This is a genomic window from Pseudomonas sp. Irchel s3f7, assembly GCF_900187615.1.
Taxonomy (GTDB): Bacteria; Pseudomonadota; Gammaproteobacteria; order Pseudomonadales; family Pseudomonadaceae; genus Aquipseudomonas.
In genome coordinates this window covers 1-57437 of sequence record NZ_FYDO01000003.1, presented here as the reverse complement: position 1 = coordinate 57437, position 57437 = coordinate 1, and the positions used below count along the sequence as shown (strand labels likewise).

At 60.0% G+C, this 57437-nt stretch carries 56 protein-coding genes (1 of these 56 running past the window's edge); 22 read left to right on the top strand and 34 right to left on the bottom strand.

Going from position 1 to position 57437, the window contains the following annotated elements:
• From CKW19_RS03265 to CKW19_RS03220, 10 genes are all read right to left on the bottom strand, one after another.
• Positions 1–781, bottom strand: partial view of an AI-2E family transporter gene (locus CKW19_RS03265; protein ID WP_095056569.1) — the 5' portion only. 275 nt of this gene lie to the left of the window's left edge; 781 of the gene's 1056 nt are visible here — the first part of the coding sequence; the start codon lies at positions 779–781; its stop codon lies beyond the left edge, outside the window.
• Positions 782–849: 68 nt separating this feature from the next.
• Positions 850–1656: a DUF4892 domain-containing protein gene (locus tag CKW19_RS03260; RefSeq protein ID WP_095056568.1), complete on the bottom strand. Its 807-nt coding sequence runs from the start codon at positions 1654–1656 to the stop codon at positions 850–852.
• Between the two features lie 8 nt (positions 1657–1664).
• Positions 1665–2324 carry a glutathione S-transferase family protein gene (locus CKW19_RS03255; protein WP_095056567.1) on the bottom strand — a complete coding sequence of 220 codons (660 nt, stop codon included), beginning with the start codon at positions 2322–2324 and terminating at the stop codon, positions 1665–1667.
• Positions 2325–2374: 50 nt separating this feature from the next.
• Complete coding sequence (locus CKW19_RS03250) at positions 2375–3229, bottom strand: alpha/beta hydrolase (protein WP_095056566.1); 855 nt, start codon at positions 3227–3229, stop codon at positions 2375–2377.
• Entirely contained in the window at positions 3226–4032 is an 807-nt protein-coding gene (locus tag CKW19_RS03245; RefSeq protein ID WP_095056565.1) for an alpha/beta fold hydrolase, read from the bottom strand. Before CKW19_RS03245 ends, CKW19_RS03250 begins: the two co-directional genes overlap by 4 nt.
• Before the next feature lie 226 nt (positions 4033–4258).
• Positions 4259–4702, bottom strand: coding sequence for a hotdog fold thioesterase (locus CKW19_RS03240; RefSeq protein ID WP_095056564.1), 444 nt, complete (start codon positions 4700–4702; stop codon positions 4259–4261).
• A 32-nt stretch (positions 4703–4734) separates the two neighbouring features.
• Positions 4735–6390 (bottom strand): AMP-binding protein, encoded by a 1656-nt coding sequence (locus CKW19_RS03235; protein ID WP_095056563.1) that lies wholly within the window; start codon positions 6388–6390, stop codon positions 4735–4737.
• A gap of 154 nt (positions 6391–6544) precedes the next feature.
• Positions 6545–7000: a phosphohistidine phosphatase SixA gene (gene sixA, locus CKW19_RS03230; RefSeq protein ID WP_095056562.1), complete on the bottom strand. Its 456-nt coding sequence runs from the start codon at positions 6998–7000 to the stop codon at positions 6545–6547.
• Entirely contained in the window at positions 6997–7344 is a 348-nt protein-coding gene (locus tag CKW19_RS03225) for a DUF4389 domain-containing protein (protein ID WP_095056561.1), read from the bottom strand. The genes sixA and CKW19_RS03225 overlap by 4 nt, the downstream gene beginning before the upstream one ends.
• A 30-nt stretch (positions 7345–7374) precedes the next feature.
• Positions 7375–8400, bottom strand: a complete 1026-nt coding sequence (locus CKW19_RS03220; RefSeq protein ID WP_095056560.1) for an NAD(P)H-dependent glycerol-3-phosphate dehydrogenase — start codon at positions 8398–8400, stop codon at positions 7375–7377.
• Between the two features lie 195 nt (positions 8401–8595).
• Between CKW19_RS03220 and CKW19_RS03215 the strand changes: the two genes are divergently transcribed.
• The 6 genes from CKW19_RS03215 to CKW19_RS03190 all read left to right on the top strand — a co-directional run bounded on the left by CKW19_RS03215 (position 8596) and on the right by CKW19_RS03190 (position 16115).
• Positions 8596–10719: a TonB-dependent siderophore receptor gene (locus CKW19_RS03215; protein ID WP_095056723.1), complete on the top strand. Its 2124-nt coding sequence runs from the start codon at positions 8596–8598 to the stop codon at positions 10717–10719.
• A gap of 1 nt (position 10720) precedes the next feature.
• On the top strand, positions 10721–11653 hold the full coding sequence (locus tag CKW19_RS03210) for an ABC transporter substrate-binding protein (RefSeq protein WP_095056559.1): 933 nt from the start codon (positions 10721–10723) through the stop codon (positions 11651–11653).
• Positions 11650–13551, top strand: a complete 1902-nt coding sequence (locus CKW19_RS03205) for an ATP-binding protein (protein WP_095056558.1) — start codon at positions 11650–11652, stop codon at positions 13549–13551. Before CKW19_RS03210 ends, CKW19_RS03205 begins: the two co-directional genes overlap by 4 nt.
• Before the next feature lie 247 nt (positions 13552–13798).
• A complete protein-coding gene (gene fabA / locus CKW19_RS03200; protein ID WP_003227150.1) occupies positions 13799–14314 on the top strand; it encodes a 3-hydroxyacyl-[acyl-carrier-protein] dehydratase FabA in 516 nt (171 codons plus the stop codon).
• Positions 14315–14325: 11 nt separating this feature from the next.
• A complete protein-coding gene (gene fabB / locus CKW19_RS03195; protein ID WP_095056557.1) occupies positions 14326–15546 on the top strand; it encodes a beta-ketoacyl-ACP synthase I in 1221 nt (406 codons plus the stop codon).
• Between the two features lie 380 nt (positions 15547–15926).
• Positions 15927–16115, top strand: a complete 189-nt coding sequence (locus tag CKW19_RS03190) for a hypothetical protein (protein ID WP_095056556.1) — start codon at positions 15927–15929, stop codon at positions 16113–16115.
• Positions 16116–16181: 66 nt separating this feature from the next.
• Here CKW19_RS03190 and CKW19_RS03185 read toward each other — a convergent pair whose 3' ends face one another.
• From CKW19_RS03185 to CKW19_RS03155, 7 genes are all read right to left on the bottom strand, one after another.
• Complete coding sequence (locus tag CKW19_RS03185; RefSeq protein ID WP_095056555.1) at positions 16182–16724, bottom strand: DUF2058 domain-containing protein; 543 nt, start codon at positions 16722–16724, stop codon at positions 16182–16184.
• Positions 16725–16752: 28 nt separating this feature from the next.
• Positions 16753–17589, bottom strand: coding sequence for a nucleoside triphosphate pyrophosphohydrolase (gene mazG, locus CKW19_RS03180; protein WP_095056554.1), 837 nt, complete (start codon positions 17587–17589; stop codon positions 16753–16755).
• Positions 17590–17714: 125 nt separating this feature from the next.
• Positions 17715–19958, bottom strand: coding sequence for a GTP diphosphokinase (gene relA / locus CKW19_RS03175; RefSeq protein WP_095056553.1), 2244 nt, complete (start codon positions 19956–19958; stop codon positions 17715–17717).
• A gap of 121 nt (positions 19959–20079) precedes the next feature.
• Positions 20080–21432 (bottom strand): 23S rRNA (uracil(1939)-C(5))-methyltransferase RlmD, encoded by a 1353-nt coding sequence (rlmD, locus tag CKW19_RS03170; RefSeq protein ID WP_095056552.1) that lies wholly within the window; start codon positions 21430–21432, stop codon positions 20080–20082.
• Complete coding sequence (gene cysM, locus CKW19_RS03165) at positions 21432–22334, bottom strand: cysteine synthase CysM (protein WP_095056551.1); 903 nt, start codon at positions 22332–22334, stop codon at positions 21432–21434. The genes rlmD and cysM overlap by 1 nt, the downstream gene beginning before the upstream one ends.
• A 167-nt stretch (positions 22335–22501) precedes the next feature.
• Entirely contained in the window at positions 22502–23917 is a 1416-nt protein-coding gene (locus CKW19_RS03160; protein ID WP_095056550.1) for a sensor histidine kinase, read from the bottom strand.
• Positions 23907–24626: a response regulator transcription factor gene (locus CKW19_RS03155; protein WP_095056549.1), complete on the bottom strand. Its 720-nt coding sequence runs from the start codon at positions 24624–24626 to the stop codon at positions 23907–23909. Before CKW19_RS03155 ends, CKW19_RS03160 begins: the two co-directional genes overlap by 11 nt.
• Positions 24627–24841: 215 nt before the next feature.
• On the opposite strand from CKW19_RS03155, the gene CKW19_RS03150 reads away from it, so the two are divergent.
• The 4 genes from CKW19_RS03150 (at position 24842) to CKW19_RS03135 (ending at position 29659) form a co-directional block, all read left to right on the top strand.
• A complete protein-coding gene (locus CKW19_RS03150; RefSeq protein ID WP_095056548.1) occupies positions 24842–27595 on the top strand; it encodes a response regulator in 2754 nt (917 codons plus the stop codon).
• 155 nt (positions 27596–27750) lie between these two features.
• Positions 27751–28743, top strand: coding sequence for a 2-hydroxyacid dehydrogenase (locus CKW19_RS03145; RefSeq protein ID WP_095056547.1), 993 nt, complete (start codon positions 27751–27753; stop codon positions 28741–28743).
• Between the two features lie 77 nt (positions 28744–28820).
• Complete coding sequence (locus tag CKW19_RS03140) at positions 28821–29255, top strand: hypothetical protein (protein ID WP_020799714.1); 435 nt, start codon at positions 28821–28823, stop codon at positions 29253–29255.
• Positions 29255–29659 (top strand): META domain-containing protein, encoded by a 405-nt coding sequence (locus tag CKW19_RS03135; protein WP_095056546.1) that lies wholly within the window; start codon positions 29255–29257, stop codon positions 29657–29659. The genes CKW19_RS03140 and CKW19_RS03135 overlap by 1 nt, the downstream gene beginning before the upstream one ends.
• 124 nt (positions 29660–29783) lie before the next feature.
• On the opposite strand, the gene CKW19_RS03130 is transcribed toward CKW19_RS03135, so the two are convergent.
• Positions 29784–30251 carry a TlpA disulfide reductase family protein gene (locus CKW19_RS03130; RefSeq protein ID WP_095056545.1) on the bottom strand — a complete coding sequence of 156 codons (468 nt, stop codon included), beginning with the start codon at positions 30249–30251 and terminating at the stop codon, positions 29784–29786.
• A gap of 114 nt (positions 30252–30365) precedes the next feature.
• On the opposite strand from CKW19_RS03130, the gene arsC reads away from it, so the two are divergent.
• From arsC to CKW19_RS03115, 3 genes are read left to right on the top strand one after another with little or no spacing between them, the layout of a single operon-like run.
• Positions 30366–30719: an arsenate reductase (glutaredoxin) gene (gene arsC / locus CKW19_RS03125; RefSeq protein WP_095056544.1), complete on the top strand. Its 354-nt coding sequence runs from the start codon at positions 30366–30368 to the stop codon at positions 30717–30719.
• Positions 30716–31312 carry an NAD(P)H:quinone oxidoreductase gene (gene wrbA / locus CKW19_RS03120; protein ID WP_095056543.1) on the top strand — a complete coding sequence of 199 codons (597 nt, stop codon included), beginning with the start codon at positions 30716–30718 and terminating at the stop codon, positions 31310–31312. Before arsC ends, wrbA begins: the two co-directional genes overlap by 4 nt.
• A 2-nt stretch (positions 31313–31314) precedes the next feature.
• Complete coding sequence (locus tag CKW19_RS03115; RefSeq protein ID WP_053162036.1) at positions 31315–31740, top strand: DUF2069 domain-containing protein; 426 nt, start codon at positions 31315–31317, stop codon at positions 31738–31740.
• Positions 31741–31819: 79 nt separating this feature from the next.
• Here the strand turns inward: CKW19_RS03115 and CKW19_RS03110 are convergent, their stop codons facing one another.
• Complete coding sequence (locus CKW19_RS03110) at positions 31820–32494, bottom strand: DNA-3-methyladenine glycosylase I (protein WP_095056542.1); 675 nt, start codon at positions 32492–32494, stop codon at positions 31820–31822.
• Positions 32495–32540: 46 nt separating this feature from the next.
• Entirely contained in the window at positions 32541–33365 is an 825-nt protein-coding gene (ttcA, locus tag CKW19_RS03105) for a tRNA 2-thiocytidine(32) synthetase TtcA (RefSeq protein WP_095056541.1), read from the bottom strand.
• A gap of 404 nt (positions 33366–33769) precedes the next feature.
• On the opposite strand from ttcA, the gene CKW19_RS03100 reads away from it, so the two are divergent.
• Entirely contained in the window at positions 33770–34372 is a 603-nt protein-coding gene (locus CKW19_RS03100; RefSeq protein WP_095056540.1) for a Yip1 family protein, read from the top strand.
• 158 nt (positions 34373–34530) lie between these two features.
• Positions 34531–35025, top strand: coding sequence for a SprT family zinc-dependent metalloprotease (locus CKW19_RS03095; RefSeq protein ID WP_095056539.1), 495 nt, complete (start codon positions 34531–34533; stop codon positions 35023–35025).
• Positions 35026–35334: 309 nt separating this feature from the next.
• Here CKW19_RS03095 and CKW19_RS03090 read toward each other — a convergent pair whose 3' ends face one another.
• Together CKW19_RS03090 and CKW19_RS03085 are read right to left on the bottom strand one after the other, a co-directional pair.
• Positions 35335–36516 (bottom strand): CaiB/BaiF CoA-transferase family protein, encoded by a 1182-nt coding sequence (locus tag CKW19_RS03090; RefSeq protein ID WP_095056538.1) that lies wholly within the window; start codon positions 36514–36516, stop codon positions 35335–35337.
• Positions 36517–36660: 144 nt separating this feature from the next.
• The gene (locus CKW19_RS03085) at positions 36661–37995 is read right to left on the bottom strand and encodes a dicarboxylate/amino acid:cation symporter (protein WP_095056537.1); all 1335 of its coding nucleotides are present in this window, start codon (positions 37993–37995) and stop codon (positions 36661–36663) included.
• Between the two features lie 337 nt (positions 37996–38332).
• Between CKW19_RS03085 and CKW19_RS03080 the strand changes: the two genes are divergently transcribed.
• Entirely contained in the window at positions 38333–39346 is a 1014-nt protein-coding gene (locus tag CKW19_RS03080) for an AraC family transcriptional regulator (protein WP_095056536.1), read from the top strand.
• A gap of 109 nt (positions 39347–39455) precedes the next feature.
• Here the strand turns inward: CKW19_RS03080 and CKW19_RS03075 are convergent, their stop codons facing one another.
• The 3 genes from CKW19_RS03075 to CKW19_RS03065 form a co-directional block, all read right to left on the bottom strand.
• On the bottom strand, positions 39456–40802 hold the full coding sequence (locus CKW19_RS03075) for an ATP-binding protein (protein WP_095056535.1): 1347 nt from the start codon (positions 40800–40802) through the stop codon (positions 39456–39458).
• Positions 40799–41476, bottom strand: coding sequence for a response regulator transcription factor (locus CKW19_RS03070; RefSeq protein WP_095056534.1), 678 nt, complete (start codon positions 41474–41476; stop codon positions 40799–40801). Before CKW19_RS03070 ends, CKW19_RS03075 begins: the two co-directional genes overlap by 4 nt.
• Before the next feature lie 88 nt (positions 41477–41564).
• Complete coding sequence (locus CKW19_RS03065; RefSeq protein ID WP_095056533.1) at positions 41565–42167, bottom strand: hypothetical protein; 603 nt, start codon at positions 42165–42167, stop codon at positions 41565–41567.
• Positions 42168–42389: 222 nt separating this feature from the next.
• On the opposite strand from CKW19_RS03065, the gene CKW19_RS03060 reads away from it, so the two are divergent.
• Complete coding sequence (locus CKW19_RS03060; protein ID WP_218232043.1) at positions 42390–43115, top strand: 4'-phosphopantetheinyl transferase; 726 nt, start codon at positions 42390–42392, stop codon at positions 43113–43115.
• Positions 43116–43224: 109 nt separating this feature from the next.
• Here CKW19_RS03060 and CKW19_RS03055 read toward each other — a convergent pair whose 3' ends face one another.
• Positions 43225–44835, bottom strand: a complete 1611-nt coding sequence (locus tag CKW19_RS03055; protein WP_095056531.1) for an ATP-binding protein — start codon at positions 44833–44835, stop codon at positions 43225–43227.
• Positions 44832–45554, bottom strand: coding sequence for a winged helix-turn-helix domain-containing protein (locus CKW19_RS03050; protein WP_095056530.1), 723 nt, complete (start codon positions 45552–45554; stop codon positions 44832–44834). The genes CKW19_RS03055 and CKW19_RS03050 overlap by 4 nt, the downstream gene beginning before the upstream one ends.
• Before the next feature lie 732 nt (positions 45555–46286).
• Between CKW19_RS03050 and CKW19_RS03045 the strand changes: the two genes are divergently transcribed.
• The gene (locus CKW19_RS03045; protein WP_095056529.1) at positions 46287–49181 is read left to right on the top strand and encodes a ribonucleoside-diphosphate reductase subunit alpha; all 2895 of its coding nucleotides are present in this window, start codon (positions 46287–46289) and stop codon (positions 49179–49181) included.
• A gap of 230 nt (positions 49182–49411) precedes the next feature.
• Here CKW19_RS03045 and flgE read toward each other — a convergent pair whose 3' ends face one another.
• The 6 genes from flgE to CKW19_RS03015 form a co-directional block, all read right to left on the bottom strand.
• On the bottom strand, positions 49412–50719 hold the full coding sequence (gene flgE / locus CKW19_RS03040; RefSeq protein WP_095056528.1) for a flagellar hook protein FlgE: 1308 nt from the start codon (positions 50717–50719) through the stop codon (positions 49412–49414).
• Between the two features lie 31 nt (positions 50720–50750).
• The gene (flgD, locus tag CKW19_RS03035) at positions 50751–51473 is read right to left on the bottom strand and encodes a flagellar hook assembly protein FlgD (protein WP_095056527.1); all 723 of its coding nucleotides are present in this window, start codon (positions 51471–51473) and stop codon (positions 50751–50753) included.
• Between the two features lie 15 nt (positions 51474–51488).
• Positions 51489–51932: a flagellar basal body rod protein FlgC gene (gene flgC / locus CKW19_RS03030; RefSeq protein ID WP_007937507.1), complete on the bottom strand. Its 444-nt coding sequence runs from the start codon at positions 51930–51932 to the stop codon at positions 51489–51491.
• 3 nt (positions 51933–51935) lie between these two features.
• Entirely contained in the window at positions 51936–52343 is a 408-nt protein-coding gene (gene flgB / locus CKW19_RS03025; protein WP_095056526.1) for a flagellar basal body rod protein FlgB, read from the bottom strand.
• 366 nt (positions 52344–52709) lie between these two features.
• Positions 52710–53537, bottom strand: a complete 828-nt coding sequence (cheR, locus tag CKW19_RS03020) for a protein-glutamate O-methyltransferase CheR (protein ID WP_095056525.1) — start codon at positions 53535–53537, stop codon at positions 52710–52712.
• Between the two features lie 45 nt (positions 53538–53582).
• Positions 53583–54515: a chemotaxis protein CheV gene (locus CKW19_RS03015; protein ID WP_095056524.1), complete on the bottom strand. Its 933-nt coding sequence runs from the start codon at positions 54513–54515 to the stop codon at positions 53583–53585.
• 82 nt (positions 54516–54597) lie between these two features.
• Here CKW19_RS03015 and flgA point away from each other — a divergent pair, with 82 nt between their 5' ends.
• The 4 genes from flgA to CKW19_RS02995 all read left to right on the top strand — a co-directional run bounded on the left by flgA (position 54598) and on the right by CKW19_RS02995 (position 57206).
• Positions 54598–55356, top strand: coding sequence for a flagellar basal body P-ring formation chaperone FlgA (gene flgA / locus CKW19_RS03010; RefSeq protein WP_095056523.1), 759 nt, complete (start codon positions 54598–54600; stop codon positions 55354–55356).
• A 169-nt stretch (positions 55357–55525) separates the two neighbouring features.
• Positions 55526–55852 (top strand): flagellar biosynthesis anti-sigma factor FlgM, encoded by a 327-nt coding sequence (gene flgM, locus CKW19_RS03005; protein WP_095056522.1) that lies wholly within the window; start codon positions 55526–55528, stop codon positions 55850–55852.
• A gap of 48 nt (positions 55853–55900) precedes the next feature.
• Entirely contained in the window at positions 55901–56368 is a 468-nt protein-coding gene (locus CKW19_RS03000) for a flagella synthesis protein FlgN (protein WP_095056521.1), read from the top strand.
• 91 nt (positions 56369–56459) lie between these two features.
• Entirely contained in the window at positions 56460–57206 is a 747-nt protein-coding gene (locus tag CKW19_RS02995) for a flagellar brake protein (RefSeq protein ID WP_095056520.1), read from the top strand.
• Positions 57207–57317: 111 nt separating this feature from the next.
• On the opposite strand, the gene CKW19_RS02990 is transcribed toward CKW19_RS02995, so the two are convergent.
• The coding region (locus tag CKW19_RS02990) for a transposase (protein ID WP_141228961.1) at positions 57318–57437 on the bottom strand (120 nt) is incomplete at its 5' end.

Here is a 57437-nt window from a genome sequence, read left to right as displayed (position 1 = left end):
CCGTGGCGGGAATCCACACCAGCGGTGGCCCCATCGGGATCAGGCTGAGCAGGAAAGTCGCGATACCGAGCACCAGCGCCCCCGGCACTCCAGCAATCAGGAACCCGATCAATGCCAGGATGGCCTGGGCCGCTGCCGTGCCGATCACGCCGTTGACCACTCGCTGTACCGTGCCCGCCACCAATTCAATGTAGTAAGTGGCACGCTGGCCGATCAGCCGCTCCAGCAGGCTGTGCACAAATACCGCCAGTCGCGGCCCGTCGCGATAGAAAAAGAAGACGAAAACGATGCTCAGGGTCAGCTCGAGAATCCCGCCGCCGATCTGCGCACTGCGCGCCAGGAACCAATTGCCGACCTGCCCCAGGTACGGTTTGAGGCTCACCATCATTGCCGCGCCCTGCTGGTCGATGCTGTTCCAGATCCCGACCAGTCGCTCGCCCACCAACGGAATTGCGCCCAGCCAGGCCGGCGCTTCGGGCAAACCTTCGAGTTGCGCGTCTTTGATGAACACCGTGGCATCACGCACATGGTCCGCCAGGTTGAACCCCAGCCAAACCAGCGGCGCCGCCACCAGCACCATCCAGCCCACGGTCAACAGTGCCGCCGCCAGCGACTCACGGCCGTTGAGCCAGCGAGTCAGCAATCGCATCAGCGGCCAACTGGCAAACGCCAGCACCGCGCCCCAGAACAACGCCGACCAAAACGGCGCCATCACCCATAAACTCGCGCCAAACAGCGCAACGAGCAGGATCTGCACCAACAGGCGATCGTTATTGAGCATTTTGAATCCCGAAAAAACTGTCAGCAAAAGAGTAGGCGAACGTGGCGCCCACGTTCACCCGGTGAAGCCTACCGCAATAGTTCGATGTGCAGGCCAGAGCCTTCAACGCTGCCGGTTTCCATCCTGGCGGTCCTCACACCTTGAGTGATCAACGCCTGGCGCCAGGCCTCGGCATTGGCCCCGGAAATACTGACCCGCAGCGTGGTGTCGAGGTTCAGGCCCCGGGAAATCAGGCGCAGCCAGGTTTCGTCAGGCGCGTCGATCAGTTTCGGGAAATCGAGTTCGCCAGTGCTCTTGAGCTCACGCAGCAAGGTCGCAGACGTCGGCAGCAAATCGCCCAGCGGCGCGGAGGCGTCGAACTGTTCGACATGCAGGTAGGCTTTGCGATTGCCACGGGTGATGCTGTAAAGCGCCACCAGCGTGTTGTCCTGGGGTGCTGCAAGGCGCAACAGCAAATAGGCTTGCTGATCATCGGCGCCATATAACTTGGCGTTGCCGAAGACTTCATTGGCCCACAGGCTGCTTTCACCGCAATCACGGGCCTGACACCAGAACAGCAATTGCGCGTCCTGCTTCTGCAAGGCTTCGCGGGCGGCGGTGAAGGCGTCGATGGAAGAATGTTCCGGCGGCAATTCATAGGTCACCGAAGTGGCCCGCCCACGGGCACTGACCTGACCGTCGAAACGCAACTGACCGCTGATTTTACGAATCGAGCCCAAGGGGTAGATCCGCTCCAGCTCAACCGAGGGGCGATAGTCGACGATCTGGGCGTCGGCCATACGCGGCACGATCGGCAGGTCCTGACTGCCCGGTACATCGGCGGCAAACAACAAAGGACTGAAACAGCACAGCGCCAGCAGATTGATTGAACGCATGAATAGACTCATCGGATCAGCATGGCCTGGGCACCCTTGATGACGCTCGCTTCATCGGCGCGCTGTGGCACCTGCAAGCCACGTTGTACCGCCGGACGCGCCTCCAGGGTCGCCATCCAGCGTTGCAACGCCGTCAGCCCATCCACCGAGACGCCCGACCACTCGTAGCCGCGCACCCATGGAAACGTTGCGATGTCGGCGATGCTGTATTCACCGGCCAGGAACTCAACGGATTGCAGGCGTGTATCGAGCACTTCGTAGAGGCGCCGGGTTTCGTGTTGATAGCGGTCGATGGCGCCCTGGAGTTTTTCCGGGAAATAGCGGAAGAACACATTGGCCTGCCCTTGCATGGGTCCGATTCCGCCCATCTGGAACATCAGCCACTGCAACACCAGCGAGCGCCCCTTGGGGTCGGCGGGCAGCAGTTTGCCGGTCATTTCAGCGAGGTAAATCAGGATTGCGCCGGACTCGAACACGGCGAAATCGCCATTGGCGCGGTCGACAATCGCCGGAATCCGGCCATTGGGGTTGATCTTGAGGAAGTCCGGTGACTTCTGTTCCTTTTTGTCGAAACTCAAGGCATGCACCGAGTAGGGCACGCCGAGTTCCTCGAGCACGATAGAGACCTTGTGGCCATTCGGGGTCGCAGCGGTGTAGAGATCTATCATGGTTGTCTCCCTTTTCAACCCGCCAAGCCTCGACAGTTGCCCGGCGCAAGTCAAGGAATGGCGAAGAACCGATTGAAACAGTCTGCGACAAGATCGGCACCGGACTCGTCATTCAGGTGCAAATGGTGGCCGCCTGGCAGCTGTTCCCGGCTAAAGGGTAGACGCTCCAGCAACTCAGGGTGTTTGGCGAGCATGCCGTCGGCAGCAACCACCAGTTTTGCAGGGCAATTGATCCGCTGGACGAAGGCCATCGCCTGTTCTGTTGTAAGACGCAGCGGTGATGGCAGCGTGAGACGATTGTCGGTGCGCCAGGTGTAACCGCCCGGCACCGGCATCAGTCCACGTTGCGCCAGCAGCTCGGCGGCTTCGCGACTGACCGCCACCAGCCCTTTCATGCGTGCTTCGATGGCACGGTCGAGCGTGTCGTACACCGGTTTGCGTTTTTCCCGCAAGTCCAGTTGCGCTTGCAGGGCCATGCCCATGCGCTCGGCGGCATTGGCGGCATTGTCAGTAGGAGGAATAAGACCGTCGATCAAGGCCAGATGGGTGACGCGATCCGGCAAGGAACCGGCGATGATCAACGACGCGATAGCACCCATCGAGTGCCCCAGCAACGCAAACCGCTTCAGTCCAAGTTGTTCGGCGACTTGCAGTACATCGTGGGCGTAGTCCCACATGGCATAGCCTGCCCCAGCGGGTCGATGCCCGGAATGACCGTGACCGGCCATGTCCAGGGCAATGATGCGCAAGCCTTTGAGCTTGGGCGCCAGGCGGGCAAAGCTGTTGGCGTTGTCCAGCCAGCCGTGCAAGGCAATGACCGGTAAACCGTTTTCAGGGCCGAACAAGTGCGCCGCCAGCTCGATGTGCGGCAGGCTCAGACGGACTTCTTCGACGACATGGCTCATGCGCAATCCTGCTGCTGGCGCCCGCCCCAGCGGTCGAACAGGTCTTTGAGCAGCACGGCGGTGTCCTGCGGTCGTTCGAGGGGGAACATATGGCCGCCAGGCATGGACAGGGACTCACCCAATGGCATCCGCCCGACCGAACTGGCGTGGTGGCGCATCACCACCTTGCTTGTGTGCCCGCGAACCACTGCCAACGGCACTTTCAACTGGCGGGTGCTGCCAGGACTGGTATGCGGCACGCCGCGGTAGATGCTGATTTCCGTCGCCGGATCGAAACGCAGGCGCAGCTTGTCGCCGACCTTATGCAAGCCGTGTTGCAGGTACGCGTCGAAGCATTCCGGGTCGAAGCTGCGAAACAGGTTTTTGCCGGCGAAATAGTGACGGGCGCTTTCCAGGTCGGAAAACTCCTCGCGACGACCCAGCGTACGCCCGGCCGGTGTCAGCCGATCGATGAAACCAAAGCGCTTGGCCGCGCGAATGACCCATTGATCGGTGCGGGTCAGTACCGGCGAATCGAGCATCACCACGCCGCGATACAACTCGGGACAACGCAATGCCGCATGCAAATGCAGGACACCGCCAAAGGAGTGGCCAACGCCCCACACCGGATCCGATTGTTGTTGCAGGTGATGAATCAGCTCATCCACCAGGTTGTACCAGTTGTCGTCCGCCGGGAAACGCGGGTCATGGGCGTGCTGCTCCAGATGCGTCACCTGAAACTCGGGTGCCAGCGCCGCAAACAACTTGCCGTAGGTTCCCGATGGAAAACCATTGGCGTGGGCGAAAAATATCTGTTGCGACATACCTGCAAATCCATGAGCGAGAACAGGCGTTGATTGTCCGCAAGACGGCGTCCTGCAGCAATGACCGTAACTGACAGGAATGATGACAGTCCGGCCATGCGAATACCGATCCCTGTAAGAGCGAGCTGGCTCGCGATGAACTCAAGCGCACCGCGTTTTCCCGGTAACCCGCGTTATCGTTAGCGACCATCGCGAGCGAGCTCGCTCCTACAGAGGAACGCAGGTTTCAACGGGCTGGTGGATTTTCACCCAGCGGCACCACCGCCATTGTCAACCGCGACACACAACTGGCCTTGCCCTCGTCACTGGTCAGACGGATATCCCAAACGTGTGTCGTGCGACCAATGTGGATCGGTTTGGCTACCGCCGTCACCCGCCCGCTGCGCAAGCCGCGCAAGTGGTTGGCATTGATTTCCAGGCCCACGCAGTAGAACTTGCTGGCGTCGATGCACAGATAGCTCGCCATGGAACCGACCGATTCGGCCAGCACCACCGAGGCACCGCCATGCAGCAAGCCGTAAGGCTGGTGAGTGCGGTGGTCGATGACCATGCTCGCCGTCAGCGACTCTTCGTCGAAGGCTTCGAAACGGATGTCCAGCACTTCGCCGATGGTGTTTTTCTGGATTGCGTTCAACTGCTCGATGTTGGGAGTGGTACGCCACAGACTCATCGCAGATTTTCCTTGTTGGTTTTGTTCGTGGATCAATCCTGCCACAGCACCGCTTCGCTGTGCTCGCTCCATTCTGCAAAGCGTTCGCCATACGCAGCTTCGATCACGTTGCGCTTGATCTTCAGGGTCGGCGTGAGAAAGCCGTTCTCTACCGCCCAACTGTCCTTGACCACCACAAGCCGCCGCAGGCGTTCGTGTTTATCGAGCGCCCCATTGACCTCTTCCAGGAGTTTTTCCAGGCTGGAATGCAAGCCCGCCCGCGCTTCTTGCTGGCCGACGGCCGATAGCACGCACAAGCCCAGCGGCGCACTCAATCCATCCCCGACCACACAGACCTGCTCGATGCGCGAGTGCACCGCCAGCCGGTTTTCAATCGGCGCCGGGGCCACGTATTTGCCCTTGCTGGTCTTGAAGATTTCCTTCAGGCGCCCGGTCAGGCGCAGGTTGCCTTCGGCGTCTTCTTCGCCCTTGTCACCGGTGCGCAGAAAACCGTCCTCGGTGATGGTGTCGGCGGTTTTTTCCGGTTCTTTGAAATACCCGAGCATGGTTGCGCCACTGCGCACCATGACCTCCCCGGTCTCGGCGATCCGCACCTCGACTTCCGGGCACGGCTTGCCGATCCAGCCCGGTTTGTTCTGGCCCGGCAGACCGATATGGGAATAACCGCAGCTTTCGGTCATGCCGTAAACCTCCAGCACATCCAGGCCCAGCTTGCGATACCACAACAGCAAGGTCTGCGGCACGGGTGCAGCACCCGAGAGCGCAACGCGCAAGGCATCCAGCCCGAGCCCGGCGAGGACTTTATGCCCCACCCGTTTACCGATAAATGGCAGACCAAGGAGGAAATCCAGGCGCTTTGCCGGGATCTTGCTGTACACGCCCATCTGGAACTTGGTCCAGATGCGCGGCACGCCAAACAGCGCGGTTGGCCGCGCCCTTTGCAGGTCAGTGAGAAAGGTGTCGAGACTCTCGGCAAAGAACACGGTCTGGCCGGTATAGATCGACGCCAGTTCGACAAACATCCGCTCGGCCACATGGCACAGCGGCAGATAGGACAGCAACCGGTCCGACTCATTGAGGCCGAACAACGAGGTGCCGCGGGTGGTGGCGAATCCCAGATTGCCGAAGCTGTGCATCACGCCTTTGGGCATGCCGGTGGTGCCGGAGGTGTAAATAATGGTGGCGAGTTGATCGGCGGCAGGTTTTGGATCGTCCTGGATCGGCGAGCTACCTTGCAGGTCGGCCCAGCTGAAATCGAATGTGCCAGGCGGATGCAGCGGCAGGCTGATGGTCGGCAGGTCAGGATTGACCCCGCGGGACATGCCGGGCCAATCGTCGAGTTTGCCGATGAAGGCGAGCGCCGCTTCCGAGTGTTCGAGGACCTGGGCAACGGTCTCGGCGGTGAGGTTGGGGTACAACGGCACCGAGACATGCCCGGCCATCCAGATCGCCAGGTCGGCAATGATCCAGTGCGCGCAGTTTTTTGAAATCAGGGCGATGTGGCTGCCTTGCGGAAGCTCTCGCGCTCGCAACCAATGCGCAGCACAACGGGCTTGATGACCGACATCCGCCCAAGTCAGGGTTTCGACCTGGCCGCCTCCGACAGGCTGGACCAAAAAGCGCTGGCGCGGATGACGCGCCTCACGCTCGTAGAAAAGGTCCAGTGGCAAACGAAAAGCAGCAGACATGACTCGCTCCTGTTTTTTTGGTCTGGAGCAAGCGTAGTCAACCAAGCAAGTGCTTGGTTGATTTTTTTGCATCAAAAGATCGCAGCCTGCGGCAGCTCCTGCACAAGAATGGCGTACATCCTGTAGGCGCTGCCGCAGGCTGCGATCTTTGCTTTTAGGGGCGCTTGAGACTGTTGAGGCGCATCGACCCGACAAGCAGCTCATTGCTTTCGAGCTCAGCCAGAGCGGCCGTGCTGACCCGCTCCGGCGGATGCCCCGCGCCATGCTGCAGGTAGCTCAACAGATTCCCCACCAGCGGATTGTGGCTGACCAGCAGTACATCGCTCACCGCCACCATTTGCTCGGCGACCTTGTCCGGCTCGGTGTCCGGCGTCAGCCACTCGACGGTGCGGATCTCCGGCTCGAACCCCAAAACCTCGCGCACCAGATGCGCGGTCTCCTGCGCTCGCAGGTACGGGCTGGCATAGATCGCCGTCAGCGGCTTCCCCATCAACTGCTCGGCGCTGCGCAGCACTTCCTCACGACCGTGGTCCGTCAACTCCCGCTCCGAATCGTGGGGGCGGGACCCGTGCGGTACAGCTTCACCATGACGTAATACCCAGAGTTTCATAGCTTGGGTTCCTCATCTCGGGCCGGATGCGGTGCAGGCGCCACGACGTGCGGCGCTTCACCTTCCGGTGTACGCGGCGTCGGCCAGTCGGCGAACGGCCAGGGTTTCTGGTCGCTGTGGAAGCTGCCGAAACGACCGATCTGCGCCAGGAACTGGCTCAGGCTGTCGCCGAAGTTCATCAGGCTGGCGCTCGGGGCGCCATAAAATAAACGATAGATCAACTGCACCAGCACGACGACGCCGAGGATGAACTGCGCCACCTGCCAGACCAGCACAAAGACGATCATCCACAGTACCCGCAGCAGGATGGATTCGTACTTGGCTTCTACTTTTTGATCGTTCATGTCTCGCTCCGTTCCTGTTAAGTAGAGGGCTCAGTTGAAACCGCTGGTGGAAATGAAATCGACGTCGGTTTTCGGTTCGCCGCGCATCAACAGGCCAATCACCTGCTCAAGCGTGCGCCCTTCGAACAAAATCGCGTGCAGCCCGGCGACCAGCGGCATGTACACGCCTACGTCCTGGGCCTTGGCCTTGAGCACCTTGAGGGTGTTCACCCCTTCGGCGACTTCGCCCAGGCGGGTGACTGCTTCTTCCAGGCTCAAACCCTGACCGAGCGCGAAGCCGACCTGATAATTACGGCTCTTGGGCGACGAACAGGTCACGATCAAATCGCCTACACCCGCCAGGCCCAGGAATGTCATCGGGTTGGCGCCCTGGTTCACCGCGAAGCGGGTCATCTCGGCCAGCGCCCGGGTGATCAGCATGCTCTTGGTGTTTTCGCCCATGCCCAACGCCACTGCCATGCCGGCGATGATCGCGTACACATTCTTCAGCGCCCCGCCCAACTCCACGCCAAAACGGTCGGCGCTGGCGTAAACGCGGAAGGTGCGACCGTGCAGCGCGGCCTGAACCTGCTGGCACAGCGCTTCGTCTTCACTGGCAACGACAGTGGCCGTCAGCGCATGCTCGGCGATTTCACGGGCCAGGTTGGGCCCGGACAGCACACCGATCCGTGCTTGCGGTGCGATTTCTTCAAGGATCTCGCTCATCAATTTGAAGGTGTGGGCTTCAATGCCTTTGGTCAGGCTGACGAGCATCTTGCCGCTCAAGCGCTCGGCGTGCGGCACCAGCACCGAACGCAGCGCGCTGGAAGGCAACGCGACGAAACACAGATCGCAGGCGTCCAGTGTCGCCTGTATATCGGTGACAGGCGTCACGGAGGGAAGAATTTTGATGCCCTTGAGGTAACGCGGGTTCTCGCGATTGACCCGAATGGCCTCGGCCTGTTCGGGATCACGCATCCACTGAAGGACCTGATGTCCGTTTTCGGCCAGCAAATTAGCCACGGCGGTACCAAAACTTCCGCCTCCCAGGACCGCAATCGGGCGCTGATCAGTCATATGCAATCCGTTAATCCATACCAGTGGCAATGTCGGCATTATACGGAGCGGCCCGGTCGCGGCCAGTCCCCGTGTCAAATAGCGACACCGGTAGCAAGAAGACCCATAAATCCGAGGAAAATGCCGGCATCGCGAATGGAAAATTTGCGCGCCTCGGTTAACATGCGCGCCATCAAACGCCAACAGGGATGTGCTGTGTCTCCGGGTTCCCCTTCGCCACACTCGCCACTGGTCCTCGCGCTGATTTTCAGCTCGCCGGTGCTGGGCGACGATTTGTTCCTCGACAGCGAGCCGTTGCCGCAAGTGCTGACGGCCACGCGCCTGAAGCAATCGCCGGCCGCCGTGCCGGGGAGCATGACCGTGATCGACAGCGCGCTGATCACCGCCAGCGGCGCCCGGGACATCAGCGAACTGCTGCGCCTGGTGCCGGGCATGATGGTCGGCAACATCAGCGGCAATCAGGCGGCCGTGAACTACCACGGCACCAATGCCACCGAAGCACGGCGCATGCAAGTGCTGATCGATGGGCGCTCGGTGTATCGCGCCGGTTTGGCCACGGTGGACTGGAGCGATATTCCGGTGGCCATGGAAGACATCGAGCGCATCGAAGTCTTTCGCGGCCCGAACACCGTCAGTTACGGCGCCAATGCCCTGATGGCGGTCGTCAACGTCATCACCCATCGGCCGGCCGACAGCCACGGGACCCGCCTGAAAGTCACCCAAGGCCAGCGCGGCATCAACGATTTTTATGCCAGTCAGGGCATCGGCTGGAAGGACGGTGATCTGCGCCTGTCGCTGTCCGGCCAACAGGACGATGGATTCGACATCGACCGTACCGGCGCCGACTACCACGACAGTCGCAGCCTCAACCGTTTCAACCTCGCCGTGAGCCAGACGCTCAATGAACGGCAGAGTATCGATTGGCAACTGAATGCCAAGGACGGCACCAACCAGCGCCCTTATACCTATCGACCGGTATTCCCGGGAATTATCCGCGCTGGCGACGATTCCGACGTCACGGCCAAGGACTACGCCGGCTCCTTGCGCTGGAACCTGGACATCAATCCTGACCACAGCCTTTACATCCAGGGCACTGCACAACATTGGGATCGCCAGCAAACCTGGCGCGCCTGTGACGCGGAGATTTCATTCAGCCCGCAGTTGACCGAATTGTGGCAACTCAACCCCAATTACACCGAACGCCTGGCCCGCAATATCACGCGTTTCACCGGCCGTGGTGCGCCGCCCGGTTCGCCGGCCGAACAGGCACTGGCCAATCAGGTTCTCGATCAATGGCGCAATGGCGCCAGCCAGACTGTCTGCGGCGACATAGACCAAAGCACCCGCGAATCGCGCTACGACCTCGAAGTGCAAGACACCCTGAGCCTGTCCGATAGCCTGCGACTGGTCAGCGGCCTGAACTATCGTTACGACCGGGCAGAGTCCGAGACCTACTTCAATGGCACCCTCGATGACACGACCTGGCGGGCGTTCAGCCAGTTCGAGTGGCGCGCTACCGAACACTGGCTGATGCAAGGCGGGGCCATGTTCGAAGATTCCCGGCTGATCGGCCGCTCAGTGTCGCCGCGGGTGGCAGTCAATTACCTGATCAACCCGCGACACGGCTTGCGCGCGGTGTACTCCGAGGCCGTCCGTTCGCCGGACATGTTCGAGAACAACATCAACTGGAGTTATCGGGTCGCCAACCTCAAGCCGGGCGCCTTCGGCCAGTCCAGTGCCCGCTACTTCGTCAAGACCCGTGGCCCCGGCGATCTCGATCAGGAGCACATGCGTTCCCGGGAGCTGGGCTACAACGGCTACTTTGCCGAGCAAGGGATCGCGCTGGATGTGAAGCTGTTCTACGACGAAATCTCCGGCATGATCAGCGAGCCGCTGCGCAACAATCAGTTCATCGCCAGCAACTCGAACAAGTCACGTTTTTCGGGGGCCGAGACCCAGCTCGACTGGCGGGTCGGCAGCCTCGATCGACTGCGCCTGACCTATGCCTATATCGACGTCGACGCGAGTAACCCGCTGGACGCCAGACAGACCGCCCGCAACAGCGGCTCCGCCGGTTGGCTGCGGGACTGGGGCCGGGGCTGGAACAGCGCCCTCTTCTACTATGGAGACGACGCGCTCAACGGATACCGCTTTGAACGGATGGATGCACGCATCGCCAAACGCATCAGCCTGGGCAAGGCCAGCCTGGAACTGGCCGGGGTGCTCCAGCAGCGCCTCGACCATCAGCCAACCACCTTCGCTGAAAATCGCTACGATGAGCGTCATGTGATGTATTTCAGCGCGGAGCTGGAGCTCTAGGATGCGGTGTTACCCGGTCTGGAAATCGCCAGTGCTTGGCCGTTTGCTGGCCATGCTATGCCTGCTGTCGGCTGGCCTGCTGAGCAGCCTGACCGGCCATGCGGCGGATATTCTGTTGGCCGGTGCCGAGGACAGCCCTGGCATGCAGGCCTTCACCCAGGCGCTGAGCGAACGACGGCCAAACGACACCGTGCGCTTCCAGGCGCTGGCGAAGTTACCGGCGCCGGGCAATCTGCCCGACAACACCCGCCTGATTCTGCTCGACCTGGCCAGCCTCGACTGGCGCCTGCAGGACTCCGCCGGTCCGGCGACACTGGTGCTGCGGATCAGTCGCCTGCAGGCCCGACAACGCCTGAACGACACTCACCCGCCGCGCCTCTGCCTGTTGTGGAGTGATCCGTCACTGGAGCGGCAGTTGCGCCTGATCAAAGTCCTGCTGCCTCAAGTCAAACGCGTGGGTGTGCTCTACGACAATTACAGTGAGTTCCTGCTCAATGACTTGCGTCGGGCGGCGGGTCCACTGGGCCTTGAAGTCGTCACTCAACGCTGGGAAAACACCCACGACAGTCGCCCGCTGCAGGCATTGCTGAAAAACAGCGACGTGCTTCTGGGGCTGGACGACCCCGACCTGTACAACCCACAAACGGTGAAAAACCTCCTGCTGAGCAGTTATGCACGACAGATCGCGTTGATCGGCCCCAACGCAGGGTTCGTCAAGGCCGGGAGCCTGGCCAGCACTTACAGTGATCAGCACGATTGGCTGACCATCCTCGACGAACTGCTCGACCAGCCAACCTCCACCTGGCCACGTACGCATTACCCGAATCGTTTCAAGGTCGCGAGCAATCCGCAGGTGGCTCGTTCGCTGGGCATCGAAGAGATCGACGAGGCGCTCGTCGCCACATTGCTGGCAGAAGGAGAACGCCGCCCATGACCTTCCGTCGTCGTTGGGACATCAACACCCGTACCCAGCTCATCAGCCTTGGCCCTGCCCTGCTGCTGACGTTGTTGTTGATCAGCTTCTTCACCTTCGTGCGCATCCAGGATTTGCGCCAGGAAATCAATCACACCGGTCAATTGATCGCCAACCAACTGGCGCCCGCCACCGAATACGGCGTGATTTCAGGCAACAGCGAAGTGCTCGAAAGCTTGCTCAAGGCGACACTGGCTACACCCAATGTGCGCTTTCTGGAAGTTCAGGACAGCGCCAACCGGGTGCTGGTGTATGTCGAGCAACCCTCTGAACACCACAATCGCCCAAAACAAGTTGAAGTGTTCCAGGCCCCGGTGCGGCTGCAGCGGATCGCTTTGCACAACGATTTTTTCCAGGGCAGCAAAACCGCCGCCAACGTGCCGAAAGAGGACTACCTGGGCCGCGTGATCGTCGGTCTGTCCAACGAGGCATTCAGCCAGCGCCAGCAGGAAATCCTGCTCAAGGCTGCGATTCTGGCGCTGTTCGCCCTGTTGTTTACTTTTGTGTTGGCCCGGCGCCTCGCCAGCAGTCTGTCGCAACCGATCCGCGATATCGGCAACGCGGTAAAGGCCATCCAGGAGGGTGACTACAAGACCCCGTTGCCCATCGTTGATGACACGGAACTGGGGGCGCTGTCACAACACATCAACAACCTCGCCAGCGGTCTCGAACAGGCCAGCCGTGAACAGCATCAAGCGATGGCGCAGTTGATCCAGACCCGCGAAGAAGCGGAAACGGCCAACAACGCCAAGTCTGACTTTCTGGCCATGATGAGCCATGAACTGCGCACGCCGATGAATGGCGTGCTGGGCATGCTGCAGTTGCTGGAAACCACGGAAATGACCGAGGAGCAGGTCGAGTATGCAGCGTTGGCCTCCGAGTCCACCGAACATCTGTTGAAGGTCATCAACGATATTCTCGATTTCTCGCGCATCGAACGCTCGGAACTGGAGCTGGAACACATTCCGTTCAACCTCGCCGACCTGATCGGCAGCTGTGCCCAGTCGTTCCAGCACAGCGCGGCGCAACGCGGCCTCGATCTGCAACTGAAAATCCCCGACGACATGCGTGCATTGCAGGCCAAGGGCGATCCGACGCGCATCCGCCAGATTCTGGTCAATCTGCTCGGCAACGCGCTGAAGTTCACCGAACGAGGCCGCGTCACCATCGAAGCCCAATGGCAGTCGCTGGATCACGAACTGTTGTGGTTTACCTGCACCGTGCGCGACAGCGGCATCGGCATCCCGTCCGAAAGCCTGGAATTGATGTTCAATGCGTTTCAGCAGGCCGACAGTTCTATATCGCGGCGCTACGGTGGTACAGGCCTGGGCCTGCCGATTGCCCGCACGCTTGCCGAGCGCATGGGCGGTACCTTGCGCGCTCAGAGCCAGGAAGGCCTCGGTTCGGTATTCACCCTGGAAATCCCCTTGGCCCTGCATCAACAGACACCGGCCTCGCTGGTCCCGCGCGCGCCGGCCCGCGACAGCCATGGCGAAGGCCGCAACGTGCTGCTGGTCGAAGACAACCTGGTCAACCAGACGGTCATCGAAGCCATGTTGCGCAGCCTGGGTTTCAAGGTCAGCGTTGCCGTCGATGGCGCGCAGGCGGTTCGCAGTGCCGAGAGTCTGATTTTCGAAGCGATCCTGATGGATTGCCGGTTGCCGGTCATCGATGGCTATGAAGCCACCCGACAAATCCGCAAGCTGCCCGGTTGCACTGACCTGCCGATCATCGCCCTGACCGCCAATGCCTTGCAGGGTGACCGTGAAGCCTGTTTATCGGCGGGTATGAACGATTATCTGGCCAAGCCCTTCAAACGGAACGATCTTCAACAGATTTTGCAGCGCTGGGTGCAGTAGTACAGGCCTTTCGACCATCTGTGACTGGCGTGAAAGGCGAAAGTGCGGCAGTCTTAGGCACCTCGACTGGCCCGAAATGGGGCTTGAATAAAAATTTCAGTGCACAAGTGTACATTCATGTCCTTGGTGCTGTGACTTTCACCACAACGCAATAGTCTATGAGTAGGCTACCGATTCGAGGCATGAAGGCTTCGATCGGTCGGGAAGATTTGCCCCACCTGCCGCATGGGACTATTGAGGAGCTCGCATGACCAAACAAAACGCCTTTACCCGGGAAGACCTGCTGCGCTGCAGTCGCGGTGAGCTGTTCGGCCCTGGTAACGCGCAACTGCCCGCCCCGAACATGCTGATGGTTGATCGCATCACCCTGATCAGCGAAGAAGGTGGCAAGTACGGCAAAGGTGAATTGGTCGCCGAGCTGGATATCAATCCGGACCTGTGGTTCTTCGCCTGCCACTTCGAAGGCGATCCGGTGATGCCGGGCTGCCTGGGCCTCGACGCCATGTGGCAACTGGTCGGTTTCTTCCTGGGCTGGCAAGGTTTGCCGGGCCGTGGCCGTGCGCTGGGTTCGGGCGAAGTGAAATTCTTTGGTCAGGTCCTGCCGACCGCCAAGAAAGTCACCTATAACATTCATATCAAGCGCGTCCTCAAGGGCAAGCTGAACCTGGCCATCGCCGACGGTTCGGTCACTGTCGACGGTCGCGAAATCTACACCGCCGAAGGCCTCCGGGTCGGCGTCTTCACCTCCACTGACAACTTCTAAGGGTTATTCGCATGCGCCGCGTCGTTATCACTGGTCTGGGCATTGTTTCGTGCCTGGGCAATGACAAAGAGACCGTCTCCGCTAACCTGCGTGCAAGCCGCCCTGGCATCCGGTTCAACCCGGAATATGCCGAAATGGGTCTGCGTAGCCAGGTTTCCGGCTCCATTGACCTCAACCTTGAAGAACTGATCGATCGCAAGATCTATCGCTTCGTCGGCCACGCGGCGGCATACGCCTACCTGGCCATGAAAGACGCCATCACTGACTCCGGCCTGACCGAAGAGCAAGTGTCCAACCCGCGTACTGGCCTGATCGCCGGTTCCGGTGGCGCATCGACCCTGAACCAGATGGAAGCGCTGGATATCCTGCGCGAGAAAGGCGTCAAGCGCGTCGGCCCATACCGCGTAACGCGGACCATGAGCAGCACCGTTTCCGCTTGCCTGGCCACGCCGTTCAAGATCAAGGGCCTGAACTACTCCATCGCTTCTGCCTGCGCCACCAGTGCTCACTGCATCGGTACCGCCATGGAACAGATCCAGATGGGCAAGCAGGACATCGTCTTCGCCGGTGGCGGTGAAGAGGAGCACTGGAGCCAGTCGTTCCTGTTCGACGCGATGGGCGCCCTGTCCAGCAAGCGTAACGACACGCCGGAACAAGCTTCCCGTGCCTACGACGCCGACCGTGATGGTTTCGTCATCGCTGGCGGTGGCGGCATGGTCGTGGTTGAAGAGCTGGAACACGCTCTGGCCCGTGGCGCAAAAATCTACGCGGAAATCGTTGGCTACGGCGCGACCTCCGACGGTTACGACATGGTTGCCCCAAGCGGCGAAGGCGCGATCCGCTGCATGCAGCAGGCGCTCTCCACTGTCGACACCCCGATCGACTACCTGAACACCCACGGCACTTCGACCCCGGTCGGCGACGTCGCGGAAATGAAAGGTGTGCGTGAAGTGTTCGGTGACAAGGCTCCGGCGATCAGCTCCACCAAGAGCCTGTCGGGTCACTCCCTGGGCGCCGCCGGCGTTCACGAAGCGATCTACTGCATGCTGATGATGGAAGGCAACTTCATTGCCGGTTCCGCCAACATCGACGAGCTGGACCCTGAAGTGGCCGACCTGCCGGTGCTGACCAAGACCCGCGAAAACGCCACCATCAACACCGTGATGAGCAACAGCTTCGGTTTCGGTGGCACCAACGCCACGCTGGTACTGAAGCGTTGGGCAGGCAAGTAATTCCCTGCTGCTGAGCCGCACAAAAAAACGCCCCGACTGGTTCGGGGCGTTTTTTTTGCCTGAATAATGTGGCATCGCAAATCGCTTTTCGTAGGAGCCCGGCTTGCCGGCGATGACATCCTTGAAAACGCCATCGCCGGCAAGCCGGGCTCCTACAGGTATGCATTTCAAGTCGGGAATTCATTAACCCGGAGATGAAGCATTTGTCATGAAACCAAACGCCCTGCGACCGAATGTCGCGGATTGCGTGGGCTGCAGCACTGTTGCCGTTTTTGCAAAAAACCGTTACCAAACTCAGTCGTTTACTTAGCAAGCTACCAAACTCTATAACAGAGTCCTGCACATGCCTTGCTGCAGATAACAGAGATTGGAGCTAGCAGATGACTGTAAAAGTAACTGAACGCGACGATTCACATAAATCCCACGAGGGCGTAGCCGCTGGCATCCGGATCTGGGATGTCCATCAACAAGACCTGTTGGTGGGAATGTTCCACTCCGAAACCGATGCGCAGAACTACAAGGCCGAACTGGAAATACTTGAGCAACGGCGCGAGCTGCGCTCCGCGTAATCACAGCATTGAAAACGACAAACCCCGCCATGAGCGGGGTTTGTCGTTACTGCCACCTTTAACGGCTTACCACATCAGATCATCAGGGATCTGATACGCCGCGTACGGATCGTCCTCGGCAGCGACCTCTTCGGTCTGCACATTCAATTGCACAATGCGCTGTGGGTCGCGCTCCTGGATCTTCAGCGCCGCTTCACGCGGAATCACTTCATAACCCCCGGCGTGATGCACGATGGCCAGCGAGCCGCTGCTGAGCTTGTTACGCATCAGGGTGTTGACGCAGAGGCGCTTGACCTTCTTGTCGTCGACGAAGTTGTAGTAATCCTCGGTCGTCAGTTTGGGCAGACGCGAGACTTCGATCAATTGCTTGACCTGCGCGGCGCGGGCCTTGGCCTCGGCCTTCTCCTGCTGCTGGCGATTGAGCTCCTGGTCGCGCTTGACCTTTTCGGCCATGGCTTCCTGGGCGGCACGCTGCTGCGAATCATCCAGCTCAATCTGGCCTTTATGGGCCAGACGCTGCTGCTTCTGTTTGTCTTTGCTGACCTGCTTGGCCTGCTTCTGGTTGACCAGCCCTGCTTTGAGCAACTGGTCGCGAAGGGAAATGCTCATGGTGCTTATTACTCACTTAGGCAACTGCTCAACCGCAGCTGGGCACATTCTTTTCCTGACGTTTGGCTTCGCCCCACAGGGCGTCCAACTCTTCGAGGGTGCAATCTTCCATGGGACGGTGGGTGTCGCGCAATGCCTGTTCGATAAAACGGAAGCGTCGCTCGAATTTGCTGTTGGCGCCACGCAATGCGGTTTCCGGATCGACCTTGAGGTGACGCGCCAGATTGACCACGGAAAACAGCAGGTCGCCGATCTCGTCGGCGACCGCTTGCGGGTCATTCTCGGACATGGCTTCGAGCACTTCGTCGAGTTCTTCGCGCACCTTGTCCAGCACCGGCAAAGCGTCTGGCCAGTCGAAACCGACCTGCCCAGCGCGCTTCTGCAATTTCGCCGCGCGTGACAGCGCTGGCAACGCGCCGGGCACGTCATCGAGCAACGACAGCTGTTCGGGCGCCGATGATTTCTCTGCGCGCTCCTCGGCCTTGATCTCTTCCCAACGCTGCTTGACCTGTTCTTCACTCAGGCGCGGGACATCCAGCGGCGCATACAGATCGCCGGTGGGGAACACGTGAGGATGGCGACGAATCAGCTTGCGGGTGATGCTGTCGACCACGCCATCGAATTCGAAGCGCCCTTCTTCCCGGGCCAACTGGCTGTAATAAACCACCTGAAACAACAAATCGCCCAGTTCACCCTGCAAGTGATCGAAGTCACCGCGCTCAATGGCGTCGGCGACTTCGTAGGCTTCTTCCAGGGTGTGCGGGACGATGCTGGCGTAAGTTTGCTTGATGTCCCACGGGCAACCGAACTGCGGGTCGCGCAGGCGGTTCATGAGGTGAAGCAGGTCTTCAAGGCTATAGGTCATTTATGGCTCACAACAAAACCCTGTAGGAGCTGGCTTGCCAGCGATGGCATCACCTCGATGCTCCAGTGAGACCGAGTTGTCTGCATCGCTGGCAAGCCAGCTCCCACAATGGATCGAAGTCATCTTCAAGGCGTACGGTTACGCCGGGTTTCGATGATGTTCGGCAGCTGGGAAATCCGCCCCAGCAACCTTCCCAACGCGTCCAGCCCCGGAATTTCGATGGTCAGGGACATCAGCGCGGTGTTGTCCTCCTTGTTCGAGCGGGTGTTGACCGCCAGCACGTTGATCCGCTCGTTGAGCAACACCTGCGAAACGTCTCGCAGCAAACCCGAACGGTCGTAGGCGCGAATGACGATGTCCACCGGATAGGTGAGCACCGGCACCGGGCCCCAGCTGACCTGAATGATCCGTTCCGGCTCACGCCCACCCAGTTGCAGCACAGAGGCGCAGTCCTGGCGGTGAATGCTCACGCCACGGCCCTGGGTGATGTAACCGACGATTGCATCGCCCGGCAGCGGCTGGCAGCAGCCGGCCATCTGCGTCATCAGGTTGCCGACGCCCTGGATCTGAATGTCGCCGCGCTTGCCCGGTTTGTAACCGGTGGCTTTGCGCGGAATCAGCTCCAGCTGTTCATTGCCGCGTTCCGGTTCGACCAGTTGTTGCGCCAGGTTGACCAGTTGCGCCAGGCGCAAATCGCCGGCACCGAGTGCGGCGAACAGGTCTTCGGCGGTTTTCATGTTGGCCTTGTCGGCCAGCTTGTCGAAATCCACCGCCGGCAGGCCGAGGCGATTGAGTTCACGCTCAAGCAGGGTTTTACCCGCAGCGACGTTCTGATCGCGCGCCTGCAACTTGAACCAGTGAACGATCTTCGCCCGCGCCCGCGACGTTGTGACGTAGCCCAGGTTCGGGTTCAGCCAGTCGCGGCTCGGGGTGCCGTGCTTGCTGGTGATGATCTCGACCTGCTCACCGGTTTGCAGGCTGTAGTTGAGCGGCACGATGCGCCCGTTGATCTTGGCGCCGCGGCAGTTGTGACCGATTTCGGTGTGCACGCGGTAGGCGAAGTCCAGCGGCGTCGCGCCCTTCGGCAAGTCGATAGCGTGACCGTCCGGAGTGAAGATGTAGACACGGTCGGGTTCGATGTCGACCCGCAACTGCTCCGCCAGGCCACCGATGTCGCCCAGCTCTTCATGCCACTCGAGCACCTGACGCAGCCAGGAGATTTTCTCTTCGTAGTGATTGGACCCGGACTTGACGTCGGTGCCTTTGTATTTCCAGTGTGCGCAAACCCCCAGCTCGGCCTCTTCGTGCATGGCATGGGTGCGGATCTGCACTTCCAGCACCTTGCCCTCAGGCCCGATCACCGCGGTGTGCAGCGAGCGGTAGCCGTTTTCCTTGGGGTTGGCGATGTAGTCGTCGAACTCTTTCGGGATGTGCCGCCACAGGGTGTGGACGATGCCCAGCGCGGTGTAGCAATCGCGCATTTCCGGCACCAGCACGCGAACGGCGCGCACGTCGTAGATCTGGCTGAACTCCAGACCCTTGCGCTGCATTTTGCGCCAGATCGAATAGATGTGTTTGGCCCGGCCGCTGATGTCGGCATCGACGCCGGTGGCCTGCAATTCGTTTTTCAGCTGGCTCATCACGTCGCTGATAAAGCGCTCGCGATCCAGTCGCCGCTCGTGGAGCAACTTGGCGATCTGCTTGTACTGGTCGGGCTCGAGGTAACGGAAGGACAAGTCCTCCAGTTCCCACTTGATGTGACCGATACCCAGGCGATGGGCCAGCGGCGCGTAGATGTCGAAGACTTCACGGGCCACGCGGTTGCGCTTTTCATCGTCGGCGGTTTTCACCGCACGGATCGCGCACGTGCGTTCGGCCAGTTTGATCAAAGCGACGCGCACGTCGTCGACCATCGCCACCAGCATCTTGCGCAGGTTTTCCACCTGGCCCTGGGTGCCCATCACCATGGACTTGCGCGGGCTCAGGCTGTCACTGATCGCCGCCATGCGTTGCACGCCGTCGATGAGTTTGGCGACCACGGGACCGAAGCGCTGGCTGACGGCCGGCAGCGGGATCTGGTTTTCGCGCACGCCGCGATACAGGATCGCGGCGACCAGCGAATCCTGATCAAGCTTGAGGTCGGCGAGAATCTCGGCGATCTCAAGCCCGGTGCGGAAAGTCGAGTTGCCTTCCGACCACAGATTTTGTGCCGCATTGGCTTGCTGTTCGGCCTCGCGAGCGTACTCGCAGGCCTCCTTCAAGGCTTCGCGATCCAGTGCCTGATCGACACTGACCGCATGATCGAGCCAAGCCTCGAGATTGATACTGCCGTCGGTGTTGATCGGCTGGTGTGCTCTCACCTGTACCATCTTGCTTACCTTCCCTACGACGCAGATTCAATGCGTCAAATCGCTGACCTTCGTTGCCCGTGCGCCCACGTCGGGCTAGTGCGCAGCAGCACGGGCGGGCCAGTCGGACCAGACGAGCATCCTAGCTCGCTTCAAATAACGCCATGGCCTCGACATGTGCCGTCTGAGGAAACATATCGAGAATCCCGGCACGTTTTAACCGGTAGCCCTGCTTGATCAATTCGACCGTGTCGCGCGCCAGCGTTGCCGGGTTGCACGACACATACACCAACCGTTCGGCACCCAGCGACTTGAGCTTGCGCACGACCTCGAAAGCACCGTCACGCGGTGGATCCAAGAGTACCGCACAAAAGCCTTCGGCGGCCCATTCGGCGTCCGTCAAAGGCTGGGATAAATCGGCCTGAAAAAACTTCGCGTTATGCAGATTATTGCTAGCCGCATTCGCCGCTGCCCGATCGACCATCACCTGTACGCCTTCGACCGCCACGACTTCACGAGCGGTCTTGGCCAGCGGCAAGGCAAAGTTGCCCAGACCACAAAACAGATCGAGAACCCGTTCTTGCGCCTTCGGCTTCAACCAGTCCAGTGCCTGAGCCACCATGGCTTCGTTGACCCCGGCGTTGACCTGGATGAAATCCCCCGGACGGTAAGCCAGTTCCAGATCCCATTGTTCCAGACGATAACCCAGCGACTGACCAGCCTCGACCGGTTGCGGCTCGCCGTCGCCATGCAGCCACAATTGGGCTTCATGGAACGCACAGAAATCCTTGAGGATCGCCAGGTCTGCCTCGGACAACGGCGCCATGTGCCGCAGCAACACCGCCAGCGAAGAACCGCAGAACAATTCCACGTGCCCGAGTGCCTGAGGCTTGCTCAAGCGCCGCAACATCTCCGGCAGGCGGGCCATGATCGGTTGCAAGGGCTGTACCAGCACCGGGCATTCATCGATACCGACGATGTCCTGACTGCCGGCGGCGCGGAAACCGACTTCGAGCTTCTTCGCCTTCATGTCCCAGCGTACGGCGACGCGGGCACGACGACGGTAGGCGAATTCAGGGCCGCTCAAAGCCGCTGCCCACTCTTCGGGCTCGACCCCGGCGACTTTCGACAATTGCTCGGCGAGCATGCGCTGTTTCAGGGCAAGTTGTTCTTGATGAGGCAGATGCTGCACGCTGCAACCGCCACAACGGCCGGCATGGGGGCACGGTGCAGGGCGTCGCAGTTCGCTGGCCTTGAACACCCGTTCGGTGCGTGCCTCGACCACTTTGCCGTGGGCACCGAGCACGCGAGCCTCGATTTCTTCACCGGCCAATGCGCCGAGAACGAACCAGGTGCGGCCTTCGAAAAACGCGATACCGCGACCGTCGTTGGCCAGGCGCTCAATGGTCAGGCGCTGCTTTTTGCCGGTCGGGACTTGCGGGGCCTTGCTGCCGCCGGTGGGCTGGAAGCGCAGGCCTCTCTCATGCTTGGCCATCAGTTGGGCGCGTCGAAAATGCCGGTCGACAGGTAACGGTCGCCACGGTCGCAGATGATCGCGACGATCACCGCATTTTCAACTTCTTTGGACAGACGCAACATCGCTGCCACGGCACCGCCCGAGGATACGCCACAGAAAATGCCTTCTTCGCGGGCCAGTCGACGGGTGACGTCTTCGGCCTCGCTTTGCGCCATGTCGACGATCCGGTCCACGCGATCGGCCTGGTAGATCTTCGGCAGGTATTCGTGGGGCCAGCGACGGATGCCCGGAATCGCCGAGCCTTCCATGGGTTGCAGGCCGACGATCTGCACGTTGTCGTTCTGCTCTTTCAAGTAGCGCGAAACACCCATGATGGTGCCGGTGGTGCCCATGGAACTGACGAAATGGGTAATGGTGCCCTCGGTCTGACGCCAGATTTCCGGGCCGGTGGTGGTGTAGTGCGCTTCAGGGTTGTCACCGTTGGCGAACTGGTCCAACACCTTGCCGTGACCTTCGGCTTCCATTCGCTGGGCGAGGTCGCGAGCGCCTTCCATACCTTCTTCCTGGCTGACCAGAATCAGTTCGGCGCCATACGCGGTCATGGCGGCCTTGCGTTCGGCACTGGAGTTGTCCGGCATGATCAGGATCATCTTGTAACCCTTGATCGCGGCGGCCATGGCCAACGCAATCCCGGTATTACCCGAGGTCGCTTCGATCAGCGTATCGCCGGCGTGGATCTGCCCACGCAACTCGGCGCGGGTAATCATCGACAGCGCCGGACGGTCCTTGACCGAACCCGCCGGGTTGTTCCCTTCGAGCTTGAGCAAAAGGGTATTGCTGGTGGCGCCAGGCAGGCGCTGCAAACGGACCAGCGGAGTGTTGCCGACGCAATCGGCGATGGTTGGGTACTGCAAGGTCATGGCGTATTCGCAATCCAGACTGCGGGGGCGACTATCATACCGGCAAACCTCGCAAGGCCATATCACGCAAAGTACGGTGCTTATGGTTTATGGGAATAAGGCGGGAATGTGTATTGATTTTGAGGGCCTCATCGCGAGCGTGCTCGCTCCTAAAGGTTGCGCAGTGATCACACACTTTGCGGTTGAAACACGGTCACTGCGGGCTCGCCCGCGATGACGTCGGCGCTGGCACGATCAACATCCGCAAGCAGACGCATATTCAGGCACAACCCGGTCCCGGTGTTCTGCGCCCACAGTTGCCCGCCCTGACGTTGCACTGCGTTTCTGGCGATGCTCAAGCCCAGGCCAAAGCCACCGTCGCCGGGACGTGAGCCATCGAGTCGGGTGAACGGCAGGAAGATCCGCTCCAGATCGGTTTCTGCCACCCCGCCCCCCTGGTCTTCCAGCCACAGGTGCCAGAATTCCCCATCACGCTGCCCACCAAGCCGGACGACGCCCCCTTCGGGCGAATGGCGAATCGCGTTTCGCAGGATGTTTTCCAGCGCCTGGGCCAGCGTGTTGAGATGACCGCGAACCCAGCAGGATGAATCCACCGAGCATTGCAGCTGCGCCGCCGGCCAGCCACTTTCATAGCAGGCGTTTTCCGTGAGCATTTCCCATAACGCCTGGATCTGAATCGATTCGTCGGGTAATCGGGCTCGCTCGGTGTCGAGCCAGGCCAGTTGCAGTGTGTCTTCCACCAGACGCTGCATGCCATCGACTTCGCGACCGATGCGTTCGCGCAATTGCTCCAGGCCTTGCTCGCTTTCACTGGCCACCCGCAGTCGGCTCAACGGCGTGCGCAACTCATGGGACAGATCGCGCAGCAACTGCTGCTGTAACGCAACCGTGGTTTGCAAGCGTTCGGACATGTGATCGAACGCCCTGCCCAGCTCACCGAGTTCATCTGAACGATTGGTGGTTCGACTCGATAACCGCACATTGAGCTGATCGGCACGCCAGGCGTTGGCCTGGGCACGCAGACTGTTGAGTGGTACTACCAGCAAACGGTACAGGCCGACACACAGCAGCAAGGTGAACAGGCCCGGAATCACGCCGTTGGTGATCACGCGCCACAACACCCGATAACGACCGGGCACGAAGCGCTGGGGCAGTTCGATCACCAGACTGCCGACCGACGGATCGCCGGGAAACGGTACCCGCATCCATGGCCGGCCTTTCTTGTGGATCGGCCAGTCGAGGCCGCGCAGGAAGGTCAGGCGCTCAATCTCCTTGTCGGTCAGCGGATGCTCGCTCAACGACTGCAAATCCCCGCCTACGACCCCGATCCAGCTCGCTTCGCGCTGCTGCATGTCCTGCAACCAGGCATCGACACCCGCGTTCTGGCCCCTCTCCCATGCCTGCTCAGCCTGCGCGGCATAGCGCGTCAACGTGCCCCGAGCCTCATCGGAGAGGAACTGGTTTCGCTGCTCCATGTAGCGGCCCCAGGACCAGCTCAGCCAGATCATCAGCAGACAGAATGCCACCAGCAAACAGGCCAGTTTCCAGAACAGCGAATGCCGGCCCGGCAAATTACATTTCATCGGCTGCGCTCAAGATGTAACCCTTGCCCCAGACCGTGCGCACTTCGCGCTCGGTGTAATCGATGGCCTTGAGCTTGCGACGGATCTGACTGATGTGCATGTCCAGGCTGCGATCATGGGCGGCATAACCACGTTGCAACACGTGTTGATAAAGGAAGGCTTTGCTCAAGACTTCATCAACGCTGCGGTACAGCGTATCGAGCAATCGGTACTCGCTGCGGGTCAGGCCGGCCGGGCGCTCGCCATAAAAGGCATCGAAATGCTCTTCGTCGAAACGCAGGCTGTCCATCGACGACACAACGGCGACCGGAGCAGGCCGACGGTCGAGGGCCACCCGCCGCAGAATCGCTTCGATGCGCACCCGCAACTCCACCATGCTGAATGGCTTGGGCAGGTAGTCGTCGGCACCGAGTCGAAAGCCGCTGATGCGATCCGCCTCCGCGCCCAGGGCCGACATCAGCAACACCGGAGTGGAATGGCTCTGACGCAGTTGAGTCAACACGGCCAGACCGTCCATGCCCGGCAGCAGAATATCCATCAGCACCACATCGAACGGTTGCTCGCGGGCCATGGTCAGGCCTTCCTGACCGTTCTTGCACCAGGTCACCTGAAAACCGCTGCGGTCCAGATGCTCGTGAACATAGGCACCGAGAACGAGGTCGTCTTCGATGGACAGGATTCGGGGATGGCTGGCAGCAATGGGAGTCATGACTATCTGCAAATAATTCTCAGTTGAGCGATTATTCAAGATTGCTGCAGCCGGGGCAACCCACGGTTGGCCCATAACGCCAATCCACCGCACTGGCCGACGAACGACGACATCAATTTTACGAAGATTGCCTGCAAGCAAGTCGCTACACTGCGCACGTGGTGTTTGCCGCACGCAAGTGCAGGTTTATAAATGGCTGGATGCAGGAGAGAGGCGTGCTCAAGAAACTGGGGATTAAAGGCCGCGTGCTGTTGCTGACCCTGTTGCCGACCAGCCTGATGGCGTTGGTGCTGGGCGGTTACTTCATCTGGATGCAACAGTCCGACCTGCAGACCCAATTGATGCAACGCGGTGAGATGATCACCGAGCAACTGGCCCCTCTGGCAGCACCGGCCCTGAGCCATCAGGACAACGAGTTGCTGGAACGCATCGCCACACAAGCCCTGGAACAGTCCGACGTACGCGCCGTCACCCTCCTCGCTCCCGACCGCACTCCACTCGCCCACGCCGGCCCGAGCATGCTCAATCAATCGCCATTGGGTAACGGCACGCAAATGCTGCATCGCAGCGGCAGTGATGCGACTCGCTACCTGATGCCGGTATTCGGCAAACATCGCAACCTGGCCGGAGCGGTCATCCCCGAAGAAACCGAGCGCCTGCTGGGTTGGGTCGAACTGGAACTGTCCCACAGCGGCATGCTGTTGCGCGGTTATCGCAGTCTGTTCGCCAGCCTGCTGATGATCGGTGCCGGGCTCATCGGTGCGGCGTTGCTGGCGCTGCGCATGGGCCGAAGCATCAATCGACCACTGAGCCAGATCACGCAAGCCGTGACCCAGCTCAAGGAGGGCCATCTGGAAACCCGTCTGCCGCCCCTCGGCAGCCAGGAACTGGATGAATTGGCGTCCGGCATCAACCGCATGGCCGGCACCCTGCAAAACGCCCAGGAAGAATTGCAGCACAGCATCGATCAGGCCACCGAAGACGTGCGCCAGAACCTGGAAACCATTGAAATCCAGAACATCGAACTGGACCTGGCGCGCAAGGAAGCCCTGGAGGCGAGCCGGATCAAGTCCGAATTCCTGGCCAACATGAGCCACGAAATCCGCACGCCGCTCAACGGCATCCTCGGTTTCACTCACCTGTTGCAAAAAAGCGAGCTGACGCCCCGCCAACTCGACTACCTGGGCACCATCGAAAAGTCCGCCGACAGCCTGCTGGGGATCATCAACGAGATTCTCGACTTCTCGAAAATCGAGGCCGGCAAACTGGTGCTCGACCATATTCCGTTCAACCTGCGCGACCTGCTGCAAGACACCCTGACGATCCTGGCCCCGGCCGCCCACGCCAAACAGCTGGAGCTGGTGAGCCTGGTCTATCGCGACACGCCGCTGTCCCTGGTGGGCGACCCGCTGCGCCTCAAGCAGATCCTCACGAACCTGGTGAGCAACGCAATCAAGTTCACCCGCGAAGGCACCATCGTCGCCCGCGCCATGCTCGAAGAAGAACACGAAGACAGCGTGCAACTGCGCATCAGTATTCAGGACACCGGCATCGGCCTGTCGAACCAGGACGTGCGCACCCTGTTCCAGGCGTTCAGTCAGGCCGACAACTCGCTGTCGCGACAACCGGGCGGTACCGGTCTGGGGCTGGTGATTTCCAAGCGTCTGATCGAACAGATGGGCGGCGAGATCGGCGTCGACAGCACGCCGGGCGAAGGCTCGGAGTTCTGGATCAGCCTGAGCCTGCCAAAAACCCGTGACGACGTTGAAGACTTGCCGGGCGCGCCGCTGTTCGGACGTCGGGTGGCGGTGCTGGAAAACCACGAACTGGCGCGTCAGGCGTTGCAACATCAACTGGAAGATTGCGGTCTTTCCGTCACCCCGTTCAGTACGCTGGAAAGCCTGACCAACGGCGTCACCAGCGCTCACCAGACCGAACAATCCATCGACCTGGCGGTGCTGGGGATCACCAGCAACGACATGCCGCCGGAACGCCTCAACCAGCACATCTGGGATCTCGAACACCTGGGCTGCAAAGTGTTGGTGCTGTGCCCGACCACGGAACAAACGCTGTTCCATCTCTCGGTGCCCAACCCCCACAGTCAACTCCAGGCCAAACCGGCGTGCACCCGCAAACTGCGCCGTTCGTTGTCCGATCTGGTCAACCCGCGCACCTTGCGCAGCGAGCCGAGCGAACCGCTGTCCAGTCGCGCACCGAAAGTGCTGTGTGTCGACGACAACCCGGCCAATCTGCTGCTGGTGCAAACCTTGCTCGAAGACATGGGCGCCAAGGTGCTGGCCGTCGATAGTGGTTACGCCGCCATCAAAGCGGTGCAGAACGAGACGTTCGATCTGGTGCTGATGGACGTGCAGATGCCCGGCATGGATGGACGCCAGAGCACCGAGGCGATCCGTCAGTGGGAAAGCGAACGGCATTGCACGCCGTTGCCCATCGTCGCCCTCACCGCGCACGCCATGGCCAACGAAAAACGCGCACTGCTGCAAAGCGGCATGGACGACTACCTGACCAAACCGATCAGCGAGCGGCAACTGGCGCAGGTTGTCCTGAAATGGAGCGGTCTGGCGCTGCGCAACCACAGCCCTGAGCGCTCCAACGATGGACACGCCGGCGGTCATGACCTGCTGGTGCTCGACCATGAAGAAGGCTTGCGCCTGGCGGCCGGCAAGGCTGATCTGGCGGCGGATATGCTGGCGATGCTGCTGGCCTCCCTGGAAGCCGACCGCGAAGCCATTCGTCTGGCCCAGCAAAGCAATGATCACAACGCCCTGATCGAGCGGGTCCATCGCCTGCACGGCGCGACCCGCTACTGTGGCGTTCCGCAATTGCGTGCCGCCTGCCAACGCAGCGAAACCCTGCTCAAGCAGCAAGACCCGAAGGCCAACATGGCGCTCGATGAACTCGACCGGGCGATCAATCGTCTGGCCACCCAGGCGCGCATGAATGCTTGATGCAACGCAAGGACGTTGTTTCAACATCGGCATAAGCTCACCGCTAACTCTGCAGGAGCTGGCTTGCCAACGAATCGGTCTCAAGAACCACGAAACACTTGAGGTCCCCTTCGCCGGCAAACCGGCTCCTGCTGGAATGGGACAAAGGGGAAATCATGCGTACGATTCTATTCAGCAGCCAGACCTACGATCGCGACAGTTTTCTGGGTGCCGAACCTGCGAGCGGCATCGAACTGTATTTCCAGCCGGCACGGCTGAGCCTCGATACCGCGGCACTGGCCCAGGGTTACGAGGTGGTCTGCGCATTCATCAATGATGACCTGAGCGCACCGGTGCTCGAATGCCTGGCGGCAGGCGGCACTCGCCTGATCGCTCTGCGTTCGGCGGGTTACAACCATGTCGACTTGCCCACGGCAAAACGCCTGGGGTTGGACATCGTGCGCGTTCCAGCCTATTCGCCCCATGCCGTCGCTGAACATGCGGTGGCGCTGATCCTCGCCCTCAACCGATGCCTGCACCGCGCCTACAACCGCACCCGCGAGGGGGACTTCAGGCTTCAGGGGCTGACCGGTTTCGATCTGGTCGGCAAGACTGTCGGCGTGGTCGGCACCGGGCAGATCGGCGCGACCTTCGCAAAAATCATGAACGGTTTCGGCTGCCAACTGCTGGCTTATGACCCTTACCCCAACCCGCAGGTCGAAGCCCTCGGCGCCCGCTACCTGAGCCTGCCGCAACTGTTGGCTGAATCGCAGATCATCAGCCTGCACTGCCCGCTCAACGAGCAGAGCAAGCACTTGATCAATCACGAGTCGCTGGCGCACATGCAGCCCGGCGCAATGCTGATCAACACCGGACGCGGCGGTCTGGTCGATACACCGGCGTTGATCGATGCGCTGAAGGATGGTCGCCTGGGGTATCTGGGGCTGGATGTGTACGAAGAGGAAGCGCAAATTTTCTTCGAAGACCGTTCCGACCTGCCCTTGCAGGACGACGTGCTGGCGCGCCTGCTGACCTTTCCTAACGTGATCGTCACCGCGCATCAGGCCTTCCTGACCCGCGAAGCCCTGGACGCGATTGCGGCCACCACCTTGCAGAACATCGCAGCCTGGGCGGCGGGGTCGGCGCAAAACCAGGTCGAGGGTGACTGAAACGGATCGAAGGTCACCCGCCTGCAATATGTCGCGTGCAAGCCCGTGCTAGCATATCGCGCATATTTGGAGGACCCATGGTCGAACACGATTTCCGCTACACGCTGATGAACCCGCAACACACCCTCACTGAATGCCGCGCCCTGGTGCCGGGGCGTTATCAAGTCACCGGCAACGGTGGTTCGATTCGCAACAATGACGTGCTGGTCGTGACGCTCAAAGGTGCCAAGGACTTGTCCATGCGCCTGACCGTCGAAACGGTTCGCCACCTGATCAATCCGCCGGGCCAATGGGTCGCGGTTGCCAGTGGCCCGGTGTTCGGCGAACTGGCGATCCACACCTGGCAGGTCAACTGTGACAGCTGCGCCAAAGAGCTGAGCTTCGAGTTCGCGGTCGACGCCAAACTGGGCAACAAGGCCGAAAAGCCTGCCGCCACCGCGCGGATTGCCGAGTTGGGCTGGACCACTGTCGGCGAGAAACACCTGTGCCCGAAATGCCAGGAGCCTGCGTGATGAATCGCCTTGCTCTGACCGGGATGGTCGGTGCCAGCCTGATGGGCTGCGCCGCCGATCCGGTGCCATTGCAGCAAAACCGCAGCTACATTCTGGAATGGATCGGCGAGCGGCCGTTGATGGATTACAGCCACCTGACCATCACCCTCGGTGAAGACGGCCGGGCTTACGGCAACGGCGGCTGCAACCACTGGTTCGCGCCCTACACCCTCGAAGGTCACAAGCTGAGCTTCGGCAAAATCGGCAGCACCCGCAAACTCTGTGCGCCAGCGCTGATGGAGCAGGAAAAACGCTTCCTGCAAGCGTTGGAAAATGTACAGCGCTGGGACGTTTCGCCGATCGACCAGATGCGCTTCTGGCCGGCCGAAGGCAAGCCGTTGCGTTGGTGGCTCGAAGAGGGTTGATCCCTTCGCAACCATCTAAACCTGTAGGAGCCGGCTTGCCGGCGATAGCATTGTTTCAGGCGACATCAATGTTGACCGATCTGGCGCTATCGCCAGCAAGCCGGCTCCTGCAAGGTCTCTCTGATCAATTCTTCGCCTGCAACGCCTCAAGCTTCGCCGCCACCCCTGCCGCCGTCTGCTCACCCATCAATTGCTCGCGCACCTTGCCTTTGTTATCGATGATGTACGTCACCGGCAATGCCTCACTGCGTGGTAGCTCGAACAACTCCGAAGGGTCCTGCGCCAGCACGGTGAACTTGATCCCCAGCTTCTCGCTGGCGCTTTTGAGTTCTTCACCCTGCACGTTGTCGAAGTTGACCCCGAACACACCGATCTTCTTGTCCTTGAGCTGCTCGGCCAAGGCATTCAGCTCCGGTATCTCTGTTCTGCAAGGCCCGCACCATTCGGCCCAGAAGTTAAGCACCAGCCATTGGTTGTCCAGGCGCTCGCTGGCGATTTTCTGACCGTTCTGGTCGATGCCATAGTCGTTACCGCAGCCCCCCAGCATCAACGTCCCGATGATCGCCAATGCCGCTGCCAGTCGCCTTGTCATGTCGTGTTCCTTGTCAAAAATTGAATGCGCCTGCGACCCATCGCCTCTCACGGTTCTGGATTGCGCGCTGCACAGTTAGAATAGCCGCCACCTTACGCAAGATGCGACCCGCTCATGACCGATCTGACGCTTTATCACAATCCGCGCTGCTCGAAATCCCGCGGTGCGCTCGAACTGCTTGAAGCCCGCGGCCTGACGCCAACGGTGGTCCGTTACCTGGAAACGCCGCTGGACGCCGCGCAAATCCAGCGCCTGCTGGGCAAAATCGGCATCAGCGCCCGGCAATTGCTGCGCACTGGCGAAGACGAATACAAGACCCTCAACCTGGCCGACAGCAGCCTGAGCGAGGCGCAGCTGATCGCCGCCATCGCCGCCCACCCGAAATTGATGGAGCGACCGATTCTCGAAGCCGGCGACAAAGCCGTCATCGGCCGGCCGCCGGAGCAGATCCTGGAACTGTTGCCATGAGCGCGCCCTACATTCTGGTCCTGTATTACAGCCGCAGCGGCTCGACCAATGAGATGGCCCGGCAAATTGCTCGCGGCGTCGAGCAGGCTGGCCTTGAAGCGCGCTTGCGCACCGTGCCGGCGATTTCCACCGAATGCGAAGCTGTGTCGCCAGAGATTCCGGATGAAGGCGCGCTGTATGCCAGCCTCGACGACCTGAAGAATTGCGCCGGACTGGCCCTCGGCAGCCCGACCCGCTTCGGCAACATGGCGGCGCCGCTCAAGTACTTCCTCGACGGCACCAGCAACCTGTGGCTGACCGGCGCGCTGGTGGGTAAACCGGCCGGTGTGTTCACCTCCACCGCCAGCCTGCACGGCGGCCAGGAAACCACCCTGCTGTCGATGATGCTGCCGTTGCTGCACCACGGCATGCTGATCACCGGCCTGCCTTACAGTGAATCGGCGCTACTGGAAACCCAGGGCGGCGGCACGCCGTATGGTGCCAGCCATCACGCCGGCGCCGATGGCAAAAGCGGTCTGGATAGCCATGAAATTGCGCTGTGCCGCGCGCTGGGCATGCGCCTGGCGAAGACTGCACTGAAACTGGAGGGCTGAAGGTGGCCAGGAAACCGAAGATTTTGCCCGCCATCGAATGGCTTGAACCCCGGGTTCGGGCCATGCGCGTTATCAGCCTGCTGTGCTTTTTCGGCCTGGTGGGACTGCTGTGTGTTTACTACCTGGCAGTCGCCGATCTGCACGGCGCACGTCCCTGGGTAATTCTGCTGATCGAACTGGTGCCGTTGCTGCTGTTGGCGCCGGGGATGATCGTCGGCAGTCCTCGCGGGCATTCGTGGATGTGTTTTGTGGTGAACCTGTATTTCATCAAGGGCGCATTGGCCGCCTATGACCCGAATCGACAGATATTCGGTTTGCTGGAGATGGGCGCGAGCCTGGCGGTGTTCTGTTCGGCGCTACTGTACGTGCGCTGGCGGTATCAGTTGAACCGCAAGCTGGCTGGCGAGGGCACCCCCTCCGTCGCCTGATCTGATGCCATCGCTGGCAAGCCAGCTCTTGCGGTGAACCTGTAGGAGCTGGCTTGCCAGCGATGGGGGCGACTCGGTCTCAATGGTTCACTGTGTAAGCCAGCATCATCGAAATCTGGCTCATCGGCCGCCCACCACTCTCTTCATGCCACTGATTGAACACGTCCTGCATCAACGCGAGGTCGCGCAAGCTGGTCGGCACCTTGTCGACGATCTTCTGCGCATTCAATGCCGCCACCACGTCGTAGCTCGGCACAAAGGTGTCCTTGCCAACCATGCGCAAGAAGCGTGGCGCCGACAAACCGCCCAACTGATGACCGCGTTTTTTCAGAAAGGTCCAGAGCCCGACGATATCGGTCACGGGCCAATCGGCAATCATCGCGCCGAAGCTGCCCTTCTCATGGGCCACGTCCAGCACGAACTGCGCATTGCGCGGTACGCTTTTGAGCTTGCCCAAATGGCGGATGATCCGCGCGTCCTGCATCAGCCGCTCAAGATGCTCGGCGCTCATCAGCACGACTTTTTCCGGGTCGAACTTGAAGAACACTTCTTCGAAGGCCGGCCATTTTGCATCCACCAGGCTGTGCTTGAGGCCGGCGCGGAACACGCGCAATGCCATGGTCGAGAGGTAGCGATCATCGCTGATCTTGCGCAGTTGCGCCGGAGTCTTGGGAACGGGCAGATGGGCTTCCAGTTCAGCCGCCGAACCGAAGCGGTTCAGGCAGTACTCATTGAGCCACTTGTAATCGCGCATGCCCTCTCCTGAGGATTGAAAAATGAACTGCCCACAGTGATCGCAGTTAAAGGTTGACCACGTTGACGAACCGCGAAGCCGCGCTTTCGTCGATCTTGAGGCTGGTGAAATCAAACAGGTTGCGGTCCGCCAGTTGCGACGGGATCACGTTCTGCAGGCTGCGGAAAATACTCTCGGTGCGGCCCGGGGTCTTGCGCTCCCAGTCCAGCAGCATGTCCTTGACCACCTGGCGTTGCAGGTTTTCCTGGGAACCACAAAGGTTGCACGGGATGATCGGGAATTGCTTGAGGTCCGAGTAGGCCTGGATGTCTTTCTCGTTGCAGTAGGCCAGCGGACGGATCACCACGTTGCGCCCGTCATCGGCGCGCAGTTTTGGCGGCATGGCCTTGAGCGAACCGTTGAAGAACATGTTCAGGAAGAACGTCTCGACAATGTCGTCGCGGTGATGACCGAGGGCCATTTTGGTCGCGCCGATTTCGTCGGCAAAGGTGTAGAGCGTGCCACGACGCAGGCGCGAACACAGCGAGCACGTGGTCTTGCCTTCCGGAATCAGCTCCTTGACCACCGAGTACGTGTCTTTCTCGACGATGTGGTACTCGATGCCCAGCGCCTTCAGGTAGGCCGGCAGCACGTGTTCCGGGAAACCCGGCTGTTTCTGGTCCATGTTCACGGCCACGATCTCGAACTTGATCGGCGCGACCTTCTGCAAGTGCATCAGCACATCAAGCATGGTGTAGCTGTCTTTGCCACCGGACAGGCAGACCATGACCTTGTCGCCGTCTTCAATCATGTTGAAATCGGCAACCGCCTCACCGGCCTGACGGCGAAGACGCTTTTGCAGTTTGTTCTGGTTGACCGTAAGAGTGCCCATGACGCGAAATCCGTGAGGTGTGACGAAAGGCCGGCATTTTACGCAAAAAACACCACTGGGGCGAAGCGTTCCCGGCACTCCGTGGCGAGGGAGCTTGCTCCCGAAGCGACCCCGAAATCATCCAACGCATTGATCCAGACACTGCGCGGCGTTTTTTGCGGCTGCTGCACAGCCGAGCGGGAGCAAGCTCCCTCGCCACCGGTGTCATACAGCACAGACCCCGCGGCGATTAACAACCGGGTTTACAGCGCAATTTGCTCTAAAGCCCTGCTTCCCAGGGGGAAACTCCTTCCTATACTGCGACATAAGGTCACATACATTTCCAGACCTACACCTTACTTGGCCTATTTGGCCTGTAGGCGCTCCGCTGGGGGGCGATGTTAAAAACAAGAGGAGTGACTGGCATGATCCATCACGTAGTGGGGCTCTTCACCCACCCTGACCAAGAATGGAAAGAAATCCGTGGCGACCAAGAGGAAAGCATCAGCCACATGTACCTGACTCATACCCTGATTCTGGCGGCGATTCCCGCCGTGTCGGCGTTTATCGGCACCACGCAGGTCGGCTGGGTCATCGGCAATCGGCCTCCGGTGATGCTGACCGTAGAGAGCGCGATCTGGATGACGGTCATGTCGTACCTGGCGATGCTGGGCGGTGTGGCAGTGATGGGCGCGTTCATCCACTGGATGGCCCGCACCTATGACGCCAACCCGAGCCTTGCACGCTGCGTTGCTTTTGCGACTTATACCGCGACACCGTTGTTCATCGGTGGCCTCGCCGCCCTCTACCCGCACTTGTGGCTGGGGATGATCATCGGCACCGCGGCCATCTGTTACACGGTATACCTGCTGTATGTGGGGCTACCGACCTTCATGAACATTCCATCTGACGAGGGTTTTCTGTTTTCCAGTTCAGTGCTTGCCGTAGGCCTGGTGGTGCTGGTGGCCATCATGGCATTTACCGTTATTGTCTGGGGACTCGGCGTGGGGCCGGTCTACACTAGTTAACGTGTCACCTAAAAATCAGATATGCCAACACTCAGGCCGCCGCAAGGCGGCCTTTTAATGGGGCCGCAAAAAACAGCGTTGGCGACCATTCGGCGCCTTGGCGATTCGCAAGGCCAAAGCGTTGCGGCATACTCGACGGCTCTGGAGATCCATCAAGCATGCCCGAGCAACTCAATACCCGCGTCGAAGACTGTTTCCAACAAGCCGAATCCTTTTTCAAACGACCTTTCAAACGCCCTGTGGTGAGTCTTAAGCTGCGCGGGCAAAAAGCCGGTGTCGCGCACTTGCACGAGAACCTGCTGCGCTTCAATCCACAGCTGTACCGGGAAAACGCCGAAGACTTCCTCAAGCAGACCGTGGCCCATGAAGTGGCGCACCTGATCGCCCATCAACTGTTCGGTGACCGCATCCAGCCCCACGGCGAGGAGTGGCAACTGATCATGCGCGGCGTTTACGAACTGCCACCCAACCGCTGCCACACCTACGATGTGAAGCGCCGCAGCGTGACCCGCTACATCTATAAATGCCCGTGTCCTGACAGTGATTTTCCGTTTTCAGCGCAGCGTCATGGTCTGGTACGCCAGGGTCGGCGGTATTTGTGCCGGCGGTGTCAGCAAACCCTGGTGTTCAGTGGGGAAAGGCGGATCGAGTAGTCAGATTTCGGTGACTATACTGGCCTCATCGCCAGCAGGCTGGCTCCCACAGGGGATCATCGGTCCACCATAGAACCATTGTGAGAGGGGTGAGTAGTTGGTTTTTTGTGACTGCACCGGCCCCATCGCCAGCAGGCTGGCTCCCACAGGGGATCATCGGTCCACCATAGAACCATTGTGGGAGGGGTGAGTAGTTGGTTTTTTGTGACTGCGCCCCATCGCCAGCAGGCTGGCTCCCACAGGGGATTATCGGTCCACCATAGAACCATTGTGGGAGCCAGCCTGCTGGCGATGGCGGTTTATCAGACACTAAAGAATCACTTTGGCCCGCCGCAATGCCTCTATCCGCTCAGCACTGAGTCCCAACTCCCCCAACACCTGATCGGTATGCTGACCGAGCGCCGCGCCAACATGCTTCGGCTCAGGCAACCCCGCTGAAAACTTCAACGGACACGCCATCTGCGCCTGGCTCGAACCATCCCCCCGGGGCACTTGTGTCACCAACTGCCGAGCCTCAAGTTGCGGATGACGCAGCGCTTCGCCCAACTTCAATACGGGCTCGACACACGCATCCAGCTCGGCAAACAGCGCACACAGTTCGGCAAAATCGTGTTTCTCGAATTCGAGTTTCAGCGCGTCCTTGAGCGTCTTCCGCTGCGACGGTTGAGGTGACAATCCGAGATGAGCCAACGCCTCCAGCCCCAGCGCCGTACACAACTGTTTCATGAACGGCGGCTCCAGACTGCCCACCGACAACCAGCGCCCGTCCCGCGAGCGGTAATAGTCATAGAAACTGCCGCCATTGAGCACCTGGTCTTCCGGCCCCGGCTCTACACCGCAGGCCAGGTACCCGGCACCGGCCATGGCATTCAGGCTGAATGCGCAATCGGTCATGCTCACATCCAGCTGCTGGCCTTGCCCGGTTTGTTGCCGGGCGATCACCGCCGCCAGCAGGCCTATCACCCCGTGCAGCGAGCCACCGGCGATATCTGCTACCTGCATGCCCAAGGGCAGCGGGCCACTGTCGGCGCGACCGGTGTAGCTCGCCAGACCGGCCAACGCCAGGTAGTTGATGTCATGCCCGGCGCGGTCCTTGTAGGGACCGGTCTGGCCGTAACCGGTGATCGACACATAGATCAGTTTCGGGTTGATCGCCTTCAACGCTTCATACCCCAGCCCCAGACGTTCCATGACACCCGGACGGAATTGCTCCAGCACAATGTCGTAGTCCTGCAACAGGTGCTTGATCAGCTCCAGCGCTTCAGGTTGCTTGAGGTCCAGCGCGAGGCTGCGCTTGTTGCGGTTGAGGTAGGCATGGCTGGCCGACACGCCCTGATCGTGTGGCGGCAACACGCGCAGCAAATCCATGCGGGTCGGGGACTCGATGCGCAGCACTTCAGCACCCATGTCTGCCAGCAACAATGAGGCGAACGGCCCCGGCAGCAATGTCGAGAAATCCAGAATCTTGAGTGATGCCAACGGACCGAGCATGTGCGTTCTCCCTTAACAATGCGCTCAGACTAGGCAGCCGATGGCATTGCAGCAATCACCGTATGCGTCAGTTGTGCTGACCGTTGCGCTCAAACGCCGGGCATGAAAAAACCCGCCGAGGCGGGTTTTTCATCAGGACAAGGCTTACTTGGCGCTTGTCGGGGTTGCCGTTTCGACATGGCCCAGAACATCGTCTTTAGGCTCGTCGGCAATGCCGCGACCGCCAGAAGCCAGCTCGGCTTGCAGCACGTCGGTGTCCAGTTCCTTGACCCACTTGGCCACAACGATCGTTGCAACGGCGTTACCGACCAGGTTGGTCAGGGCACGGGCTTCAGACATGAAGCGGTCGATGCCGAGGATCAGCGCCAGGCCGGCAACCGGCAGGTGGCCCACGGCGGACAGCGTGGCAGCCAGCACGATGAAACCGCTACCGGTCACGCCCGCAGCGCCTTTGGACGACAGCAGCAACACCACCAGCAAGGTGATCTGGTGCGTGATGTCCATGTGGGTATCGGTGGCCTGGGCAATGAACACCGCGGCCATGGTCAGGTAGATCGCCGTGCCGTCGAGGTTGAACGAGTAACCGGTCGGGATCACCAGACCCACGACGGATTTCTGCGCACCCAGACGCTCCATCTTGATCAGCATGCGCGGCAGCACCGACTCCGAAGAGGAAGTACCCAGCACGATCAGCAGCTCTTCACGGATGTAGCGAATCATCTTCAGCACGCTGAAGCCGTGCAGGCGGGCGATGGAACCCAGCACGATCAGGATGAACAGCACGCAAGTGATGTAGAAGCAGGCCATCAACTGACCCAGTTGCACCAGCGAACCGACACCGTAGGCACCGATGGTGAAGGCCATGGCACCGAACGCACCGATAGGCGCGAGCTTCATGATCATGTTGATGATGTTGAACATCACATGCGCGAAGCGATCGATGAAGTCCAGCAGCGGCCGGCCGTAGGCACCCAGGCGATGCAGGGCGAAACCGAAGATCACCGAGAACATCAGCACTTGCAGGATGTCACCGGTGGCGAAGGCGCCGACGATGGTGGTCGGGATCACGTTCAGCAGGAAGCCGACGACGCTTTGGTCAGCGCCGGCCGCCACATAAGCGGCAACTTTGGAGGCATCGAGTGTGGTGACGTCGATGTGCATGCCATTACCTGGTTGCACGATGTTGACGACGATCAGGCCAACCAGCAGGGCGATGGTCGAAACGATCTCGAAATAGAGCAACGCGTAGCCACCGGTCTTGCCAACCGCTTTCATGTCCTGCATACCGGCGATACCGCTGACGACGGTACAGAAGATGATCGGGGCGATGATCATTTTGATCAGCTTGATGAACCCGTCACCCAGCGGCTTAACGGCCACACCGAGCTGTGGGTAGAAGTGACCGAGCGCGATACCGATGACAATTGCAACGATCACCTGGAAATACAGGGATTTGTACAGTGGCTGACGAGTCGTCATTGCAAAGTTCCTCAAGAGTGTCAGTGACAACATCCATCTGCTGTCCGCGACATCTGAATTGCGAACCCTCCTGCACTGGAGGGATTTGTTTTTCGAGCTGCACGGCGGCAGACATCTGCTCGTTGTATCGCAAGGCCCGTGCCACCTTGCATAAATCGGCTGCAAGCCTGCTGCCATCAAGGGCTACAGGATTTCTGGCGTTGCGCGCCAGTCGCTGGCGCATGGCGGAATTCCGCCCTTGCATCAAAAACTGTCCTGCGAGTTGGCGGAAATCCGCCTTGTTCTTCGCAACACCCCGCAGCTACCATCGGTCGTTCAACAGACGGATCTGCTCGCTATGCGTGAACGCACCATCGCCAGTCATTTCGCCCGCGCCTTACTTGGTGGTGCGCGCCGACGTGGCTACGACTATTCGAGTCTGCTGCAGCAATTGGGGATCAGCAGCGAGCTGCTCGACGAGCCCCGCGCACGCATCGCGCCGGAGCAATTCACCCAATTGATCCAGGCACTTTGGCTGGCGCTGGACGATGAATACCTGGGTTTCGGGCAAGCGCCGAGCAAACCGGGCAGTTTCGCGATGATGTGCCATGCCGTGATCCACTGTCGCAATCTGGAGAAGGCGCTCAATCGAGGCTTATTATTTTATAGCCTATTCCCCGGGGCACCGCGCCTGAGCCTGACCCACGAGGACGAATGGGTCCGACTGAGCCTGGACGACGGGGCATTGTGGGATCCGGATCATTTCCTGACCGAGAGCCTGCTGGTGATCTGGCATCGCTTCGGCAGCTGGCTGATCGGCCAGCGCATCCGCCTGGAGCAGGCCACGTTCAGCTATCCGAGGCCGGAGCACGGCGCCGAGTACGATTTGCTGTTCTCCTGCCCGCTGACCTTTTGCGCAGAAAAGAGCACCACCGCCCAGAGCAGCCTGTTGTTCCACAGTCGCTACCTGAACATGCCGCTGTTGCAGGACGAGCGCACGCTCAAGCATTTCCTCGAACGCTCACCCGCCAATCTGTTATCGCGCCCGGACGACGGCGACAGCCTGAGCAGCCGTTTGCGCCGCTTGCTCAGCCGCGACAACTCGCGCTGGCCAGACCTGGAGGCCGTGGCCGCGCAACTGCACATCAGCCCGCAGACCTTGCGCCGGCATTTGCGTGAGGAGGGTTCGAGTTTTCAGGAATTGAAGGATCAGTTGCGCCGGGACATCGCGATTTATCACCTGAGCCGCGCCGACCTGTCGTTGCAACAGATCGCCGAGCAATTGGGGTTTTCCGAGCCTTCGGCGTTTCACCGGGCGTTCAAGAAATGGACCGGGCTGACACCCGGTGCGTATCGCGACCAGGAGAATTGACGGTGAATTCACTGGCCTCATCGCGAGCAAGCTCGCTCCTACATTGGGCCGGGTCAGCCCTTCACTGTAGGTGCGAGCTTGCTCGCGATGGGGCCAGCAAAGCCAACACCTAAACCACCGAAAAATGAATCCTGAACGCCGCCCCGCCCATGGGTGAGTCCCCCAGCGTCAGTTTGGCGTTGTAGCTCTCGATGATGTCCTTGACCACCGCCAGGCCGATGCCCTGCCCCGGATGTTGACGATCCAGACGCTCGCCGCGCTGGAGGATTCGTGCACGCTGGTCCGCGGGCACGCCAGGACCATCGTCTTCGACGCACAACTCGATGTCACGGGGAATTTCGCGCACGCTGATCCGGATCTCGCCGAGGCATAGCCGATACGCGTTTTCCAGCAGATTACCCATCATCTCCAGCAACGCGCCCTGCTCGATCGGCACATGACAATCGTCCGGCAGATCGAAAGCAACCCGCACACGCTTGTCGCGGTAAACCTTGTCCAGTGTGTCGCACAAGCTTTGCAACACCGGCCGCAGACGTACCTGATGCCGCACCAGACCGCTTTTACGCAGACTCGCGCGTTGCAGTTGATAGCTGATCTGCTGGCTCATGCGTTCGATCTGGGTTTGCAGCACCCAGGCCTGCTCACGATTTTCAGGGCGTTGCACCATGTCCTCGCTGACACCTTGCAGCACTGCTAACGGGGTTTTCAGACTGTGGGCCAGGTCATCAAGTGAATCACGGTAGCGACTGCGCTGCTCGCGCTCGCTGTGCAGCAAGCGGTTCAGGGAGCCGGTCAGGCGCAGCAGTTCCCGGGGATGCTCCTCGCTGAGGCTCTCGCGGGTGCCGCCCTCGATCTGGTCCAGCTCCTGACTCAAGCGGCTCAACGCCTTCAAGCCCCAGGTCAGACCGCCCCACAGCAAGGCCAGTAACACCAGCAACGCTGCGCCGAAGCCCAGGTAGAGATTTTCGCGCAGACCTTCAAGGGTGGTTTCGTATTCACGCACCGGTTGCAGCGCCACGATGCTGAATGCCGCACTTTTTCCGCCAATCAGTTTGATCTCGACGTCATAGACGAAGAACTCCTGGCCATTGGCTTCGCTGATCCGCGCGAACTCGTTACCACGCCCGTCATAACGCGGCTTGTAGTTGATGTGCTCTTCCTGCGTGGCCCTGGAACGCCAGACCAGATGCCCATCGCGGTCATAGATGTAGCCGAGCAGGCGGCTGTCGGTGAGGTTGTAACGCTCGTCGGGCAATTGCGCCGGCATCATCAGGCTGTTGTTCTCCACCCGGGCGGCGGAAATTAACGTGGTGACGTCCGACGCCAGGCGCTGCTCGATGGAATCCTGCAAGGCCAGGCTGAACGCGCCCTGCATCGCCGGCAACAACGCCAGCATGAACAACACCGCCAGGATCGTGGCGGCGAGCATCAAGCGAATGCGAAGCGAGCGGATCAAGTGCAGCGCTCATTGAACAGGTAGCCGAGGCCGCGCACGGTCTCGATCGGTTTGAAGCCTCCGGGACCTTCCAGTTTTCGACGCAGACGACCGACCAGCACTTCGATCACGTTCGGATCACGCTCGCCGTCGTCCGGGTACAGTTGCTCCATCAAGCGGTCCTTGGGTACCACTTGCTGGTGATGGCGCATCAGGTATTCGAGGATGCGGTACTCATACGCCGTTAGTGCCAGCGGTTGCTCATCGAGAGAGGCCTGCTTGCGATTGAGGTCGAGCAACAATGGACCAGCGACGATGGTCGACTGGGTGAACCCGCTGGAACGACGCAGCAAGGCATTGAGCCTGGCGTCGAGTTCTTCGAACTGGAACGGTTTGACTACGTAATCGTCGGCCCCGGCGGCCAGGCCTTCAACTTTGTCCTGCCAGTTGCCGCGGGCGGTGAGGATCAGGATCGGAAAGCTCTTGCCGGTCGACCGCAACTGACGGATCAGGTCGAGCCCGCTCATCCCCGGCAGACCGAGGTCGATCACCGCCAGATCAAAATTGAACTGCGCGGTTTGATACAGCGCCTCCTCGGCATTGGCCACGGACTCGACCACGTGGCCGCTCTCCGTCAGGCGGGTTTGCAGGTGATGGCGCAACAGCGCTTCATCTTCGACGACCAGCAGTTTCATAACGCTCTCCCCGGCAAATCAACATCTCCAGACAACCCTCTGTGGGCGCTAGCAGCGCTAGCCCCACAGGGTACTCAGGCGAACCGCTTCAGAAAGCGTAGTTGGCAGACAGATAGGTCTGGGCACTGCTGGTCAAGTCCAGCGATCCCTGTTTGCTGCCGCCGCGCTCGCTCATTTCGGTACTCGCATTGCTGCGCAGGTAACGGTAACCCAGTTCAACCGAGGTGTTTTGCGAAACCTGTTGCAAGACCCCTACCTGCCCGCCGATGGCGTAGCCGATGTCGCTGTCGCGGCTGAAACCGGACGACTCCTGGGTCAATTTGGTCAGGCCGGCCGTGGCACCACCGAACAGCTTGGTGCTGCCGCCCACCGGATAGAACAGATCGTAGCTGCCCAACAGATTTTCCTGGCGCAGTTTAATGCCGTTGTGCGAGCCCGACACATTGTCGTACGTGGCGTAGTAACGGCCCTGACTGTTTTGCTGACCCAGACGCACACCCCAGGTGGCGTCCTTATTGATGACACCGTCGGTGTTCGGGTGGTCGAGGTTATCGTTCAGGGCGTGAGATTTTTTGACCTTGTCGCTGGTCTGCCCAAGCGTCAGGCTGGCGAAGTTGTCGTTGGAGGCGAAAGCCGTCGTGCTTGCGCCGAGAACAGTGAATGCCAACAGCAGTTTTTTGAATCCGGTCATGGTGAAGTTCCTTATGTGCCGTATGGGTTTTGGGTACGAGGCAAGGTTACGTAACCGGCCCTGAACTCCCCCTGAACGCACTCTGAACCTCGGCTGAACCGCCTCACATTGGATAAGGCCCCCCCGAAAGTCCCGAGGGGGCGAGCCTGCTCGCGAAAGCGACACCGCCGATCTCAACCTTTGCACTACCCAGCCCCAAGGCAACCCGGCAAAATGCCCGACATGAACTTTGCCCCCGCCCTGCCCGCCTGCTGCACCCCGCTCGATGACCATTGGCCGCTGCCGTTCGTGCTGCCCGACACAGTCCTGTTGAGTACCCAATTCGACAGTTCACAACTGGCTCTGGATGATTTCCACCGCAGCGCCATCGAAGTCCCGGCGTCGATCCAACGCTCGGTGGCCAAACGGCAGGCGGAGTTTCTCGCCGGACGGGTGTGCGCCCGGGCCGCGCTGCAGCGCCTGGAAGGCCTGAGTTTCATTCCAGCCATTGGCGAAGACCGGGCCCCGATCTGGCCCGGCCATATCGCCGGTTCGATCACCCACAGCGCCGGTCGTGCCGCCGCCATCGTCGCGAACAAACGTCATTGGCGCGGTTTGGGTATGGACCTGGAAAACCTGCTCAACGCCGAACGGGCCGAACGCCTGGCCGGGGAAATCCTCATCCCGGCGGAGCTACAGCGGATGGCGGCCGGTCCCCGGGATCAAATGGCGTTGTGGGTGACGCTGACCTTCTCGGTCAAGGAAAGCCTGTTCAAGGCGCTCTACCCGATCGTTCAGCAGCGCTTTTATTTCGAGCATGCCGAAGTGCTTGAGTGGGCTGAGGATGGCCACATCAGGCTGCGATTGCTTGCAGACTTGTCCAGCGAATGGCGCAACGGCACCGAGCTGGATGCGCAGTTTGCGGTCGAGGATGGGCAGTTGTTGAGTCTGGTCAGTATCCAGGCCTGAGGTTTTCGCTGTTTGTTGGGACCTCATCGCGAGCAAGCTCGCTCCTACAAGGGATAGGCGGGCAAAATCCCCTGTGCTCGCGATGGCGGCAGCACATTCACCGCGAGACTCAGCGTTTCTCTTGATTCCTCGGCCAGCTCAAACTGAAACACGCCCCCCCCAGGCTTTTGCTCTTGCCGATCAGCGCACGTCCGTCGTGCCAATGGATGATCCTTCGCACGATCGACAGTCCCAGCCCATGCCCGCCCGACGCGCGAGTGCGGCTGTCATCAAGGCGCAGAAACGGGGTGAAGATTTTCTCCCACGCCAACTCCGGTACACCCGGCCCGTCATCCTCGATGTCCACGCGACAACGCTGCTGGCCCACCTGATAACTGATGGTCACCCGGGAGTGCGCGTGGCGCATGGCATTGGTGACCAGGTTCTGGATCGCCCGGTGCAAGTAGCGCGGTTCGGCTTCGACCCAGGCGTCATCACAGTCGGCGGCCGACAGGCATAAACCCCGTTGCACCGTGACATCGACTCGCAAGGGCGCCAGCTCTTCGATGACTTGATTGACCAAGGCATCCAGGTCGATGCGCTGGAAGTTCAACGCCGGCGACCCCTGCTCCAGCCGCGCGTAGGTCAGCATCTCGTCCACCAGTCGATCGAGGTCCTCGATGTCGTGATCCATGCCCTCGCAATATTTTTCCAAAGCTTGTGGCGTAGTGGCCGTGCCAATCATTTCCAGGCCGAACCGCAGGCGCGCCACCGGTGTACGCAACTCGTGGGACACCGCGCGTACCAGCTCACGCTGGATTGCCAGCAACTGCTGCAAGTGCTCGGCCATGGCGTTGAACGCCGAAGCCAGGCGCCCCACCGAGTCGGCACCGCGTGCCGGCACACGGGTTTCCAGGCTGCCCTGGGCGATGCGCGTGGCGGCGGATTCCAGTCCCCGCAAGCGCCGCTCCAGTTGCCGCACCAGCAGGTAAACGATCAAGCCGATCAGCGTCAGCCCGAGGACGGCAATCAGCACCAGCCACTCCGGCGGATAAGGATTCATTTGATACAGCGGGCCGATTTCCAGCACCCATGGCGTGCCAACCATGCCGGCAAACACGCGGATCGAATCGCCGCCCTTGCCCAGCGCCATCACGGTGTCACCCTCGGACACACGACGGCGCTGGTCTTCGTCCATGTCCGCCTCGTCGACCGTGACCAGCCGCAGGTCGAAACCGAAGCCCTTTTCCTCTTTTAATTTCGCCAGGTGCCTGGGCTGATCCGCCACAGGCGAGCGCACCAGTTCGTCGGCCAACAGGTAGATCGTCGCCCGGGCCAGTTGCTCGCTGATTTGCTGCACCTCGCCCGTCAGGACCAACTGTTCCTGGTCGCTGACCAACCGATACACCTTTGCCGCGTGCGGCCCGGTCTGTTCCACCAAGGCCTGGCCGCGCAGAACGCGGGTGCGCTGGGTCAGGTCCAGATCGGTTTCGTTGAAGGTTTTCAGCGCCAGCGGGATGCCGAGCAACCGCTCCCAGACCAGCAAGGCCCGATGGCGCTCAGTCTGGTTCATCGGTTGCAGGTTGTCGGCCATCAGCGCAAACGTACCGTGGGCCAGGCGCTCGCGGTACTGCTCGCTACGCACCTGGTTGAGCAAGTGGATGGCCAGCACGCCCAGCACCGCCACCAGAATCAGCGCAGCGCACATGCCGCCATAAATGCGCAGGAAGATCGAGTTCACAATGTCGGGTCTACACAGGCTTCGGGAACAAACAGATACCCTTTGCTGCGCACCGTCTTGATCAGGCGCGGGTGCTCAGGGTCATCACCGATCTTCGGCCGGATACGCGAGATCCGCACATCGATGGAACGGTCCTGGCCGTCGTAGCCGATGCCGCGCAACGCGGTGAAGATTTCCTCCCGGGACAGAATGCGCCCGGCGTTGGCCACCAGCAGCCACAGCAGGTCGAATTCGGCGCTGGTCAGTTCGATGCCATTGCCCTGCAACCACGCTTCGCGCAAGGCGTTGTCCACCACCAGCGGACCAAACTGCAGGCGCCGTTGTTTTTCCGGGGCGACCTCGGGCGCTTCACTACGCCGCAACAAGGCCTGGATACGCGCCAGCAACAGGCGTGGACGCACCGGTTTGCACACATAATCGTCGGCGCCCAGGTCGAGGCCGAGGATCTGGTCGGTGTCGTCGGTGCGGGCGGTGAGCATCAGGATCGCCCCCTCGTAACGGGCGCGGACCTTGCGGCAGATGCTCAGGCCATCTTCACCGGGGAGCATCAGGTCGAGAATCACCAGGTCCGGTTGCTCCTTGATGATGCGCGCTGCCGCCAACGCCCCATCACCTTCAATCGATACGCGCAGGCCATTGGCTTCCAGGTAATCGCGGGTCAGTTCGGCCAGTCGCTGGTCGTCCTCCACAATCAATACCTGCCAGGCTTCTTGCTCCACGGGTGACCTCTGCTTGCCAAAACGCTAATAAGGAAGGATCCGCCCGTCTTTTTGTAATGATTCGGGGGGATAAATAGGTATACATGCTGGCCGATTGTATAAACGCCGCCCGCCGAGAACACAAGCCGGTAAATGCGTTCGGACAACCCGGTTTTTTGTGGTAGGGTTCGCGCCCTTAAAAATCTGGTCTGGCGTTTTCACCCGTTGAAAATCGCTGAAAAAAGCTTCGATCCAGCTAGGTCGCGGCCTACACGCCGATTCCCTCTTTCACACACAATTTACGCACAGGTTTATCCACAGGTAGTGCGTTGCAATCGTCCCCCGAAACGCATTATCTTGTACCACGGCGCCAAAAAAACCCTACATGTAGGGTTTTGACTAAAAAGCCCAACCACATTTCAGACCAGAAACTCAAGCGCTTTATTGCCTGTTTATGGTTGAACCAAGCGTCAACTTACAAGCCCAAACCGCACTGGCGGATGGCACCGTTTTTTTCAGGCCAGAGCGGCGAAAACGGTACGGGTGTTGCAGTCATGACTGACACCCCCGAAAGGAATCCGGTTGCGAGCCCAGGCTCGTACCAAAACTTCGGCAAGGACGGCCTCATTAGCCTTTTTCCTACTGTCCCGAAGTTGTTATGCCCGACATCCGTCGGTTGTAGTGCTTCAGGACAGAACGGTGGGCACCGTGATGGTGCCCAAACAAACATAGAGAATGTGGAGACACTCCCCCATGCAAACCGACACAACTCGCGAGAACCCGCAGGGCACCTTGCCGCAGGCCGCCGATTCGAATTCGGATCTGTCCGCCACTGCGCCAGGGCAGCTGCGTGTGATCAAGCGTAACGGCACTGTCGTTCCTTACACCGATGACAAAATCACCGTCGCCATCACCAAAGCGTTTCTCGCAGTTGAAGGCGGCACCGCTGCTGCCTCGTCGCGAATCCATGACACCGTGGCCCGCCTGACCGAACAGGTCACTGCGACCTTCAAGCGTCGCATGCCATCGGGCGGCACCATCCACATCGAAGAAATCCAGGACCAGGTCGAACTGGCCCTGATGCGTGCCGGCGAGCAGAAAGTCGCGCGCGACTACGTGATCTACCGTGACGGTCGTTCGAAAGAACGCGCTGCCCACGCCCCGGCCGAAGAAGCGGTCAACGCTCACCCGTCGATCCGCATCACCCGCGCCGATGGCACCTTTGCACCTCTGGACATGGGTCGCCTGAACACCATCGTCACCGAAGCGTGCGAAGGCCTGGAAGAAGTCGACGGCGACCTGATCCAGCGCGAAACCCTGAAGAACCTGTACGACGGCGTGGCCCTGACCGACGTCAACACCGCCCTGGTGATGACCGCCCGTACCCTGGTCGAGCGTGAGCCGAACTACTCGTTCGTGACTGCCCGCCTGCTGATGGACACCCTGCGTGCCGAAGGCCTGGGCTTCCTCGGCGTGGCCGAAAGCGCTACCCACCACGAAATGGTCGACCTGTACGCCAAGGCCCTGCCTGCCTACATCGCCAAGGGTATCGAGTTCGAACTGCTGAACCCTGTGCTGGCCACCTTCGACCTGGAAAAACTGGGCAAGGCGATCAATCACGAGCGCGACCAGCAGTTCACTTACCTGGGCCTGCAAACCCTGTACGACCGTTACTTCATCCACAAGGATGGCGTGCGCTTCGAACTGCCGCAGATCTTCTTCATGCGCGTGGCCATGGGCCTGGCGATCGAAGAGAAGCACAAAGAAGACCGTGCAATCGAGTTCTACAACCTGCTGTCGTCCTTCGACTACATGTCGTCGACCCCGACCCTGTTCAACGCCGGCACCCTGCGTCCACAGCTGTCGAGCTGCTACCTGACCACCGTGCCGGATGACCTGTCGGGCATCTACCACGCGATCCACGACAACGCCATGTTGTCCAAATTCGCAGGCGGCCTGGGCAACGACTGGACGCCGGTTCGTGCGCTGGGCTCGTACATCAAGGGCACCAACGGCAAGTCGCAAGGCGTGGTTCCGTTCCTGAAAGTCGTGAACGACACCGCCGTTGCCGTTAACCAGGGTGGCAAGCGCAAAGGCGCTGTGTGTGCCTACCTGGAAACCTGGCACATGGACATCGAGGAGTTCATCGAACTCCGCAAGAACACCGGTGATGACCGTCGTCGTACCCACGACATGAACACCGCCAACTGGATCCCTGACCTGTTCATGAAGCGCGTCTTCGATGACGGCCCGTGGACCCTGTTCTCACCGTCCGAAGTTCCGGACCTGCACGACCTGACCGGCAAGGCCTTCGAAGAGCGTTACGAGTACTACGAAGCCCTGTCCCAGTACCCGGGCAAGATCAAGCTGTTCAAGACCATCCAGGCCAAAGACCTGTGGCGTAAAATGCTGTCCATGCTGTTTGAAACCGGCCACCCATGGCTGACCTTCAAAGACCCGTGCAACCTGCGCAGCCCGCAGCAGCACGTCGGCGTGGTCCACAGCTCGAACCTGTGCACCGAGATCACCTTGAACACCAACAAGGACGAGATCGCCGTTTGCAACCTGGGTTCGATCAACCTGCCGAACCACATCGTCAACGGCAAGCTGGACACCGCCAAGCTGGAGCGCACCGTCAACACGGCCGTTCGCATGCTCGATAACGTGATCGACATCAACTACTACTCGGTGCCGCAAGCGAAGAACTCCAACTTCAAGCACCGTCCGGTCGGTCTGGGCATCATGGGCTTCCAGGACGCTTTGTACCTGCAGCACATCCCTTACGGTTCCGACGCTGCCGTCGAGTTCGCCGACAAGTCGATGGAAGCGGTCAGCTACTACGCGATCCAGGCTTCCTGCGACCTGGCTGACGAGCGCGGTGCCTACGAGACGTTCCAGGGTTCGCTGTGGTCCAAAGGCATCCTGCCGCTGGATTCGCAACAGATCCTGATCGAAGCCCGTGGCCAGAAGTACATCGATGTCGACCTGAACGAATCCCTGGACTGGGCACCGGTTCGCGCCCGTGTACAGAAAGGCATCCGTAACTCGAACATCATGGCCATCGCACCGACCGCGACCATCGCCAACATCACTGGCGTCTCGCAGTCGATCGAACCGACCTACCAGAACCTGTATGTGAAATCGAACCTGTCGGGCGAATTCACCGTGATCAACCCGTACCTGGTTCGCGACCTGAAGGCTCGCGGTCTGTGGGACTCGGTCATGATCAACGACCTGAAGTACTACGACGGTTCGGTGCAGCAGATCGAGCGCATCCCGCAGGAACTCAAAGAGCTCTACGCGACGGCCTTCGAAGTGGACACCAAGTGGATCGTCGACGCGGCCAGCCGTCGTCAGAAGTGGATCGACCAGGCTCAGTCGCTGAACCTGTACATCGCCGGCGCTTCGGGCAAGAAGCTGGACGTGACCTACCGTATGGCTTGGTACCGTGGTCTGAAAACCACTTACTACCTCCGTGCCCTGGCCGCGACCAGCACCGAGAAGTCGACCATCAACACCGGTAAGCTGAACGCTGTATCCAGCGGCGGCAACCACGGTGACGATTCGGTCCTGGCTGCTCCTGCCGGCCCTGCTCCAGTGCCGAAGGCTTGCGCCATCGACGAGCCGGATTGCGAAGCTTGCCAATAAGCTGAGCCGGTAGCACAAAACCCCGACAGGCCTCTGGCTTGTCGGGTTTTTTTTGCCTTCCAATTGTAGGAGCCGGCTTGCTGGCGATGAACGATGACGCGATATACCTTGATGACCGTGTTGCCTGGATCGCCAGCAAGCCGGCTCCTACAAGGTCCGGGAGAATGTGATTTTGTCATCCACAAAAAAGCCCCTCTGATGAGGGGCTTTTTATGCAGCGTAATCCAGCATCAGGTCATCTGAATGATGGTCTGCATGATGGTGCTCTGGGTGGAGATGGTCTTGGCGTTCGCCTGGTAGTTGCTCTGCGCCTTGATCAGGTCGACCAGTTCGTTGGTCACGTTGACGTTGGACTCTTCCAGCGAGTTGGACTGGACCGAACCCAGGCTGCCGGTTTCCGGTGCATCGTAGCCCGGGATACCCGACGAGTAGGTTTCTTTCCAGCTGGTACCGCCCACTGGCTGCAGACCCTGTTCGTTGGTGAAGCTGGCCAGCGAGATCTGACCGATCGGCTTGGTCTGGTTGTTGCTGAAGTTGGCCAGCAATACACCGCTGCCATCGATGGTCAGGTTGGTGATCTGGCCAGTGGCGTAGCCGTTTTGAGCAGGAATCGAACGCGCAGTATCCGCGTTGAACTGGGTGGTATTGCTCATGGCAATCGACATGCCCGCCGGATCGGCGGACGCGCCATTGGCCGCCCATACACCGTTGGTCACGGTGCCCGGGACCCAGTTAGTGATCTTCAAATCAGGGCTGACGACCGGAGGCGTGCCCGGCGTGGTGACCGATACCAGTTTTCCGCTTGTGTCGAACGCCATGACCGAAGCAACCGCCGGGGTAACCTTCGGGTCGCTGCCATTCGGGTTGCGACCATCGATCAGGGTGTAGGTCGACCACGTGTTGGCGCCAGTCTTCACCATGTATTGATCCATGGTGTGCTGGTTGCCCTGCGTGTCGAAAATCGGGGTGCTGAACTGCTTGGTGAAAGAGGCCGACTTGCTCGGGTCAAACGGATTGGCCACAACGTCGATCACGTCAGCGGTGGAGTTCAGGTTGATCGTCGACGATACGCTGGTAGTGGCTTTCGGTGCCAGGTTGGAGGTGTCGATGCGCAGGTCGGTCAATACGCCGTTCTGGATCTTGCCATTGTCATCCACACCGTAACCTTGCAGACGCGAAGTACCGTCGGTGTTGGTGACGTAACCTTCCTTGTCGACCTTGAACGTACCGGCACGCGTGTAGGACAGCGAGCCGCTGTTGTTCAGCACGAAGAAGCCGGAGCCGTTGATACCCATGTCCAGCACGTTACCCGTGTTGCTGATGTCACCCTGGGTGAACTGCTGGGAAACGTTGGCCAGGCGCACGCCGTTGCCGACGGTCTTGCTGCCGGTACCCAGGCGGGTCGCCGAGTACACGTCCTCGAACTCTGCACGGGACGATTTGAAACCGGTGGTGGCAACGTTGGCGATGTTGTTGCCGGTCACGTCCAGTTGTTTGTTGGCTGCAAAGAGACCGCTAAGGCCGATATTGAAAGACATCATCCACTCCTTTATGCCGGGTTAGTCGGCTCTACATACCAATGGTTTGAACTTTGGACAGGGCAATACTGCCCAGCCCGGCCAGATTGAGCATCAGCTCACCGCCAGTCTGGCTGATGGTCACGCTGTTGACCGTCGCCGGCAGGTTGGTGATCAGTGCGACGGACTGGCCATCGATGGAGGTCGAAGCGCCGAAGGTGTAAGTGCCGGCAGGCACTGTCACGCCCGCATCGTTCTTGCCATCCCAGATGAAACTGGCGTTGCCGGCTTTCTGTGAACCCAGGTCGATGGTGCGCACAGTCTTGCCGTCTGCATCGGTGATCTTCAGGCTGGCGGAAGCCACCGAAGTCGGTATGACCACCGTGCCGCTGAGGCTCTTGGTGGTGTCGACCACCGCCTTGTCGCCCGGTGCGATGACCGAACGTCCCACCAGCGATGAAGCCTGCAAGGCCTGGGACGAGTTGTAATTGCTGGCCAGGCCGGTAACGGTGTCGTTGAGCGTGGTGATGCCTTCCAAACTGCTGAACTGGGCCAACTGGGCGACGAACTCGCCGTTGTCCTGAGGCTCCAGCGGGTTCTGGTTTTTCAGTTGCGTGACCAGCAATTGCAGGAACGCATCCTTGCCCAGGGCCTTGTTGCCCGAGGCATTGCCGGCTGCCGACGCAAGGCCGTCACTTGTTTTGTTGGTCTTGACCGAGGAGTTCGCCAGGATGTCGTTGAGGCTCAAACCGCCAGTGGAATCGGTAACACTCATCTGAGTCGCCCCTTATCACTGACCAAGGGTCAGGACTTTCTGCATCATGGTTTTGGCGGTGTTCATCATTTCGGCGTTGGTCTGGAACGAACGGCTCGCGGAAATCATGTCGGCCATTTCTTCCACCACGTTGACGTTCGGGTAGTAGACGTAACCCTTGGCATCGGCGGCCGGATGGTTCGGCTCGTAGCGCGCCTCAAGATTGCTCTGGTCCTCGACCACGCCCAGCACTTGCACGCCCTGACCGGCCGCGTCCTGGTTCTGGAACAGCGAGTCGCTGCCGCCGCTCTGGCCGCCCTGGAACATGGTGGCGAACACCGGGTGGCGCGCGCGGTAGGTCTGGTCGATGCTCGACGAGACCGTCTCGGCGTTGGCGATGTTCGAAGCAACGGTGTTCAAACGAGTGGTCTGCGCACTCATGCCGCTACCGGCAATGTTGAAAACACTGGATAGAGACATGGCTTACTCTCCGCGCAGGGCTGACACCAGCCCTTTGAATTTGCTGTTGAGCAGGGTGAAGCTGGCCTGGAAGCCGACCGCGTTTTCCGCGTAGTTCGACTGTTCCAGTTGGGCGTCCACGGTGTTCTGGTCAATCGACGGTTGCATCGGCGTGCGATACATCAGCGACTCGTCGCCATTGCCCAGGCCCTGCGCTTCGATATGACGACTGTTGGTCATGTTCAAGGCGAAGCCGCCGCTTTTGGTTTTCTCGTTCTGCTCGGCGAGCACTTTGGAGAAATCCAGATCCCGAGCCTTGTAGTTCGGGGTATCGGCGTTGGTGATGTTGTTGGCCAGGACTTCGGCACGCTGGGCGCGGAAGCCCAGGGCTTTTTCGTGGATGCCGAGCGCTTTATCGAAGCTGATGCTCATGTCGGGAAACCTTTGGGTGACCTGATTTTTCGTACGATGGACATAGCAAGCGTCATGCCAATTCAAAAAAGCCCGTAAACCGGGGCTTTGCCGGCCATGGCAATGCGGCAACGACAGAAAAGCGGCAACGGTTTTCCGCCGGATGCCGCTTTTCTGCCGCTTGGCACCGCACTTGAGAACACCACCTCCCCCTGTAGGAGCTGGCTTGCCAGCGATGGCGTCGAGTCAGCCGACTTTTAAATTGCGGACACACCGCTATCGCTGGCAAGCCAGCTCCTACAGGGATTGAGATAGCTGTGAGAAATCAGCAGGCATAAAAAAACGGGAACCCCTGAGGACTCCCGTTTTCTGACAACCCCAACGAAATCACTTCGCCTGGTAAATGATCCCCGGACTGCACTGGACCATCTGGTAGTGATCCGGCAAACCGTTCAGCGCCTCGGAAGCACCGAGGAACAGGTAGCCGCCCGGCTTCAACGTGCTGTGGATACGCAGCAGGATGTCCTTCTTCACCTCGGCGGAGAAGTAGATCAACACGTTGCGGCAGAACACGATGTCGAACTTGCCGAGGCTCGCGTAGCTGTCCAGCAGGTTGAACGAGCGAAACTCCACGCGACTCTTGATCGGCGCCTTGATCGCCCAGCGCCCCGGCCCTTTCGGATCGAAGTAACGTTGCAAGCGCTCGGGCGACAGGCCGCGGCCGATGGCCAGGCTGTCGTACTCGCCGGTCTTGCAGTTGTTCAGCATGGTGCTGGACAGGTCGGTGGCAACAATCTGCACTCCCATCCGCAACTGGCCCATGTTGACCCGCTCGAACTCGTCGATGGACATCGACAGCGAGTACGGTTCCTGACCCGACGAACACGCCGCCGACCAGATGCGCAGACGCTGGCCGGGACTGGCCTTGATCGCCTCGGGCAGTGCCTTGTTCTTCAGCACCTCAAACGGATAGGTGTCACGAAACCACAGGGTTTCGTTGGTCGTCATGGCATCCACCACCTGCTCGCGCAAACCGCTGCGCGGCTGGGTCTGCATGCGCTGGACCAGCTCACCCAGGCTCTTGATGCCTTGCTGTTCCATCAGTTTGTTGAGACGGCTGGAGACCAGGTATTGCTTGTTTTCACCCAGCAAAATGCCACAGGCTTTTTCCAGGAACACCCGGAACTGTTCGAAATCCAAATTACCCGTAGACAATGATGCCGCCTCTTAAATCGTATTGATTACCGGGGGCGCAGGCCCCTAGCTGATATCTGCTGCCTTGATCCGATCGACTACACGGGACGCCAGGTCATCAGGACGGAATTTGGCCAGGAAGTCATCGGCACCGACTTTCTTGACCATCGCCTGATTGAATACCCCGGACAAGGAAGTATGCAGGATGATATGAAGCTTTTGCATGCGCGGGTCGTTGCGGATTTCCGCCGTCAGGGTGTACCCGTCCATCTCCGGCATCTCGATGTCGGAGATCATCATCAGGAACTCTTCTTCCGGTTTCTTGCCCTCATCGGCCAGTTTGCGCAGGTAATCCAGCGCTTGTTTGCCGTCGTTCAGCGCCACCACCTCGACACCGACCGTTTGCAGGCAACGCGTGACCTGCTTGCGCGCCACCGACGAGTCATCGACGGTCAGCACCCGCAACGACAGCGCCTTGTGCTGGGTTTCGACATCCACCACACCGGCGGAAATCGCTTCCGGCGTCGGCGCCACTTCCGCCAGCACCTTCTCCACGTCGATGATTTCGACCAGCTGATTATCGACCCGCGTCACCGCCGTCAGGTAGTGATCGCGACCGGTGCCCTTGGGTGGCGGATGGATCTCTTCCCAGTTCATGTTGACGATGCGTTCCACCGAGCGCACCAGGAAACCCTGGGTCTTGGTGTTGTACTCCGTGATGATCACGAAGGGGTTGTTCTTGTCCTTCAAAGCACCGGAGCCCGTGGCCATCGCCAGATCAAGGATCGGAATGGTCGCCCCCCGGATACTCGCCACGCCGCACACGACAGGACTGGACTTGGGCATCAGCGTCAGTTTGGGGCATTGCAGCACCTCCCGAACCTTGAACACGTTGATCCCGTACAGCTGCTGGCCGTCGAGACGGAACAACAACAGCTCAAGGCGATTCTGCCCCACCAGTTGCGTGCGCTGGTTCACCGAATCCATTACACCCGCCATGCCCAGACTCCTACACCAACGCCAAGTGTTGTTGCGACGCGCCATAATCACTAAACGGCACGGCGCTTGCTTTTTATCCGTTATGAACACACAACCGACATTTTTCCGACACCTGACCGCTCCCTGGCGCCGATTACTCGGCGTGCTGTCGGCTATTTGCCTGTTCAACGCTGGCAGCCCTGCCCTTGCTGACGCGGTTACCTTGCCTGACATGCTTATCGGCGTCACTCAGGGGTTTCTTGAATTCACCGTAGAAGACTATTTGGCCACCAGTCAAACCGAAGGTCGCTACGAGATCGAAGTCAACAAGCTCGATCCACGCATGCACATGCCCATGTGCGACAAGGAATTGACAGCCACGCTTGAAAGTCCCAAGCCGATCGGACGCGTCACGGTGAAGGTCCGTTGCGAAGGCGCAGCCCCCTGGACAGTCTTCGTACCCGCTCAAGTCCGCCTGTTTCGTGACGTCGTGACGTCTGCCCGGCCTCTGCGCCGTACAGCCATTATCGAACCTGAAGATGTGCTTCTGCGTGAGCGCGACATCAGCCTGATCAGCCAGGGTTACCTGACCTCCCTCGACCAGGCGATCGGACAGCGATTGACCCGACCAATGGTCACCGACCAGGTCATTACCCTGGTGAACATCGAACAGGCCGAAGTCATTCGCAAGGGCGATCAAGTGGTGATCACCGCCCGCAGCGGCACGCTCAGCGTGCGCATGCCGGGCGAGGCCCTGTCAAACGGCGGTTTGAGCGAGCAGATCCGGGTGAAAAACCTCAACTCCCAACGCGTCATCAAGGCGCTGGTCACCGCGCCCGGACAGGTGGAAGTGTCTATGTAGAGACGTTATCTGCTCACGAGAATGTGGCGCTCGCCCCGGCTGTTCCCTAGACTGTGCTCTATGCAGAGCAAGCGCTGACGCGCGCAAGGCTCGTTGATAAATGGGCCTAAAGTTTTCCAGGGAATGGCCGAAACCATGGCAAGCGTCCAAATTCCCAGAGGTTTTCATCATGGTCATCGATTTCAGCCGTTTGAACAGCTCCTCGCCCCTTACGGGCAGTACACGTACCAGCGCCAGCAAGGACAGCGTCGAGGCCGGCAAGTCCGCGCCACTGGAATCCGCGGCAGAACAGGTCGGTACAACCCAAAGCGGGGAATCGGTACATCTCAGCAATGAGGCTCAGCAGTTGCAGAAGGTCACTGACAAGCTGCGCGATCAGCCTGCCGTCGACAAGGCCCGGGTGGCCGAGTTGAAAGCAGCGATTGCCGATGGCAGCTACAAAGTCGACAGCAACCGCGTAGCCAGCAAACTGCTCAACTTCGAAGCCCAGCGCTAGGCCACGGCCGGCGCCAGGCTTTTGGACGCTTAAACCCCAAGGCCAGCCATGCACGACTCTAATTTACTGCAACTGATCACCGACGACTTTGCTCCCGCGCAACAATTGCTGGAGTTGCTGCAGACCGAATCCCTTGCCTTGCACGGCCGCGACATGCCACTGCTCGAGGACATTCTGGCGCAGAAACAGGCATTGATCGTCTTGCTCGAACAGCATGGCCGCAAACGCAGTGAAATTCTCGCCAGCCTCAACCTGCCGACCAACAGAAGCGGTCTTGAGCAACTGGCCGGCCAATCGAGCATTGGCGATCAACTTCTGATGCAAAGTGACGTACTGACCGATCTTCTGGCCCAATGCCAGGCCATCAACATCAACAACGGGCAGTCGATCCTGACGCAACAAGCCGCCACAGCCACTCAGCTGAAAATCCTCAACGGCGGCGACACCCCGGCGCTTTACGACGCCAGCGGTACCTTCTCCAAGCTTGCCAAACCGCGCCCGCTCAGCCAGGCATGAGCCGGTGGCGTCCTCGCTCTATCAAGACGCGCAACATACTGGCAAAATGATAGCCAGCCGTAGTCAAATTTTGTCTGGAGATTGATTAACCGTGTCCAATGCCTTAAACGCGGAAGATGCTCCGCAGCCACCCAAGGTGCTCAGCACACCCTTGGAAATCTCCAGCAACCTGCGCCAGCTGCAAGAAAGCCATGACCCGCTGATTATCACGTTCCACGAACGGAGCCAGCGTTTCCAGAGCTATCTGGTGGACCTCGACCGCGACCGCGACATGATTGCCCTGGACGAAATGATCCCCCGTGATGGCGAGCGGTATTTGCTGGCCGGCGAATCTTACAAGGTCGAAGGCTTCCACGACGGTGTACGCATTGCGTGGGAAAGCAACGGCCCGTTGACCATCGATGAGTCCGGTGGTGCGCGTTGCTACCGCGGCAGCCTGCCCGATGAAGTGGTCTATCACCAGCGCCGCAATGCCTTCCGCGCGGCCTTGAAACTGGCGCAACTGGTCAACGTCAATCTGGACGGTGAAAAACTCAAGGCGCCCATCAGCGGCAAGCTGCTGGACATTTCCGCCACGGGTTGCAAATTGCGCTTTGAAGGTGACATCACCGAGAGCCTGCAACTGGGTCAGGTTTACGACCGTTTCAACGCCGACCTGCCTTTCGGCAAGATGACGGCACCGGTCGAACTGCGTTATCTGCACTTCGAAGAAAGAATCTCCACCACCTTCGCCGGCGTTCGCTTCCACAACATGAGCGGGCTGGTGCAGCGGCAGGTCGAGCGCTTCGTCTACCAGCTGCAACGTGAAGCGCGTCGTTTCGACAAAGACGATCTCTGATCTGACGTTGCTTTCCTGTAGGAGCCGGCTTGCCAGCTCCTACAAAAAACGGGTAGGACGAAGACAAAAAACGGGCAGTCCCTTGCGGTGACTGCCCGTTTTTTAGGTTCTTCACGGATTACCGGGAAAGACGCTCTTGATCTTCATGAAAAAGAATTCGCTATCCCGGTAACCGTACGCCATCCGCTTGATGACCTTTATTCGATTGTTTATCCCTTCCAGCTGACCCGT

Excerpts from the sequence above, each read along its gene's own strand:
- CKW19_RS03145 (WP_095056547.1), top strand. The coding sequence starts at position 27,751 with ATGCGTACGATTCTATTCAGCAGCCAGACCTACGATCGCGACAGTTTT.
- CKW19_RS03225 (WP_095056561.1), bottom strand. The coding sequence starts at position 7,344 with ATGAACGATCAAAAAGTAGAAGCCAAGTACGAATCCATCCTGCTGCGG.
- CKW19_RS03080 (WP_095056536.1), top strand. The coding sequence starts at position 38,333 with ATGCGTGAACGCACCATCGCCAGTCATTTCGCCCGCGCCTTACTTGGT.
- CKW19_RS03070 (WP_095056534.1), bottom strand. The coding sequence starts at position 41,476 with ATGAAACTGCTGGTCGTCGAAGATGAAGCGCTGTTGCGCCATCACCTG.
- CKW19_RS03110 (WP_095056542.1), bottom strand. The coding sequence starts at position 32,494 with ATGCGCGATTACAAGTGGCTCAATGAGTACTGCCTGAACCGCTTCGGT.
- CKW19_RS03250 (WP_095056566.1), bottom strand. The coding sequence starts at position 3,229 with ATGAGCCATGTCGTCGAAGAAGTCCGTCTGAGCCTGCCGCACATCGAG.
- CKW19_RS03155 (WP_095056549.1), bottom strand. The coding sequence starts at position 24,626 with ATGACTCCCATTGCTGCCAGCCATCCCCGAATCCTGTCCATCGAAGAC.
- CKW19_RS03190 (WP_095056556.1), top strand. The coding sequence starts at position 15,927 with ATGACTGTAAAAGTAACTGAACGCGACGATTCACATAAATCCCACGAG.
- CKW19_RS03000 (WP_095056521.1), top strand. The coding sequence starts at position 55,901 with ATGCACGACTCTAATTTACTGCAACTGATCACCGACGACTTTGCTCCC.
- CKW19_RS03205 (WP_095056558.1), top strand. The coding sequence starts at position 11,650 with ATGACCTTCCGTCGTCGTTGGGACATCAACACCCGTACCCAGCTCATC.
- CKW19_RS03240 (WP_095056564.1), bottom strand. The coding sequence starts at position 4,702 with ATGAGTCTGTGGCGTACCACTCCCAACATCGAGCAGTTGAACGCAATC.
- CKW19_RS03090 (WP_095056538.1), bottom strand. The coding sequence starts at position 36,516 with ATGCTCGGTCCGTTGGCATCACTCAAGATTCTGGATTTCTCGACATTG.
- CKW19_RS03045 (WP_095056529.1), top strand. The coding sequence starts at position 46,287 with ATGCAAACCGACACAACTCGCGAGAACCCGCAGGGCACCTTGCCGCAG.
- CKW19_RS03255 (WP_095056567.1), bottom strand. The coding sequence starts at position 2,324 with ATGATAGATCTCTACACCGCTGCGACCCCGAATGGCCACAAGGTCTCT.
- CKW19_RS03235 (WP_095056563.1), bottom strand. The coding sequence starts at position 6,390 with ATGTCTGCTGCTTTTCGTTTGCCACTGGACCTTTTCTACGAGCGTGAG.
- relA (WP_095056553.1), bottom strand. The coding sequence starts at position 19,958 with ATGGTACAGGTGAGAGCACACCAGCCGATCAACACCGACGGCAGTATC.
- fabB (WP_095056557.1), top strand. The coding sequence starts at position 14,326 with ATGCGCCGCGTCGTTATCACTGGTCTGGGCATTGTTTCGTGCCTGGGC.
- cysM (WP_095056551.1), bottom strand. The coding sequence starts at position 22,334 with ATGACCTTGCAGTACCCAACCATCGCCGATTGCGTCGGCAACACTCCG.
- fabA (WP_003227150.1), top strand. The coding sequence starts at position 13,799 with ATGACCAAACAAAACGCCTTTACCCGGGAAGACCTGCTGCGCTGCAGT.
- flgB (WP_095056526.1), bottom strand. The coding sequence starts at position 52,343 with ATGAGCATCAGCTTCGATAAAGCGCTCGGCATCCACGAAAAAGCCCTG.
- CKW19_RS03130 (WP_095056545.1), bottom strand. The coding sequence starts at position 30,251 with ATGACAAGGCGACTGGCAGCGGCATTGGCGATCATCGGGACGTTGATG.
- ttcA (WP_095056541.1), bottom strand. The coding sequence starts at position 33,365 with ATGGGCACTCTTACGGTCAACCAGAACAAACTGCAAAAGCGTCTTCGC.
- CKW19_RS03135 (WP_095056546.1), top strand. The coding sequence starts at position 29,255 with ATGAATCGCCTTGCTCTGACCGGGATGGTCGGTGCCAGCCTGATGGGC.
- wrbA (WP_095056543.1), top strand. The coding sequence starts at position 30,716 with ATGAGCGCGCCCTACATTCTGGTCCTGTATTACAGCCGCAGCGGCTCG.
- arsC (WP_095056544.1), top strand. The coding sequence starts at position 30,366 with ATGACCGATCTGACGCTTTATCACAATCCGCGCTGCTCGAAATCCCGC.
- CKW19_RS03185 (WP_095056555.1), bottom strand. The coding sequence starts at position 16,724 with ATGAGCATTTCCCTTCGCGACCAGTTGCTCAAAGCAGGGCTGGTCAAC.
- CKW19_RS03065 (WP_095056533.1), bottom strand. The coding sequence starts at position 42,167 with ATGACCGGATTCAAAAAACTGCTGTTGGCATTCACTGTTCTCGGCGCA.
- CKW19_RS03160 (WP_095056550.1), bottom strand. The coding sequence starts at position 23,917 with ATGAAATGTAATTTGCCGGGCCGGCATTCGCTGTTCTGGAAACTGGCC.
- CKW19_RS03260 (WP_095056568.1), bottom strand. The coding sequence starts at position 1,656 with ATGCGTTCAATCAATCTGCTGGCGCTGTGCTGTTTCAGTCCTTTGTTG.
- CKW19_RS03210 (WP_095056559.1), top strand. The coding sequence starts at position 10,721 with ATGCGGTGTTACCCGGTCTGGAAATCGCCAGTGCTTGGCCGTTTGCTG.
- flgE (WP_095056528.1), bottom strand. The coding sequence starts at position 50,719 with ATGTCTTTCAATATCGGCCTTAGCGGTCTCTTTGCAGCCAACAAACAA.
- flgD (WP_095056527.1), bottom strand. The coding sequence starts at position 51,473 with ATGAGTGTTACCGATTCCACTGGCGGTTTGAGCCTCAACGACATCCTG.
- CKW19_RS03140 (WP_020799714.1), top strand. The coding sequence starts at position 28,821 with ATGGTCGAACACGATTTCCGCTACACGCTGATGAACCCGCAACACACC.
- CKW19_RS03245 (WP_095056565.1), bottom strand. The coding sequence starts at position 4,032 with ATGTCGCAACAGATATTTTTCGCCCACGCCAATGGTTTTCCATCGGGA.
- flgA (WP_095056523.1), top strand. The coding sequence starts at position 54,598 with ATGAACACACAACCGACATTTTTCCGACACCTGACCGCTCCCTGGCGC.
- rlmD (WP_095056552.1), bottom strand. The coding sequence starts at position 21,432 with ATGGCCAAGCATGAGAGAGGCCTGCGCTTCCAGCCCACCGGCGGCAGC.
- CKW19_RS03015 (WP_095056524.1), bottom strand. The coding sequence starts at position 54,515 with ATGGCGGGTGTAATGGATTCGGTGAACCAGCGCACGCAACTGGTGGGG.
- CKW19_RS03060 (WP_218232043.1), top strand. The coding sequence starts at position 42,390 with ATGAACTTTGCCCCCGCCCTGCCCGCCTGCTGCACCCCGCTCGATGAC.
- CKW19_RS03220 (WP_095056560.1), bottom strand. The coding sequence starts at position 8,400 with ATGACTGATCAGCGCCCGATTGCGGTCCTGGGAGGCGGAAGTTTTGGT.
- CKW19_RS03100 (WP_095056540.1), top strand. The coding sequence starts at position 33,770 with ATGATCCATCACGTAGTGGGGCTCTTCACCCACCCTGACCAAGAATGG.
- CKW19_RS03085 (WP_095056537.1), bottom strand. The coding sequence starts at position 37,995 with ATGACGACTCGTCAGCCACTGTACAAATCCCTGTATTTCCAGGTGATC.
- flgC (WP_007937507.1), bottom strand. The coding sequence starts at position 51,932 with ATGTCTCTATCCAGTGTTTTCAACATTGCCGGTAGCGGCATGAGTGCG.
- mazG (WP_095056554.1), bottom strand. The coding sequence starts at position 17,589 with ATGACCTATAGCCTTGAAGACCTGCTTCACCTCATGAACCGCCTGCGC.
- CKW19_RS03095 (WP_095056539.1), top strand. The coding sequence starts at position 34,531 with ATGCCCGAGCAACTCAATACCCGCGTCGAAGACTGTTTCCAACAAGCC.
- sixA (WP_095056562.1), bottom strand. The coding sequence starts at position 7,000 with ATGAAACTCTGGGTATTACGTCATGGTGAAGCTGTACCGCACGGGTCC.
- flgM (WP_095056522.1), top strand. The coding sequence starts at position 55,526 with ATGGTCATCGATTTCAGCCGTTTGAACAGCTCCTCGCCCCTTACGGGC.